The sequence below is a fragment of the Ralstonia mojiangensis genome (genome assembly GCF_023955645.1).
GTDB lineage: Bacteria > Pseudomonadota > Gammaproteobacteria > Burkholderiales > Burkholderiaceae > Ralstonia > Ralstonia mojiangensis.
Window position 1 is genome coordinate 515,454 of sequence record NZ_JAMXHU010000005.1, and the last position, 57,671, is coordinate 573,124.

Below are 57,671 nucleotides of genomic sequence, written 5' to 3' on the forward strand. Positions count from 1 at the left end.
TCTTTTCCGCGGTCACTGGCAGGCTGGTGAAGCGGTGTCCGATGGCATGCGCAATGCCGTTCACAATGGCGCCCACCACCGGAATCATCACCACTTCGGCAATGCCCTTGGGCGGATCGGTTTCCGACACGGGCGGCAGCACCGTGCCGGTCTGCGTCCACACCGCCACGTCCTTGGCGCGCGGCAGGTGGTAGCGGTTGAAGTTCCACGTGCCGTTGCCGGGGCCGTCTTCATACAGCGGCAGCGCTTCGTGCAGCGCGTGGCCGATGCCCATGGCGAGCCCGCCCTGCAATTGCCCCGACACAAGCTGCGGTGATATCTGCGTGCCGCACTCCATGATCGTGTGGTGCGACAGCAGATCGACCTTGCCGCTGGCTTCATGCACCGACAGTTCGACCAGCGTGCCGACCGCGCTGTAGTACGTGACCGACGCGTTGTTGCGCTGCGTCGGCGCGATGTAGACCTTCTTGCGATCCAGCACGTGATACCCGCCGGGGGTTGTCATCCTGGCCTTGCGCGCGGCGTCGGCACCGTCGCCGTAGCGCACGGACAAGCCGTCGATCGGCACGCGCGTGGCTGCGCCGTTGACTTCGAAATCGGCCTCCGACCATTGCCAGCGGTTGAACACGTGCACCACCGCGCCCGTCACCAGGCCCAGCTCGTGCGCCTTCTTGACGATCTGTTCATAGGGCAGCGCCTCCAGGCCGCCGGCCGTGAGCTTGCCGTCGACCCAGCGCGCGTCTTCCACGCGCACCACCAGCGAAGCCGCCTGGCCGCCGCCGATACCCTGGCTCCAGATCGCCATGGCAGCCGGCCACAGGCCATGCATGAAGACGATGCGCGCCGCCTCACGCGTGCTGTGCGTGAAGTAATACGCCGAGTTGGTCGCGCTCGACGGCGACGCATACGCCGGAGACCAGCGCGGGTTGGCCGATGCCTTGTCCTGATCGGCCTGGCTCATGAGGTACGGGTCGCCGCTGGTGACAACGGGCAGGTCCGCCCAGTCCGTCACCGCCACGCGCACTTCCGCTGCGGGGCGGCCCAGCCAGCGTGCCACGGCCACGGCTTGCGAGGTCGACATGCCGGTGCCGATTTCCGCTGCCACGTGGTGCAGCGTGATCTGCCCATCGGCGCGGATTTCCACCTTGGCGAACGACGCCTCGGCGCCCGTGCCGAAGTCCTTCTGCACGCAGGCAAAACCCACGCCGTAGCGCTTGCCCGGGTGGGCGGCTTCAAACTCGGTTTTCTTCTTCGCGCGATTCACCCACAGCGGGTGCACCTTGGCCGCCTGTAGCACTTCATCCACGCGGATGGCGCCGGCAGGAATCGCGCCTTGCGTGTTCTTCATGCCCGAACGCAGCGCGTTCTTCAGGCGGAACTCGATCGGGTCGAGCTTCAGTTGCTCGGCAAATTCGTCGACCATCACCTCGGTGGCGGCCATGCTCTGCAGCGTGCCGTAGCCACGTGCCGAGCCCGCGTCGATGGCGCGCGAGGCAATCGCCACGGCAGTCAGGTCGTTCTTCGGGAAGTAGTAGATCGACTGTGCAGCCGTCGCGCCCACCATCGCCACGGATGGCGAGAAATTGGCACGCCCGCCGCCGTTGGCCTCGAAGTGGCCCTGGAACGATTGGAACAGGCCAGTCTTCTTGTCCACGGCGATGCGGTACCGCATCTTGAATGCGTGCCGCTTGATGGAAGTCTGGAGCTGCTCGTAGCGGTCATTGGCCAGGCGCACCGGTTTGCCGTCGGCATAGAGCGCCGTCACCAGGCCATAGAACGGGAAGTTGTAGTGGTCTTTCGAGCCGTAGCCGACCGTGTAGCACGGGTGCACGATCACCTGCTTTACCGGGAACGCGCCGCGGGCCTTGGCGATCATCTCGGCCGCGCTCTCGCCCACCTCCACAGGGCTTTGCGTGGGCACGACCATGTGCAACGTCTGCGTGGTGCTGTCGTACCAGCAGTTGGCGTTGTCGTTTTCCAGCGCGGCGGTATCGACCGATTGCGTGTTGTACTCGCGTTCGAGCACCAGCCAGTCCGCCGGTGGCTTGTCGAGTTCTGCGGCGATCTGGTTGGCGTAAAAGATGCCCTGCTCGCCGAGCTTGCCGTGGTCAACGCCGTCGGGCCACACGGGCTCGTGCTTGCGCATCATGCTCGGAAAGATCGGCGCGTTCTTCAGGCTGGAGAACACATCGTCGTCATACGGCCCTGCCCCACCCACCCGCACAAAGCGGAAGGTGCCCCAGGGGTCGCGCTCCAGCGGGCCGGTCTGCGCGCCGTAGCGGATGATCTTGTCCTGGAACTTGAGCTTGTCTTTCGCAAAACGGAAGCGCGCGAAGTCGTGATAGATCAGGATGGCGACGGCGTGGCCCAGGTAGGCAGGCGTCTTGCCCGTGGGCAGCAGCATGTCGTCACCATAGAAGGCGGGGAAGGCGACGCCATCACGCGCCAGGTCGTCTGCCGTCACCACGCGATCGGGCTTGAGCTCGTCGCCCAGCAGGCCCAGGTCGAACCCTTCGTACGTGCGATCGGCCAGCGTGGTGCGCAGGATGAACGCATGCGATTGCTGCTGCGGCCAGTGCGGCATGTCGCGCGAGCGGATGTCACGTGCGAAGACCTTGTCGCCCGTGACCTTGGCAATGCCGTCGATGCGGAATTTTGGCGTACCGGTCTTCGGGTCCCACTGGACAGGCGTGAGGATCTTTTCTTCAAACAGGGCCGCAAATGCGCGGCCGCCCAGCGGTGCGATGACCACCGAGACGCCGGCCACGACGGTCGCTTTGAGAAAAGCGCGGCGTGACGGATGGGTAAGCGGCATGAATTCTTCCTCGAGGGGAGGATGATGTGGGGAAAGAGAGGCGGGCCAGGTGCGGGTGATGCAAGCGGCTGCGCCTCTTTCGATTTTGGTGCGCACGTTGCCGCAAAACAAGGCGAGGTGACGAATACCGCTTATTTGCCGCACGTTATCTGCCTTGGCACGTTCTTGTGCATATGCAGCATTTCAGCATCGCCGCTCGCGCCGCCGGGCACACGTTGTCCAATCCCATTCACCAGTGTGCGCAATTGGCCATGGATTGTTCAAGGCTGTTCGATCCGGCATGCTGCATGGATTCAGCAGCCGTCCACCAGAGACCTCGCGCAGGAGACACGCATGACCGCCAGCCTGATCTTCGATGATCGCCCGACCGATGCCGATACGCTGCTCGCGCGGGGCGCCGCCCTTGCCGGCGGTTTGCGCCGCATGGGCGTGCAGGAGGGCGACGTAATCGGCGTGCTGCTGCGCAATGCACCGGCCTACATCGACGTGATGCATGCCTGCCGCATCGCAGGGTGCTACTTCTGCCCGATCAACTGGCACTTCACGCCGGCCGAGGTGGAGTTTCTCGTGCGCGATTCGGGTGCCAAGGTACTGATCGGCCATCGCGATCTCGTCGACGCGGCGGAACCGCTGCTGCCGGCCCACGTGCAACTGCTGCGCGTGGATGCCGAAGGCACCGACCGCGCCGACGGCTATGCCAACTGGCTCGCGCTGCAGACGCCGTACGACGGGCCGCTGGTATCGCCGCGCGGGCACATGGCCTATACCTCGGGCACCACGGGCCGGCCCAAGGGCGTCGTGCGCCAGGCCGTGCCGCTCGATCAGCTCGACGCGCATCTGCAGAAGGCGCGTGCCGTGGTGGCAGCCACGTTCGGGATCGTGCCGGGCTGCCGTGCGCTGGTGCCGGCGCCGCTGTATCACAGCGCGCCGAGCCTCTTCGCGCAGCAAGCTGCGCAGATGGCGGAGCTGCTGGTGGTGAACGCGCGCTTTGATGCGCTGCGCGTGCTTGAGCAGATCGAACGCTACCGCATCGACACCGTCTACCTCGTGCCGATCATGTATGTGCGCCTGCTCAAGTTGACGGACGAAGAACGCAGCCGCTACGACCTGTCTTCGCTGCGCTTCGTAGCCTCCACCGGGGCACCCTGCGCGCCGGAAATCAAACGCAAGATGATCGATTGGCTCGGCCCCGTCATCTACGAAACGTATGCGTCGAGCGAGACCGGCATGATCACCGTGATGGACCCGCGCGACGCCGCCGCCCGCCCGGGCAGCGCCGGCCGCCCGGTGTGCGACGCACGCGTGCGCATCCTGCGTGAAGACGGTACGCCCTGCCTCACCGGCGAGATCGGCCTGATCTACAGCCACCAACCCGCCTATCCCGATTTCACCTACCGCGGCAATGACGAAGCACGCGGCAAGATCGAGCGCGACGGCCTCGTCACGCTCGGCGACATGGGCTACCTCGATGCGGACGGCTATCTGTATGTGTGCGACCGCGCATCGGACATGGTCATCTCGGGCGGCGTGAACATCTACCCGGCCGAGATCGAACATGCGCTACTGCGCCACCCCGATGTGGTCGACTGCGCTGTCTTCGGCGTGCCCGACGACGAGTACGGCGAGCGCCTTGTCGCTGTGATCCAGACCGAGCGCCAAGCCCCGCAGGCCGAACCCGTGATCGAGTGGCTCCGCGGCCAGATTGCAGGCTTCAAGATCCCGCGCCAGATTGAATTCACCACAGCACTGCCGCGCGACGACAACGGCAAGATCGCCAAGCGCCGCCTGCGCGATGCATGGTGGGGCGACCGGCAGCGGCGCGTATGACGGCGCACGAACCGCTGCCGGCATCGGTCACACAGCAACCACCTCCTGCGCCGTGCCCGACTTGGCGAACAGCGTGCGCTCCGTGAACTTGATGTTGTGACAACCATCTGACGCAAGGCACCAAAGCCTAGCTGCCATGCGAGTTGGCAGGCAGAGAATTCAACCCGGCTTCAATCCGATCTGCGTAGGCGCCTGCAACAGGCTGCGTCGACTCCAGCGCGGCGCATGTCGCCCATGCGCCTCTTCAATCGCCAGGCTCAACCAAGCTCCGCCAACGGATGCGCCTCCGTCCGCCAAGGCGACGTCAGAAAATGCCGCACCCGCTCCGGCCGCACCTGCGGCAGCGTTGCCGGCGCCCAGCCGGGCCGGTGATCCTTGTCTACGAGATGCGCGCGCACGCCTTCACAGAAATCGCCGTCCTGGATTCCGCGCGCCACGATTCCCAACTCCATCCGAAAGCACTCGGCCAGTGACAGCTGCCGACCACGCAGCAGCGCTTCGCGTGTCACGTGCAGCATCGTCGGCGAGTGTGACGTCATTGCGTCAAGCGTGGCCTGCAGCCATTGGCGTGGCTCGCGGGCCTGCTCGCGCTCGAGGCTCTCGCGCAGCGTGGCGACAACGCGATCGACCGACGAACGGCGATCGAAATAGCGCAGCACCCACGGCGTCGCCTGTGCAAGCGGCGCGTGCGGCACGACGTTGCATGGCGGTTCGAACACGCGGCGCAGTGCCTGCATGAGGTCGCCATCGTGCGGCATGCGCTGCAGGCGGTCTTCGAACGAGGCCAGCCATTCGGCGGGCACGCACACATCGGCGAGGTGGCAATGCAGCGCGTCGGCGCCCGTCAGCGTCACGCCCGTCAGCCCGACATACAGCTCAAGCTCGGGCGACATCGCGCTCAAAAAGCGCGTGGCGCCCACGTCGGGCAGAAAGCCGATTCGCGTCTCGGGCATCGCCATCTTCGTGCGCTCGGTCACGACGCGCAGCCGTGCGGCCTGCCCGAGGCCCATGCCGCCGCCCATGGTGATGCCGTCCATCAGCGCAACGATGGGCTTCGGAAACTGGTGCAGCGCGTAGTCGAGCCGGTATTCGTCGACGAAGAACTGCAGCCAGCCGTCGTCGCCATCCATGCGGCCCTGCTGCGCAAGCTGATAGAGCGAGCGCACATCGCCGCCAGCGCAGAAGCCTTTCTGGCCTGCACCGCGCAGCACCAGCGCGACGATGCCATCGTCGTGTCGACATTGCTCCAGCAGCGTCGCCAGCTGGCGCACCATGCCGTGCGACAGCGCATTCAGGGCAGCCGGCCGGTTCAAGGTGATGACGGCCACGCGGTTCACCACGCGCATCAACACCTCGGGTTCGGCAGCGCCAGCCTCGGGCAGCGTTGCCTGACGTTGGACGGCACTCATTGCAGCGTCTCCGATTCGTGTGCGGAATGCCAGCGCGGCGGGCGTTTCTCAAGGAAGGCGTTCACGCCTTCGCGCTGATCCGGGTGGTCAAACAGATCGACAAAGCGCTCGCGCTCCACAGCCAGCGCTGCACCGCGCGGCACGCCATTGCGCGCCTGGTGGATGAGTTGCTTGCTGAAAGTAACGGCCTGCGGGCTCAACGTCGTCACACGCAGCGCCATGGCGATGGCGGCTTCGCGCGCGGCCCCCGTTTCCACAACCTCTTCCACCAGGCCGATGCGCAAAGCGGTCTGCGCATCGACGCGCTCGCCCGTCAGGATCATGCGCTTGGCCCAGCCCTCACCCACGAGCCATGGCAGCGTCTGTGTGCCGCAACCGCAGCACAGCAGGCCGACGGCCGTCTCTGGCACGGCCAGCTTGGCGTGCGCTTCGGCGATGCGGATGTCGCATGCAAGCGCGCACTCCAGGCCGCCGCCCATCGCAAAACCGTTGATGGCCGCAATCACCACCGGGCGCGCGTTCTGCAGCGCCTCGAATGCGGCACCGAAACGTGCAGCGGCCTCGCGCGCCACATCGCGGTCGCCATCGGCAAAGGTGTTGAGGTCGGCGCCCGCGCTGAAGAACTTCGGCCCATCGCCGGTGACGACGATGGCGCGCACGCGTGCATCGGCGTTCAATCGCTCGACGGTGCCTTGCAGTTGCAGCAGACTTTCCGGCGTGAACGCATTGGCGGGCGGACGCTTGAGCGTCAGCACCGCGACGGTGCCCTCATGCAGCGTTTCCAGTTCGATCATCACGCCGCTCCGTCTTTCCGATACAGCTTGATGACGGCGGAGAAATCCAGCTTGCCATCGCCCTTGCTGCTCGCGGTTTGATAGAGCTGCTGTGCCAGCGCACCCAAGTAGAGGGGTTGGCGGACCGACTTTGCCGCATCACCGGCCAGGCCCAGGTCCTTGAGCATCAGGTCGGTGCCAAAGCCGCCCGTGTAGCCGCGCGAGGATGGCGCGGTCTCGATCACGCCCGGGAACGGGTTGTAGGTGTCCGAACTCCAGCAGCGTCCCGTCGACGTGTTGATGATGCCGCCGAGCACCTTCGGGTCGATGCCGAGCGCCTCGCCCAGCGACATGGCTTCGGCCACGCCAGCCATCGTGATGCCGAGCACGAGGTTGTTGCAGATCTTCGCGCCTTGCCCCGCGCCGGTGTCGCCGCAATGCACGAGGTTCTTGCCCATGGCGGAAAGCACAGGGCGCACCTGCTCAAACGCCGCCGCGCTGCCGCCCACCATGAAGGTCAACGTGCCTGCCGCGGCACCGCCCGTTCCACCCGAGACTGGCGCATCGACGAAGGGGTTGCCGTGCTCGGCTGCCAGCGCTGCAAGGGCCTTCGCACTCGCAGGGTCGATGGTGCTCGAATCGATGATGGGCACGCCCTTGGCAATGCCCGCCAGCACGCCGTCTTCCGCCGTCAGCACGTGGCGCACGTGCGCAGCGGCGGGCAGCATGGTGATCACGGTTTCCGCGCCCGTCGCGGCGTCCTTGGGAGACGCGGCGGCCATGGCACCGGCTTCCACCAGCGCACCCACTGCTTGCGTGTTCAGATCAAAGACGGTCAGCGCGTGGCCCGCCTTGAGCAGGTTGTGCGCCATCGGGGCGCCCATGTTACCCAGGCCGATGAATGCGATTTTCATGACAACACTCCGGGTGCGATCAGCGCAGGCTGATGGTGGTATTCACGCCGCCGGCATCGACCGCGTCGTCAAACCAGCGCGCCGTTACCGTCTTCGTTTGCGTGTAGAACTGCACGACCTGCTTACCGTACGGGCCCAGGTCACCCAGCTTGGAGCCGCGCGAGCCGGTAAAGCTGAAGTACGGCACGGGCACCGGAATGGGAATGTTGATACCCACCTGCCCGACATCGATCTCGCTCTGGAACTTGCGTGCCGATGCGCCGCTCTGCGTGAACAGTCCCACACCGTTGCCGAACGGGTTGGCGTTGACCAGCGCGATGGCGTCGTCCAGCGTGGGCACAGTCAGCACCAGCAGCACGGGGCCGAAGATCTCATTGGTGTAGATGTCCATGTCGGTCTTCACATCGGTGAAGATCGTCGGGCCGATGAAGTTGCCGTCTTCGTAACCGGCCACACGCACATTGCGGCCGTCGAGCGCCAGCGTGGCGCCCTGCTGCACGCCCGACTCGATCAAACCAAGGATGCGCTGCTTGGCCGCGCGCGAGACGACTGGGCCGACGTCGGTTCCCGGCTCTACACCGGCGTTCACCTTGAGCGCCTTCGCTTTCTGCACCAGGTCCGGCAGCCACTGCTGCGCCGCGCCCACCAGCACAACCACAGACGTCGCCATGCATCGCTGCCCAGCCGCGCCAAAGCCCGCGCCCACCAGCGCATTGATCGCCTGCTCGCGGTTGGCATCCGGCAGCACCACAGCGTGGTTCTTCGCGCCCATCATCGATTGCACGCGCTTACCGTGCTCGCTGCCCAGGCGGTACACATGGGTGCCCACTGCGGTAGAGCCAACAAACGAAATCGCCTTTACGTGTTCGTGCGTGCACAGTGCATCCACCACGTCCTTGCCGCCGTGCACGACATTCAGCACGCCGGGCGGCACGCCGGCTTCGAGCGCCAGCTCCACCAGTTGCATGGTCGACAGCGGGTCCTGCTCCGAAGGCTTGAGCACGAACGTGTTGCCGCACACGATGGCCATCGGGAACATCCACAGCGGAATCATCGCCGGGAAGTTGAACGGCGTAATGCCGGCACACACGCCAATCGGCTGGCGCAGCGTGTAAGTATCGACCGCGCTGGCCACGTTCTCCAGAAACTCGCCCTGCTGCAGCGAGCCCACCGAACACGCGTGCTCCACCACTTCCAGCCCGCGGAAGATGTCGCCTTCGGCGTCGGGCAGCGTCTTGCCCTGCTCGGCCGTGAGCGTGCGGGCGATGCGCGGCGAGTGCTCGCGAATCAGCGCCTGGAACTTCAGCATGATGCGCATGCGCGCACCGACCGGCGTGTTCTTCCACGTGGCAAACGCGGCGTGCGCCGAGCGGATGGCCGCGTCCACTTCGTCCGCCGTGGCAAACGGCACGCGTGCCAGCACTTCCTGCGTGGCCGGGTTGACGATGTCGCGCCATTCCTTCGACTGCGATTCGACAAACTCGCCGCCAATCAGCAGCTTGACGGTGGGCGGGGTGTCCTGCTGTGCGGCAGGCTTGGCGGAAGCGAGGGAAGCAACGGCGCTCATGGGGGTCTCCTGGCGAATCGGTATCGGTTGCGGTAGCGGTAACGGGTTCAATGCGGAATGGGCAAATCAGGCGAAGTCTTCTTCCCAGTACTCGCCGGGCAGGCGAGCCGGTTGCGGCGTGCGTTCAAGCTCCAGCCGCCGCAGTTCGACGCGGCGGATCTTTCCCGAGATGGTCTTGGGCAGCTCGCTGAACTGCAGTCGGCGGATGCGCTTGTACGGCGCGAGCTTTTCGCGGGAGAAGAGGAACACGGCGCGTGCGAGTTCAGGGCCGGCTTCGTAGCCCTGCCGCACGGTCACGAACGCCTTTGGCACGGAGAGGCGCAGCGGATCGGAACTTGGCACCACGGCGGCCTCGGCAATGGCCTCGTGCTCGATCAGCACGCTTTCCAGCTCGAAGGGGCTCAGCCGATAGTCGGATGACTTGAACACGTCATCGGTGCGGCCCACGTAGACGAAGTAGCCGTCGTCGCGGCGCATCGCCACGTCGGAGGTGTGGTAATAGCCATTGCGCATTGCCTCGGCGGTGGCCTTTGCGTTGTTGGCGTAACCCTGCATCAGGCCGAGCGGGCGGTGTGAGAGCGGCAGCACGATTTCGCCTTCGCTGGCCGGCTGATCGTCGTGGTCGACCAGCTCCACGCGGTAGCCCGGCAGCGGGCGCCCGACCGAACCGGGCACGACCGGCTGCCCCGGCGTGTTGCCGATCTGGCAGGTGGTCTCGGTCTGGCCAAAGCCGTCGCGAATGGTCACGCCCCAGGCGCTGCGCACGCGCTCGATGATCTCGGGGTTCAGCGGCTCGCCCGCACCGACGATCTCGCGCAGCTTGACGGCGTACTCCGCCAGCGGCTCCTGCACCAGCATGCGCCACACGGTGGGCGGCGCGCACAGCGTGGTCACGTTAAAGCGCACCAGCACGTCCAGCGTGTCCTTGGGCACGAAGCGCGCGTAGTTGTAAACGAACACGCAAGCCTGGGCATTCCACGGGGCGAAGAAGCAGCTCCAGGCATGCTTGGCCCAGCCGGGCGAACTGATGTTCCAGTGGATGCCTCCGGGTTGCAGGCCGATCCAGTACATGGTCGACAAGTGGCCGACCGGATAGCTCTGGTGCGTGTGTTCCACCAGCTTCGGCTTGGACGTGGTGCCCGAGGTGAAGTACAGCAGCAACGGGTCGGTCGCCTTGGTCGGGCCGTCGGGGGTGAACTGCGCAGGTGCGTCGTAGCCTGCTGCCAGGTCGATCCACCCTTCGCGCTGCGCACCCACGGCGATGCGCTTGACGCTCGCATCGACACTGTCGAACTTGTGCAACTCCGCCGCGTCGACGACCACGCAGTTCGCGCCACCGAGTTCCACGCGGTCGCGCACGTCATCCGGTGAAAGCTGCGTCGTGGCCGGCAGCACCACCGCACCCAGCTTCATCGCCGCGAGCATCACGTCCCACAGTTCGACGCGGTTCGGCAGCATCAGCAGCAGACGGTCACCACGCACGATGCCCAGCCCGCGCAGGAAATTCGCCATGCGCGACGAGCGCTCCGACATCTGCGCAAACGAAAGCTTCAACCCGCCGCTTTGCGGGTCATCGACGATCCACAGCGCCGGGTTGTCGTTGCCGCGCGCCATCACATCGAAGTAATCGAGCGCCCAGTTGAACGTATCCAGCTTCGGCCACGCAAACTCGCGATACGCGCGGTCGTAGTCGGTGCGATGGCGCAGCAGAAAATCGCGCGCTTCCACAAAACCCTGTGCTGCAGATACCGCTTCGTTCATCGTCGTCTCCTGGTCGGCGCGTTTGCGCTCTTTCGTGTTCGGTCGATGTGCGCGGTGCGTGCTAGACGTGCCGCGCGATCACCATCCGCTGGACTTCGCTGGTGCCTTCGTAGATCTGGGTAATGCGTGCATCGCGGTAGTGACGCTCGACGGCGTAGTCGGCCAGGTAGCCGTAGCCGCCGTGGATCTGGATGGCGTTGGAGCAAATCTCCTCGGCCAGTTCTGACGCATAGAGCTTGGCCTGCGAGGCCTCCGACAGGCATGGCTTGTCTGCGCTGCGCAGGCGCGCCGCATGGTGAACGAGCAAGCGCGCCGCATTCAAGCGCGTGGCCATGTCGGCCAGCATGTTGGCGATGGTCTGGTGCTCGCGCAGCGCCTTGCCGAACTGGATGCGCTCATTGGCGTAGTTGCGCGCGGCATCGAACGCGGCGCGGGCAATGCCCACCGCTTGCGCGGCAATGCCGATGCGCCCGCCTTCCAGGTTCGACAGCGCGATCTTCAGGCCTTCGCCGCGCTCGCCCAGCAGATTCTCTTCGGGCACGGCGCAGTCTTCGAGCGTGATCGGGCAGGTGTCCGACGCGCGAATGCCGAGCTTGTGTTCGGGCCGCCCAACATGAAAGCCTGGCGTGTCGGTCGGCACGATGAAGGCCGAAATGCCGCGCTTGCCGGCTTCCGGATCGGTCACGGCAAACACGATGGCGATGTCCGCCCGCGCGCCGTTGGTCACGAATTGCTTGTTGCCGTTGAGCACCCACTTGCCATCGCGCAGCACGGCGCGGGTGCGCAGGTTGTTGGCTTCGGAGCCGGCGTGCGGCTCGGTGAGGCAGAACGCGCCGATCGCGCGGCCGGTGGCCAGATCCGGCAGGTAACGCGCTTTCTGCGCCTCGGTGCCGAACTTCAGGATGGGGCCGCAGCCGACCGAGTTGTGCACGCTCATCATCGTCGCGCTGGCAGCGCACCCGGCGGCCACCTCTTCCAATGCAAGCGCATAGGCCACGTAATCGGTGTACGAACCACCCCACTCCGCCGGCACAATCATGCCCAGCAGGCCCAGCTCGCCCATCTCGCGCACCACGTCATCCGGCAGTGCAGCATCGCGGTCCCACTGCGCGGCGTTGGGCGCCAGGCGCTCGGTGGCAAAGTCGCGTGCAGCGTCGTGGATCATCCGCTGCTCTTCGGTATAGAAGTCGTCCATCGCTTGGCTCTTGCTTGTTTGCTGACCGGGGCCGCGTGACGCTGCCTGTGCAGGCGCCTTACACTGTGCAGCCCGCGGCGCTTGGGTTCGGTGGGGAAAAGTGTAGGCACGCGGCTGGGCGGCTTCGATGCCCGTCACGATCAACTTGCGTGAGCGGATTTGCCATACCGATGAAAAACAACGAGAAAGGAACGGTCTCTGTCAGCCTCGTCAACGAGGCCGTGACACGTGCGCGCGCGCACGGCGTAGACATGCAACCCATCATGGCGGCTGCGGGCATCACGCCGCAGATGCTGGCGCAACCGCGCAGCCGTGTGTCGTCCGCGCAGTACGGCGCGCTGTGGGCCGGCATTGCGCAAGCCATGGACGATGAGTTCTTCGGGCAGGATGCGCACCCCATGCGCTGGGGCAGCTTCGTAGCGATGACGCAGGCCGCGCTCACTGCGCGCACCGGCCGGCAGGCGCTGGCGCGGGCCGTCGGTTTTCTGCGGCTGGTGCTGGATGACCTGCATGTGCGCGTTGAAGAAGACGATCAGCGTGTGCGTCTCGTCTTTGTGCACCGCAAGGGCACGCGGGTGCCGCCGATGTTCACCTACGCCACGTGGCTCATCATGGTCTACGGCTTGGTGTGCTGGCTGGTGGGACGGCGCATTCCGTTCATTGCCGCGCGCTTCCGTTGTGCGGCGCCGCAAGACGCGCAGGAATATCGCCTGATGTTCTGCGACGACATGGCGTTCAAGCACGATGCGTCGTTCGTCGATCTTTCGCCTGCTTTCCTGGAGCTGCCCGTCATCCAGACGGCAGCGTCCATCAAGACCTTCCTGCGCGATGCGCCGGGCAACTTCATCGTCAAGTACCGCAACCCGGATTCATTTGCAGCGCGCGTGCGCAAGACGCTGCGCAACCTGCCGGTTGCGAGTTGGCCCGCGTCTGACGCGATGGCGCTCAAACTGAACGTGGCCGAAGCGACGATGCGCCGGCGCCTGAAGCTGGAAGGCCACACGTATCAGTCCATCAAAGACGACTTGCGGCGTGACATTGCCATCGGCCAGTTGCAGGACACGCGCCGCACGATCGCCGACATTGCCATCGCTGTGGGCTTTGCGGAACCGAGCGCCTTCCACCGCGCCTTCCGCAAATGGACGGGCATGCGGCCGACGGACTATCGGCTGGCCGGCGCAGACTGAGGCTGCGCAGCGACGGCGCCTTCGCTCGTGCCGCTCACTTCCCGCAGCGTCTCCAGAAAGGCCTTGAGCACCGGCGAGTGATCGTCCACACGATAGTGAACGTACAGCGGCACAGCAGGCAGCGCCGGCTCCAGCGGGCGGAAGACCACACCGGGCGGCGCCAGGTTCGCCGTCGAGCCCGGCAGCAGCGCCACACCAAAGCCCGCGCTCACCAGCGCCAACAGCGTCTGCACTTCGGTCACCTGTTGGCGCACGAGCGGCGCAAAGCCGGCCTGGATGCACAGATGCAGCAAGTGATCGGCAAAGCGCGATCGCTTGGATTCAAACGCAACAAACGGCTCGCCGGCAAAGTCGCCGAGGGCCAGGCTGGTGTGCCCGGCCAGGCGGTGCGTGGCGGGCAACGCCATCACGATCGGCTCGTGCTGCAGCAGCTCGCTGCGCACGGCGGGGTCTTCGTGGCCCAGCCGGAAGATGCATGCGTCGATGCGGCGCTCCTTGAGCGCAGCCACCTGCGCGGCGGGCGTCATCTCTTGCAGGCGCCACTCAACGCCGGGGTAGCGCTCGCGAAACTGGCGCAGCGCCTCCGGTAACAGCCCCACCATCACCGAGCTGATCATGCCGATTTCCAGCTCGCCCACCTGGCCACGCCCCGCCTGTCGCGTGAGATCCAGCGCGCGGTTGAGCTGCGCAAACACCAGCGGCGCCTGCTCCTTGAGCGTGCGGCCGGCCGCCGTCAGTTCTACGCGGTGGTGGCTGCGCACAAACAGCGGCGTGCCGATCTCGTCTTCCAGCAGCCGGATCTGCTGGCTCAGCGGCGGCTGCGACATGAACAGGCGCGCTGCCGCCCGCCCGAAGTGCAGCTCGTCGGCCAGCACCGAGAAGTAGCGCAGCAGGCGGATGTCCACGGTATGCGCTACGCCTTCAGGTCGAAGTTGAACGGCGTCTCGCGCTGGCGCTTGCCGGTCAGCCGGAAGATGGCATTGGCGATGGCCGGTGCCACCGGCGGGTTGGCCAGCTCGCCCACGCCACCCGGCTTGTCGCGGTTGCCATCGATGATGACGATATCGATGGCGGGCATGTCCGACATGCGCATCACCGGGTAATCATGGAAATTGCTTTGCTGAACCGCGCCGCCCTGGATGTCGACGCGATCGAACAGGGCATGGCCGAGGCCCCACATCAGGCCGCCGTACAGCTGCTCCTCCACGCCGGTGCGCGAGACCGCAAGGCCAACGTCGGCCACGCAGGTGAGCTTTTCGACAACGACGCGGCCGTCCTTGCGCGCCACCTGCGCCACCACGGCGATGTAGCTGTCATACGCCTGATGCGTGGCGACGCCGAGTGCGTGTGCGTGAGCAACCTTCCCCCACCCGGCACGCTGGGCGGCAGTGCGCAGCACGTCGACATGCCGGGGCCGATCGACCATGTGAGCGACGCGGAAATCAACTGGATCACGTCGGGCCGCCGCAGCCATCTCGTCCATAAAGCTCTCGGTGGCGAAGACGTTGGGGATGAAGCTGACGGCGCGGTACCAGCCCGTCGGGATGCCCGTTTCGTGCCGCACCCAGCCAATGTCCATGTGGTTGGCGCGATATGGAAAATCCCACTTCGAGATGGCCTCGGTGGTGCTGTAATCCATGCGGTCGGGGCGGTCGAAGTAGCCCGGCTCCCATTGTTCGGGCGAGGCGGGGGACACAGCGCGAATACGCAGCGCATCGAGCCGGCCCTGCGCATCAAGCGCGCCTTCGAGGCGGTGATACGTGGCGGGGTGGCCGTACAGCGCGCGCATCTCGTCTTCGCGGCTGTTCATCAGCTTGATCGGCACGCCGGTCCTCTTGGCAAGGTAGCTCGCCTCGAACAGCCAGTATTTGCTCTCGCGCGCACCAAAGCTGCCGCCCGACACCATCTCGTGCAGCACCACCTTGTCGCGCGGCACGCCGCAGATCACCTCGGCAGCTTCCATCGCGGTGGATGGCACCTGGATGCCGCCCCAGTATTGAATGGCGCCGTCCTTAAACCACGCAGTGATGTTGACCGGTTCCAGCGGATTCTGCTGCTTGTACGGCATGCGATATGCCGCATCGATGCGCTTGGCGCCGTGGGCCATCGCCACGTCCGTGTTGCCGGTCTGCACGGTGTGCACAACGCGCGCCTTGCCACTGGCGAGCCAGGCGGCCTGGTGCTGGGCAACATGGCCGCTGTCGAAATCGGCGAAGGCGCTGTCGTCCCATTCCACCTTGAGGGCGGCGCGTCCTTTGTTGGCGGCCCAGTAGTCATCCCCCAGCACGGCCACGCCTTCCTGGTTACCGCCGAGCACATCGGGCCGCATCGGAATCGTGATGACCTGACGCACGCCGCGCACCTTCAACGCCTCGGCGCTGTCGATGCGGCGCACGCGTGCACCCGGCATTGGCGCACGCTGCACCACCGCCACCAGCATGCCCGGCAACGACACATCGATGCCGTATTGGAACCGGCCTGTGGCCTTGGCCAGCGCATCGCGTTTGTGCCGCAGCTTGCCGATGTACTTGAAGTCCGCCGAATCCTTCAACGTCACGTTGGCAGGCGCAGGCAGACGGCCCGCCGCATCGGCCAATTCGCCGTAGGTGGCCTTGCGGCCGTCGTTGCAGATGACGGTGCCGCCGGCCGTGCTGCAGTTGGCGGCGGCCACGCCCCAGCGTTGCGCCGCCGCGCTCACAAGCACCGCGCGCGCTGTGGCGCCGGCTTGCCGCAGACGCACATATTCGAGCGACACGCTGGTGCTGCCGCCTGTGGAATACACCTTCCAGATTGGATGGATGTAGTCCTGGAAGAACGGATCTTCCGGCGTGACGACGGCAATACGCATCGGGTCCACATCCAGCTCTTCGGCCACGCAGGCGGCCAGCGCAGTTTGCGTGCCGGTGCCGGAATCGTGCTTGTGGACGACGATCTTGACGGTGTTGTCGGCCAGCACCCGCACCCAGGCGTTCGGTTCGAATTCCCCCGCGGCGCCATCCTTGCCGGCGGCCAGTGCATCGGGCAAGCGGCAGCCGACGGCCAGCCCCGCCGTCAGCAGCGCGCTCTGTTGCAGGAAGCGGCGGCGCGAAGGTGCATGCAAATCACGCGGCGCGCTCATGCCTTGCCTCGCTCGTCGGCGGCGCGCTTGATGGCCTGGCGGATGCGCCCGTAGGTGCCGCAGCGGCAGACGTTGCCCGCCATGGCATTCGTAATGGCCTCGTCGTTAACGGGCGTGCCTGCCGCCAGCAACGCGGCTGCAGACATGATCTGCCCGGACTGGCAGTAGCCGCACTGCGGTACGTCTTCCGCCACCCAGGCGCGTTGCAGCGGGTGCGTGCCGTCTTTTGACAGCCCTTCGATGGTGGTGACGCTGTGGCCGGCCGCCGCCGATGCGGGCGTGATGCATGCGCGGATCGGTGCGCCATCCAGATGGACCGTGCAGGCCCCGCAGAAGCCGCCACCGCAGCCGAACTTGGTGCCCGTCAGTTTGAGCCGATCGCGCAGCACCCAGAGCAGGGGCATGTCGGCATCGGCGGCGTCAAGCGCGTGGGGCGCGCCATTGACCATAATCTCGGTCATCATTGTCTCCTCCAGAATCGGGCCGTCTCATGCGGCCGCGCCTGGCTGCAATATGAAGCCGCGCACGGGCACCCCGCCAGCGACGATTTCTGCTAGCCCGTGTAAGTCGAACTAACAGCTCACCCACCGCCGCCATGTACAAGCGTTATCCGTCGATCCAGTCGATGCATGCCTTCCTGCAGGCGGCGCGCACCGGCAGCTTTACCAAGGCCGCGCAGCAGCTGGACCTGACGCACAGCGCGATCAGCCAGCAGATCCGCTCGCTCGAGGAGTTCATCGGCCAGCCGCTGTTTGTGCGCGAGGCGGGCGGCATCGTGCTGACCGATGCGGGCCAGCTCTTTGCCAGCATGCTCACCGACGGCTTCGGGCAGGTGGACCGGGCGCTGTCTTCGGTGCGCAACCGGCACGTGCCGCAAACGCTCATCGTCGATGTCGACAGCGAACTGGCGCAGGGTTGGCTCAATGCGCGGCTGCCGCAGTTGCTGGCGGCGCTGCCCGGATTCCAGGTCATGTTCCTGTCCACCACGCGCGGCGAGCGGCCGTCGTTCGAGCGCGTGGATGTCTCGCTGCGCTACGGCTATGGCGAATGGGATGACTGCGAGATGGCGCTGATCTGTGGCGACCTCGTCACCGCCGTGGCGGCGCCCGCGCTGCTGGAGCGGCATGGCGTGCAGGCGCCGCTGGCGCCGTCGGCTGCGATGACGCTGCCGCTGCTGGGCTACACGCGGCGCTCGTGGATTCCATGGCTTGACGCCGCCGGCCTGGAGCCGCTGGAACCCGCCGTGGTGGCGGCATTCGACAACGCCGCGAACATGGTCGCCGCGGCTGAGGCCGGCATTGGCGTGGCGCTCGTGCGGGGGCTGCTGGCGGCCGATGCACTGCAGCATCGGCGCCTCGTCCCGCTGACGGACGTCGCCATCCCCGCGCACTACAACCTGTATGCCGTCTGGCAGCGCGGACAGGGGCAACGTGCGCAGGCCGTGGTGAGCGCGGTGCAACAACTCGCGCGCGACACGCTGGGCGGCTGAGGCCGCTTCTCCCTCCGGCCGCTTGCCGATATCGGCAACGTATCAAGACCGCCGCCAAATAGTATTGGCCGGCCCCCGGCCCCGACTCCGATACTGCGCCCCAAGCAGCACGCATCCGGCATCACGCGATCCGGCGAGGGGAAGGCACACGCCTAGCAAAGCGCCACGCTGCCGCACGTGCCTGCCCTCACCGGGAAGCCATCTCACGCTTCCTCCCAGTCATCAGGAGATCCAACGATGATCATCGACATCAGCTGCTACCCCACCGACCTGGTGGACCTCGCGTGGTGGCACGACGGCGACCCCTTTACCGGCGAGCGCCTGCTCGAAATGATGGATGGCCCTTACATGATCAACGGCAAGCCGCGCCGTATCGACAAGGCCTTCATCCAGCCGCCCCAGGGCAACACCATCTACACGTGGACGGACGGCGAGCTTTCGGGCCGCGAATCCATCGACGCCTACATGGCATACACGCTCAAGATGGTGCAGACGTACCCCGACCGTTTCATCGGGTGCTTCGTCTACAACCCGCGCTGCGGCGTGCAGAACGGCGTGGAGGCCATCGAGCGCTACGTCAAGGAACACGGTTTCAAGATGGTCCAGATGCAGGCCAACATGCACGCCTACCGTCCGGACCGCGCGCTGGACTGGGTGATGCCCGCGTTCGAGAAATGCGCCGAGCTGGGCGTGCCCGTCAAGCTGCATACGGGCGACGGCCCCTACAGCATTCCGTCGGAATGGATCCCGATGATCAAGCGCTTCCCGAACGTCGATTTCATCATGGCGCACTTCGGCGTGCAGACCGGCGGCGTCTACGTGTTCGAGCCGATGCAGTGGGCGATGGAGCTGCCCAACGTGTATTGCGAATCGGGCTGGTGCCTGCAGTCGCGCATCGTCGAATTTGCCAAGGTGCTGCCCAAGCACAAGATCCTGTTCGGCACCGACACGCCGCCCAACGAGCCCGGCATGTGGCTGCGCCTGCTGGAAGTGCTGTGCATGGACCCGCCGCAGGGCCTGAACCTCGATGAAGACACGCTCGAGGATTACCTGGGCAACAACATCGCCCGCATGATCGGCCTGGAGCCGACCCGTCCGCCCAAGACCGTGGCCGAAGCCGAAGCGCAGCTCGCGCTGGCTGCCGCCTGAGCCACCGCAGACCGCACGGAGCGCACACATGATTATCGATACCCATCTGCACCCGACCAACCTCGTCGACGAGGCCTGGCGCCACACCGGCACGCCGTTCAACGGCGAACGCATGATCGAGCTGATGGACGGCCCGTACATGATCAACGGCAAGCCGCGCCGCATCGACATGGGCTTCATCCAGCCGCCACCGGGCAACACCGGCTACCGCGACGGCAACCGCCGTGGCCGCGAAGGCATTCGCGACTACATGGCGTACATCGCCGAACTCACGCAGAAGTATCCGGACCGCTTCATCGGCAACTTCACCTACAACCCGCGCTGGGGCCCGGAGAACGGCGCGGCAGAGCTGGAATTCCACATCAAGGAATACGGCTTCAAGATGGTCAAGCTGCACGCCAACATGCACGGCTACCGGCCTGACCGCGCGCTGGACTGGCTGCGCCCTGCCATGAAGGTCTGCGCCAAGTACAACATCGTGGTGTTGATCCACACCGGCGACGGCCCGTACACCATCCCGACGATGTTCTACCCGATCATCCGCGAGTTCCCGATGGTGAACTTCATCATCGGCCACTTCGGTATCCAGACCGGCGGCAACTACTCGTTCGAAGCGTTCTGGATGGCGATGGACACGCCCAATGTGTACTGCGAATCGGGCTGGTGCTTCCAGTCGCGCATCGTCGAGTTTGCGAAGCAGCTGCCGCGCGACAAGATCGTCTTCGGCACCGATTCGCCGCCCAACGAACCCGGCATGTGGCTGCGGGAGCTGGAGGTGCTGTGCTCGGCGCCGCCGCAGGGGTTGGGCATCGATGAAGACCACCTTGAAGACTATCTGGGCAACAACATTGCGCGGCTGGTCGGCATCGAGCCCACCAAACCGCCCAAGGACCTGGCCGAGGCGGAGCTTCGCCTGAAGTCGACCTACGTCCAGACAGCAGAAGCGGCCTGAGCGCCGATCCCGCGGGCGCCGCGCCACTGTGGTGTTCGGCGCCCGCCTCTAGCGAGGTGTGCCATGAGCATGACCCGGCTTGGCGAAGGCCAGGATTTCCACGTCTTCGCCAATCTCTATCGCGAGTTGTATCCCGAAGATGTGCTGACGGTGCGCCACGGCATCTCCGCCGACCAGGACGTCACCGCCGTCATCGATCAGCTCGCTGCGCGCAACCAGACCCCCATGCTGGTCTGCGAGCAGGTCAGCGGCCTGCAGGTACCGCTGGTCACCAACGTCTTTGCCTCGCGGTCACGGCTGGCACGGTTGTTCGACGTGTTGCCGCATCAACTGCACGATGCCTTCCAGGCACGCGCCAATGCGTCCATCGCACCGCGTGTCGTCTCGCACGGCCCCATCACCGACGAGGTGATCGAAGGCGACGCGGTCGACGTTGCGCTGCTGCCGATGATCAAGCACTTCGAGAGCGACCGCGCGCCCTACATCACCAACGCCATCATCGTGGCCGAGGACCCGGTGACGGGCGTGGCCAACATGAGCTATCACCGCTCGATGCGCCACGCACGCAACGCCCTGGCGACGAGCCTGCACTCGCGCGGCCACCTCTGGCGCATGCTGCAGACCGCGCGCGAACGCGGCGACGTGCTGCGCGTAGCGATGGTCGTGGGCGCGCATCCGCTGTTCATGCTGGCCGCCGCCGCCCGCCTGCCATTTGGTGCCGATGAACGCGCTGTGGCTGGCGGCCTGCTTGGCGCACCGCTCGATATCGTCCGCACGCCGCGCTACGGCATTGGCGTGCCGGCGGCGGCGGAGTTCGTGCTCGAAGGCACCATCGACCCTGCCGCCTATGCCGAGGAAGGCCCGTTCGGCGAGTTCACCGGCTATTCGTCGGACCGTTCCACCAACAACGTGCTGCGCATCGACACGCTGATGCGCCGGCGCGATGCCTGGCTGGTCGACGTGGTGGGCGGCCCATATGCGGAGCACCTCACGCTCGCCCGCCTGCCGCGTGAGGCCGAGATGAGCGAGAAGCTCAAGGCGCGCTTCCCATCGGTGACGGCGCTGCACTACCCGAACTCCGGCACGCACTTTCATTGCTACGTGGCGCTCAACCCAACGCGCGACGGCGAGGCCCGCCAGGTCATGCTCGCGCTGCTCGGATGGGACCCATACCTCAAGACCGTGATTGCCGTGGATTCGGATATCGATCTGCAGCAGGACGAGCAGGTGCTGTGGGCCATGGCCACGCACTTCCAGCCGCACCAGGATGTGTTCATGGTCGATGGCCTGCCCGGCAGCCCGCTTGACCCGTCATCGTCCGTGCACGGCACGACTTCGCGCATGGGCATCGACGCAACACGCGGTGCCGGTTTCGAAGGCATCCGCGCACGCATCGATCCGCAGGCCATTGCCCGCGCGGGCGACATCCTCCGCCGGGCCGGAGTGCGTCCATGAGCGCGCGCCACCCTCGCGCTCCAACCCGGCCGCGCATGGTGGTCGGCATCAGCGGTGCATCGGGCTTCGTCTATGGCGTGCGGCTGCTCGAACTGCTGCACGCGCTCGATGTGGAGACGCACCTGGTCGTCACACGTTCTGCGCTGCTGACGATGGCGCACGAAACGCCGTACAAGCTCGCCGACGTGATCGATCGCGCTACGCATTACCACCGCGCGGACGACATGGCCGCCGGCATTGCCAGCGGATCGTTCCGCGCGCTGGGCATGATCGTGGCGCCATGCTCGATGAAGTCTCTGGCGGAGATTGCCACCGGCGTCTCGTCGACGCTGCTGACACGCGCGGCCGACGTCACGCTCAAGGAGCGCCGTCCGCTTGTACTGATGGCGCGCGAGACGCCATTCACGCTCGCACACCTGCGCAACATGCAGGCCGTCACGGTGATGGGCGCCATCGTCGCACCGCCCGTGCCGGCCTTCTATGCGCGGCCCAATACGTTGGACGACATGATCGACCACACCCTCGGCCGCGTGCTCGACCTCTTCGGGCTCGATGCCGGCACCGCCCTGCGCTGGGGCGAAGAAGCCTTACCTGCCTTAGTCCGTACCCCACCCACGCTCGACAAGGAGACAACATGAAACCCCAAGCCACGGCCCACGCCACGCTTCCTGGCCCGAACACCAAGATTCCGGTCACCATCCTCACCGGCTTTCTTGGCGCCGGCAAAACCACGCTGCTGAACTTCATTCTGCGCGAAAACCACGGCCGCAAGATCGCCGTGATCGAAAACGAGTTTGGTGAAGTCGGCATCGACGGCGGCCTCGTCATGGCCTCGGAAAACGAAGAGATCTACGAGATGGTCAACGGCTGCGTGTGCTGCACGGCCGAGGTGCGCGAAGACCTCGTGCGCATCGTGCGCCAGCTTGTCGCGCGGCCCGAACGGCTCGACCACATCCTGGTGGAAACCAGCGGCCTGGCCGATCCGTATCCGGTAGCGCAGTCGTTCTTCATCGACGACCCGATTGCCGAACATGTCGAGCTTGACGCCATCGTCACCATGGTCGACGCCAAGCACATCGCCGCGCATCTGGACGACCTGCAGCTGGACGGTGTCGACAACCAGGCCGTCGACCAGATCGTCTGCGCTGACCGCATCGTCATCAACAAGGTGGACCTTGTGGGCCGCGACGACATCGACGCGCTGCGCGGGCGCATCCGCGGCTTGAACGCCACGGCCGACATCGTCACCTCCAGTTATGCCGAGGTCGATCTGAACAAGATCATCGGTGTCGGCGCGTTCGAGGCCACGCAGAAGCTGCTGGAGATCGGCGCAGACGCCGGCCACGGCGAGCATGACGCGCACGACCATGAACATGACCATGACCACGAACATGAACATGTTCACGCCGACGCTCACGAGCATGACCATGAGCACGAACATGAGCACGACCACCAGCACGATCCGAGCGTCTCGTCCGTGGGCTTTGACGTACCGGCCGACGTGGATCTCGTGCGCTTCCACACGTGGATCGACACCCTGCGCACCGAGCAGGCGGAAACGCTGTTCCGCATGAAAGGCATCCTGGCCGTGAAGGGCCAGGCGCAGCGCTACGTGCTGCAGGGCGTGCACAGCCTCATCGACTTTCGCGCAACGCAGCCGTGGGGCAGCGAAGCGCGCAGCAGCAAGATCGTCTTCATCGGCCGCGACCTCGATCGCTCGGCCCTGCAGGACGGTTTCAACGCGTGTCTGGCGGCGTGAGCATGCCATGACATGACATCCCCCTGACCCGAGGGCGGCTCCTGGCACGCCCCGGGCATGACAACGATAGGAGACAACCATGACAACAGCCGTACACCCGGTCGACCAGATTCTGTCGACCCGACAGATGTTGACGTTGGGCTTGCAGCATATGGCGGTGTCGTACATCGGCGCCATCGCGGTGCCGATGATCATCGCGTCGGCGCTCAAGATGTCGCAGGCGGACACCATTGTGCTCATCAGCACCACGTTGTTCTGCTCGGGCATCGCCACGCTGTTACAGACCATCGGGTTCTGGAAGTTCGGGGTGCGGCTGCCGATCCTGCAGGGGGTGGCGTTCAGCAGCGTGGGGCCGGTGATCGCCATCGGCACCAACCCTGCCGTAGGTTTCGCGGGCGTGTGCGGTGCGGTCATTGCGGCCGGGCTGTTTACGCTGCTCGCCGCACCGCTGGTGGGGCGGCTGCGGCGATTTTTTCCACCGGTGGTCACGGGCTGCATCGTGACCGTCATCGGCCTGCAGCTCTTTCCCGTCGCGTATGACTGGGTGGGCGGAGGACGCAACGCCGCCAACTTCGGTGCGCCGTCGTTTCTGCTGGTGGCCGTGGTCGTGGTTGCCACCATCCTGCTCATCAACCGCTTCGGCAGCCCGCTGCTGCGCAACCTTGCCGTGCTGGTGGGCATGATCGTCGGCACGTTGCTCGGCTGCGCCATGGGCATGGGCAACTTTCACGGGGTGGCTGAAGCGCCGTGGGTCACGCTACCGGTGCCGTTCCACTTTGGGGTGCCTGTGTTTGCGGTGGTGCCGGCCCTGACCATGATCGTGGTGATGATCGTGCAAATGGTGGAATCGATGGGCCTGTTCCTGGCCATCGGCGACATTGTCGAAAAGCCCATCGAAGAAGAGGAAGCCATCAACGGCCTGCGCGCCAACGGCCTGGCCAGCGCCATTGCGGGCATGTTCGCGGCCTTCCCGTTCATAGCGTTCATGGAGAACGTCGGGCTGGTGGTGCTGACCGGTGTGCGCAGCCGCTGGGTGGTGGCTGTGAGCGGCGTGCTGATGTGTCTCGTAGCACTCGTGCCGAAGGCCGGCGCAGTAATTGCGGCCACGCCATCGGCCGCATTGGGCGGCGCCGGCATCGCCATGTTCGGCGTGGTGGCCGCTGCGGGCATCCAGACCCTGGCACGCGTCGACTACGAACACAACCGCTACAACGTGCTCATCGTGGGCTTCACGATTGCTGCCGCGCTGGTCCCGGTGCTCGCGCCCACGCTGTTCAAGGCCCTGCCCGACTGGACGCAACCGTTCCTGCACAGCGGCGTGGTCATCGCCTGCCTGGTGTCGGTGGCGCTGAACCTGCTGCTCAACGGTACCGAAGAAGCGCACGTTCCAGCGTCTGTGGTGCGCACGGCGGGCCGCGCCTGATCATTCAATGGACAACTCCATGCACAACACGCCTCAAGACATCCTCATCCGCCGCCCCTTGGCCGTCATGACCGGTCTGCGCGGTGACGCCGCACGCGCCGGTGCGGTCGATATCCGCATCGCCGGGGGCCGCATCGCCGAGATGGGCCCCGACCTCATGCCCCGCCCCGGCGAGCGCGTCATCGACGCGAGCGATTGCATCGTCTACCCGGGCTGGATCAATACGCACCATCACCTGTTCCAGAACCTGCTCAAGGCCGTGCCGGAAGGCATGAACCAGGACCTGCAGGGGTGGCTGGCCAGCGTGCCGTATCCGCGCCTGCCGCTGTTCACACCCGAGCTGATGCGCACGGCTGCGCGCCTGGGCATGGCGGAGCTGCTGCTGTCGGGCGCCACCACCTGCGCCGACCACCATTACCTCTATCACGCAGGCGGCGGCACCGAATCGGGCGACATGCTGTTCGACGTGGCCGACGAATTCGGCATGCGCTTCGTGCTCTGCCGCGGCGGCGCCATCGAGTCGGCCAGCAGCCACCCGGGCTTCTCGAAGACGGCGCTGCAGCCTGAAACGCTCGACCAGATGCTGGCCGACATCGAGCGGCTCAAGCACCGCTATCACGACGACGCCCCCGACGCGATGCGCCGCGTGGTGGTGGCGCCGACCACACCCACGTTCTCGTTGCCACCGGCATTGCTGGTCGAGCTGGCCCATGTGGCGCGCGGCATGCATCTGCGCATGCATACGCATTTGTCGGAGACCGACAACTACGTGCGCTTCTGCCGCGAGAAATACAACTGTCTGCCCGTGGAGTTCGTGGCCGAGCACGAGTGGCTGGGCCCGGACGTCTGGTTTGCGCACCTCGTGCACCTGCAGCCGTCGGAGATCCGCATGCTGGCGCAGACGGGCAGCGGCATCGCGCACTGCCCCGTCAGCAACAGCCGGCTGGGCAGCGGCATCGCGCCGGTGCCGCAACTGGCGGCGGCTGGTGTGCCGGTGTCTTTGGGCGTGGATGGCGTGGCGTCCAACGAATCGGGCAGCATGACCGGCGAGGTCAACACCGCGTGGCTCATTCACCGTGCCGCGCAAGGCGCCAGTGCCACCACCGCTGAAGATGTCATTCACTGGGCCACCGCAGGCGGCGCACGCGTGCTCGGCTTGAGTGAAGTCGGCACGCTGCAGGTCGGGCAAGCGGCCGATCTGGTGCTCTACGACATCAACCATCCGCGCTTCTACGGCTTCCACAATCCGGCGCTCGCGCCCGTGGTGGCCGGCGAGCCCATTGCCGTGCGCATCAGCATCATCGGCGGCCGTGTCGTGGTGGACGAAGGTGTGGTGTGCGGGCTGGATGTGGCACGCATCCGCGCTGAAGCCCGCCAAGGTGTGGCGGACTTGATGGCATGCGCCTGACGGTTCAGACGTCGAGTCGCAGCGCCATGTGCTCTTCGTCGTAGAAGCGATCACCGACACGCATGGCGCGGCGCTCGATGCCGAAGGTCTCGAAACCCGCGTTGCGATACAGCGCTTGCGCACGCGGGTTTTCGGCGTTCACGCAGAGATGAATCTGCAGCACCCGTGCGGCACGCGCATGCGCAATGGCCGCGTTGAGCAGCCGGCCGGCAATACCGCCCCGCCGATGCGCCGGGTCAACAAATACGCCCCACAGCACAGCCTTGTGCGCGACTTGCGCAAGCGCTTCACGCCGCAACCCGGCAATGCCGATCAGTTCGCGCCCCGCAAAGGCACCAAACACGATCTGATGCTCAGTCGCCCGGATGCGGTTGCGGGTTTCCTCCAGCGTGCGCCCCGACTCTTCATCGTGCGTCGGCCAGATGGCGGTGGGCGCGTCTTGAATGGCCTTCAGACGCAGCGCCTTGAAGGCCTCGGCGTCCTCGTCGATCAACGGGCGAATGGCGACGTCGCTCATGGCTGTTTGGCCTCCACGGTGAATGCATCGCCAGTCTCAAAGAATGCACCGCCTGCGAGGTAATGCACGGTCTTGCTGCCCGCATCGGTGAAGTGCCAGCGGCCGTTGCTGAACAGCGCTGGGTCCGCCCAGGCGGCGGTCACCTCGGCGATGAAAAGGTCGTAGCGTTTCTCGTTGTGCGGCTCGGGAATGACGCGGCATTCCAGCCACCCTGCGCAGCCGGCCACCAGCGGCACATCGATCGTGCGGGCAGGCATGGTGGCAAGGCCAAGCGCATCGAACTTGTCGCCGTCGCGGCCCGACAGCGTGCCCACCGCGAGCGTGGTCTCAGCGATGGCCCGGGTGGGGATGTTCAGTGCAAAGACACCGGAAGCCTCGATCAGCTCGCGAGTGAGGGTGCGGCTGTCGACCACGACGAGGACCTTGGGCGGGGCAAAGTCGAGTGGCATCGCCCAGGCGGCGGCCATGACGTTGCGCACGCCGTTGTGGGCGCTGGTGACCAGCGTGGTCGGGCCGTGGTTCAGGAGACGGTAGGACTTTGCCAGTTCTACTGGGGCCAGTGTGGGGGGATTAGGCATGATGGCGAGGGGACTAGGGGGAGGCGTCATCATAGGTCACTGGGGGTGGATGTGTTGGGGGTGGTTTCTTGATGTTTTTTTGTTGGTGGTCCACCTCCCTTTCGTTCCCTGCCGGGACCGACTCACTTTTCTTTGTCTTGCCAAAGAAAAGTAAGCAAAAGAAAGGCGCGCCCGAGATGGCGACTTCCCCTTGAATTTGTGTGACCGTGCGGGGAAGGAGGCAAACTCGCTGCGCTCAGACAGCCTCCTTCCTTGATCCGCCCGCTCACAAAAATTCAAGGCGCCATCAAGGGCTCAACGTCAACAGAAAAAGGCCAACCCGTCGCGAGGTTGGCCTTGTCGTTTGGGCTGGCGCTGAGATGGTTTGGCTTTGTCCTTTGACTTTCCTGCCCTAGATGGCGCCTTGAATTTCTGTTGCAGAGAGGAAAGAGGAAGGGAAACTGTCTGAGCGAAGCGAGTTTTTCCCTTCCCCTCCCTGCGACATAAATTCAAGGAATCTTTCGCCATCTCGGGCGCGCATTTCTTTGCTTACTTTCTTTGGGCAAGACCAAAGAAAGTGAGTCAGCCCCGGCAGGGGATGAAACAAGGGATGCACCACAAAAAACAAGCCTCTGCGAACCCCATCAACCGGGCCAAAACTTACTCCCCAACCCGCTTGGCAATATGCTCCAGCGCCTCCTCCACCTGATCAATCAAAATCAGGCAGAGATCACCTGGCTGCAACCGCCCCAGCGCCGTGTCGATCGCCAGGAATTCACCACGGATTTCATCAACGCGGCTCGTGCGCGACGCACCCTGCAGCCCTTCACGCAGCAGCGCGAGCACCTCGCCATCCTCACGCCCACGCTGGCATTGGTCTTCATACAGCACAACGTCGTCAAACACGCCACCCAGAATCTGCGTCTGGCGGCGGATATCCTCGTCGCGGCGGTCGCCCGCCCCGCTGATCACCACCGAGCGGCGCTGGGCCGGCATGGTGGCAACCGCGTTGCATAGCGCCTGGATGGCGTCGGGATTGTGGCCGTAGTCGGCGATGAGCGTGGCGCCCTTGTAATCGAATACGTTGAAGCGGCCGGGCGCAGTGGCGGCGTCGTTCACAAAGGTGGCGAGGCCGCGGCGGATGATCGTCCAGTCGATGCCAAGTGCCCATGCAGCAGCAATCGACGACATTGCGTTTTCAACCTGGAAGCCAATCGTGCCGTTGCGCGTGAGCGGAATATCAGCCAGTGCGATGCGCGTTTCGTTCGCACCTTCGGTGGCCACAATCTCGGCGCCATCGACAAACACCACGCGCTTGCCCTGCGCGCGGTGCAGGGCCATGGTCGGCAGGCTGGCGTCGTGCGCGAAGAAGGTAACTGAGCCGGGGCAGCCGTCGGCCATGCGCGCGACCATCGGGTCGGCGGCATTGAGCACCGCCATGCCGCGCGGCGCCACGTTCTGCACGATCACGCTCTTGAGCACGGCCAGGTCTTCCACCGTGCTGATGTAGTTGAGGCCCAGATGGTCGCCTTCGCCCACGTTTGTCACGACCGCCACGTCGCAGCGGTCGAACGCGAGACCTTCGCGCAGCAGGCCGCCACGCGCGGTTTCGAAGACGGCGGCGTCGACGTCCGGATGCAGCAGCACGTTGCGCGCGCTGCGCGGCCCGCTGCAATCGCCGGTGTCGATGCGCTGGGCCTGGATGTACACGCCGTCGGTGCCGGTCATGCCCATGCGCAGGCCGCTGGTGGCAAGCAGATGCGTGATCAGGCGCACCGTCGTCGTCTTGCCGTTGGTGCCGGACACCGCCACCACGGGAATACGACCGTCGTCGCCGTCGGCAAACATCGTGGAGACGATCGCCTCGCCCACGGCGCGGCCCTTGCCGTACGACGGCTGCAGGTGCATACGCAAACCTGGTGCGGCGTTGACTTCCACAATGCCGCCGGCCTGGTCCTCGAACGGCTTGAGCATCGTTTCGCACACGGCATCCACGCCACAGATATCGAGGCCGACCATCTGTGCCGCCGCCACGGCACGCGCCGCGATGGCCGGGTGCACGTCATCGGTCACGTCGGTGGCGGTGCCGCCCGTGGAGAGATTCGCGTTATTGCGCAACACCACGCGCGTGCCCTTGGGCGGCACGGCGTCGGCGCTCAGGCCCTGTTTGGCGAGCGTGGCCAGCGCAATGTCGTCAAAGCGGATTTTCGTGAGCGAGGTGGCATGCCCTTCGCCGCGTCGCGGGTCGCGGTTTACTTCGTCGACCAGCTCACGCACGGTGTGCTTGCCGTCGCCAATAACTTGCGGCGGATCGCGGCGTGCAGCCGCCACCAGGTGCTTGCCCACCACGAGCAGACGGAAATCGTGGCCGGGGATGTAGCGCTCGACGATCACGTCGGACGAAATGTCGGCCGCGACCTCATAGGCCGTCATCACTTCTTCGCGCGTGCGGATGCGCACGGCCACGCCTTTGCCCTGGTTGCCGTCGCGCGGCTTGACCACGACCGGGCCGTGGATTTCCTGCGCGGCTTCCCACGCTTCCTCTGCGCTGCGCACCGAACGGCCCAGCGGTACCGGCACGCCGGCCGCGTGCAGCAGGGTCTTCGTCAGATCCTTGTCCTGCGCAATGGATTCGGCCACGGCGCTGGTCAAGTCGGTTTCGGCGGCCTGGATACGGCGCTGCTTGCTGCCCCAGCCAAACTGCACCATCGAGCCCTGCGTGAGGCGGCGGTACGGAATCCCGCGCGCCACGGCGGCGTAGACGATGGAGCCGGTGCTGGGGCCCAGGCGCACGTCTTCGTCCAGCTCGCGCAGGCGGTGCAGCGCGTCGTCAAGATCAAACGGCTGGTCGTCGCGTGCGGCCAGGCAAAGTTGGCCGGCCAGCTCAAATGCCAGTCGGCCCACTTCCTCTTCGCTGTATTCGACGACGACTTGGTATGTGCCGGGTTCGAGCGTCGGCTCGGTATGGCTGAACGTCACCGGGCAACCGGCGGCAGCTTGCAGGCCCAGCGCCGCGGCTTCCAATGCGTGCGCAATCGATGGCGCGTCGGCTTCGTCATCTGGGCGCAACGGGCCAATCGCCGGAAACCGCGCGCGCAGGCGGTCTTCAAAGCCCGGCAGTTCGGCCAGCAGTTGGGATTGATCCGAGCAGGCCACGATGGCTTCGATGGCCGTATGGCGGCACCAGAGATTTGGGCCGCGCAAGGCCCGGATACGAGAGACTTCCATGCAATCAGCTTTCCGTTGTGCTTTGGGCGTTCTTTGGGATTCAGGCCCGATCGTCAGTTCTGGGATTCGGCGCGGCCCATCCACTGGTGTACCTGCTCGACGGTGCCCTCGATGGCGCACTCGTCGCATTGCAGGACCAGCAGGTCGCCTGCCGTGAGCTGCGAGAGCGCCGCATCGACGACATCCCGGCGCTTGGCCCCTTCGACGACGACTTCAGCCACGCGACCGCCCGCTTGCAACCCTTGCTTGAGCAGCGCGCGTGCTTGGCGATCGAACTCGGCATCGGTGCGCTTGACGCTGGCGTCTTCGCATAGCAGCACGCGATCGAACGTCTGGCCGATGACGGTGCCTTGCGCAATCAGGTCTTCGTCGCGGCGTTGCAGGCCGGCACCGAAGACGAGCGTGCGGCGCTCGGCCGCGAAGTTGTCCAGCGCAGTGGCCAAAGCTTCCAGCGCCGAGGCGTTGTGCGCGTCATCCACCACGATGGTGGCGCCGTGGTGCTGGAACAGCGTGAAGCGGCCCGGCACATCTACCTGGCCCACATCGAAGGTGACGATGCCGGCGCGCATCAGGTCGCTGGAAATGCCCAGCGCCCAGCCGGTGGCCACGGCGGCCAGCACGTTCTCAAGCTGGAACGGCACGCGGCCGGCGTAGGTCAGCGGAATGGCCGACACATCGGCCAGTGTCAGTTCGCTCGCGCCGGTGGCGAGCACCACCTTGCCGTCACGCACGAACACGGCCCGTTTGCCTGCGGCACGATGCGCGGCAATGGCTTCCAGATCGCCCGACAACGCGAAGAAGATCACTTCGCCATCGCACAGGTCGGCCATCTCAACGAGGCGCGCATCGGCGGCATTGAGCACGCCCACGCCAGACTTCAGCACAACGTCAATCTGCGTGCGCAGAACGCTGTACATCCGGTCTTCGTCTTCGACGTAGAAGTCGCCCAGGTGGTCGGGCTTGCCGAAGTTGGTGACCACGCCGACCTGGCAACGGTCATACGGCAATCCTTGCGAGAGGATCATGCCGCTGTCGCTCTCGAACACAGCGGCTTCCACCGCGCGATTCATCAGGATGCGGTGACAGGCGTCCCACGCAGCGCGGTCGCCGTGACCGCCGCGGTTGTTGCTCGTCTCGACCTGGCGGCGGTCCAGGAACAGGCCATCGCTGCAGCCCAGACCCGTGTGCTTGCCCGAGAGCTGCAGCAACTGCGCAACCAGCTTCGCGACGACGGTCTTGCCGTTGGTACCCGTGATGCCGACGATGGGAATGCGGCCGTCGTCCTGCACGCCGTCCTTGTCGGAAAACAGGTGATCCACAATCGCGCGGCCCACAGGGCGGGGCTGGCCCTGGGCTGGCCGAATGTGCATCAGCAGGCCCGGCCCGGCGTTGACTTCCACAATGGCGCCACGCTGCTCATCGAGCGGGCGAGAGATGTCATCGGCCACCAGGTCCACACCGGCAATATCGAGCCCGACCACCCGCGCCGCCAGGGATGCGTGCGCGGCCACGCTCGGGTGCACGCGATCGGTCACGTCAAAGGCGACGTTGCCGTTGCGCTGGATCAGCACGCTGCGGCCCGCGGGCGGTACGGCGCTGCCGTCGGCATAGCCCTGGCGCTTGAGTTCGAGATGTGCGGCAGAGTCCAGGCGCACGCAGTTCAGCGGGTGTTCTTCGGTGCTGCCGCGGCGCGGGTCGGAGTTGATCTGCGATTCGATCAGTTCTTCGATGGTCGAAGTGCCATCGCCGATGACCGACGCGGTTTCGCCCATCGCCGCCGCCGCCACGCGACCGCCCACGACCAGCAGGCGGTGTTCGTTACCGGAGACGAAGCGCTCGACGATCACGCCGTTGCCTTCCTCGATGGCCACGGCATAAGCGGTTTCCACCTCTTCGCGCGTCATCAGGTTCGTGAACACGCCGCGGCCGTGGTTGCCGTCGTACGGCTTGACCACCACCGGCACGCCGATGTCTTCGGCGGCGTCCCAGGCGTCTTCGGCGCTGTCGACCATGCGGCCTTCCGGCACGGGCACGCCGCACGATTGCAGCAGGCTCTTGGTCAGATCCTTGTCGCGTGAGATCGATTCTGCAATGGCGCTGGTACGGTCGGTCTCGGCCGTCCAGATGCGGCGCTGGCGTGCACCGTAGCCGAGCTGCACGAGGTTGCCGTCCGACAGGCGGATGGACGGGATATTGCGGTCATCGGCGGCATCGACGATGCAGGCGGTGCTGGGGCCGAGGCAGTGCTCGTCCACCAGGTCGCGCAGCGTTTCGACGGCCGCATCCACGTCGAACGGGCGGTCTTCAATGGCCGCCATGACCAGATCACGGGCGGCCAGCAGGGCAGCGCGGGTCACGTCTTCGTGCCAGGCACGGACGATCACCTTGTACACGCCGCGCACCGGGGTCTCGCGCGCCTTGCCGAAACCGCCGGGCATGCCGGCCAGGTTCTGCAATTCCAGGGTGACGTGTTCCAGGATGTGGCCGGGCCAGGTGCCTTCCTTCAAGCGCATCAGGAAGCCGCCGCGCACGCCGGGGCTGCAGCGGTGCTCGATCAGCGTTGGGAGCCATGTCGACAGGCGCTCGTAGAACCCCGGAATCGTGTTGGAAGGAAAATCCTCCAGTTCACCAATGTCGACCCATGCCTCGAGCACTGGCCGATATGTCCACATATTCGGGCCGCGCAGCGACATGACATCGAGAATCTCAATGTCCTTCTTCTTCATTGAATTTGCTTGAGGCAGGGGGCGATGTACCCGTGAAGTTGGTCCGTGGAATCGAACCGTTACCTTTCAATAACGTTACAACGGCGTCGGCGTTGACGTCTTGAGCCCGAAGTGCATTGTGCAACGCACCAAATGCCGTGCTGGCGTGGCTATGTATACTTGCGAGCAAAATTTGCAGGCCGCAACAATTGCGACGCCGCACTCTTGCCTCGATTTATGTTCGTCCTTTTCCCGTTTTGGGCTGTTTTTTGGCCATTTGGACGCGCTTTTTGAATTCTTTGCGCCACTGATGACCCAGTCCTCCCCATCGTCCGCCCCCACCGTCGCCCGCGCTCAGGAACCCTGGAGTGTCGTGCTCGGCTCAAGCCTCGCTCCAGAAGAAACCGTCCTGGCCGGGCTGCAGCTGGATTTGGACGCAAGGTTGCATTTTACCCAAGGGTGGCTGGTTGTTACGAACCGTCACCTGATCGGCCAAGCCCCCGGCGAAAAGGATTTCCAAAGCTGGGACATCGCCCCTGGCATGACGCTTGCCCACAGCGACCACGCCGGCGTCGGCACGCTGGAGCTGGCGGACGGCCAGCGCAGGCTGGCAAGCTGGCGGTACACGCTGGGCCACAATACCGACGCCCTGCGGCTGGCCGACGCCTTCGATGCCCAGCGCAACGCCCTGGCCACCGGCGCCCAGGCCGCACAGCCCGACGCGGACATCTGCCCGACCTGCAAGGCGCCCCTGCCGCCCGGTGAAGACAACTGCCCGCAATGCAGCCGCGAACTGGAGCAGCCGCCCTCGACCTGGGCACTGCTGCGCCTGTGGCGCTTCGCCCAGCCGTATCGGTGGGAATTGCTGGCCGGTTTCGCCCTGCTGCTGATCGGCACGGCAGCCACCCTGGTGCCGCCGTACCTGACGATGCCCTTGATGGACAAGGTGCTGATCCCCTACCAGAACGGGCAACCGGTCGATTACCGCCTGGTCACGCTCTACCTGTCGGGCCTGTTTGGCGCCGCGCTGGTGGCCTGGGTGCTGGGTTGGGCGCGCACTTATCTGCTGGCGCGCGTGTCCGAGCGCATCAGCGCCGACCTGCGCACGACCACCTACGAGCACCTGCTCAAGCTGTCGCTCGAATACTTTGGCGGCAAGCGCACGGGCGACCTGATGGCGCGCATCGGTTCGGAAAGCGACCGGATCAGCGTGTTCCTGTCGTTGCACCTGCTCGATTTCGCGACCGACGTGCTGATGATTGCGATGACGGCCGTCATCCTGGTCTCGATCGACCCCTGGCTTGCGCTTGTCACGCTGGTGCCGCTGCCGTTCATCGCGTGGATGATCCATCTGGTGCGCGACCGCCTGCGCCACGGCTTTGAGAAGATCGACCGGATCTGGTCGGAAATCACGAACGTGCTGGCCGATACGATCCCGGGCATCCGCGTGGTCAAGGCCTTTGCCCAGGAAAAGCGCGAGGTGACACGCTTTGCCGAGGCCAACAAGCACAACCTGGCAATCAACGATCGCGTCAACGCCGTGTGGTCGCTGTTTACCCCGACCGTCACGCTGCTGACCGAAGTCGGGCTGCTGGTGGTGTGGATCTTCGGCATCTGGCAGGTGAGCCACGACGCCATCACCGTCGGTGTGCTGGTGGCGTTCCTGACGTATATCAGCCGCTTCTACACGCGCCTGGATTCCATGAGCCGCATCGTGTCCGTTACGCAGAAGGCGGCGGCCGGCGCCAAGCGCATCTTCGACATTCTCGACCACGTGTCGAGCGTGCCTGAGCCAACAAAGCCCGTGCACATCGAGAAGGTGAACGGCGCGATCGAGCTGCGCGACCTGGGCTTCCGCTACGGCAACCGGGCGGTGATCCGCGGCCTAAACCTGTCGATCCAGCCGGGCGAGATGATCGGGCTGGTGGGGCACAGCGGCTCGGGCAAGAGCACGCTCGTGAACCTGATCTGCCGCTTCTACGATGTGTCGGAAGGCGCGATCCGCCTGGATGGCACCGATATCCGCTCGCTGCCCGTCTCGGAATTCCGCCGCAATATCGGCCTGGTGCTGCAGGAGCCGTTCCTGTTCTTCGGCACGATTGCCGACAACATTGCCTACGGCAAACCCGACGCCACGCGTGAAGAGATCGTTGCCGCCGCGCGTGCCGCCCACGCCCACGAGTTCATCCTGCGCCTGCCGCACGGCTACGACTCCCTGGTAGGTGAACGTGGCCAGGCGCTGTCGGGCGGCGAACGCCAGCGTATTTCGATTGCGCGCGCGCTGCTCATCAACCCGCGCATCCTGATCATGGACGAGGCCACGTCTTCCGTGGATACGACCACCGAGAAGGAAATCCAGAAGGCGCTCGACAATCTGGTGCAGGGCCGCACGACCATCGCCATCGCGCACCGGTTGTCGACGCTGCGCAAGGCGGATCGCCTGGTCGTCATGGACCGCGGCCAGATCGTCGAAGTGGGCAATCACGATGAGCTGCTCGCGCGCGAGGGGGCGTACTACAAGCTCTATCAGGCGCAGGCCCGCAATGTCGATGCCGACACCGATCTGACCAGCGACGGCGAGCGCGTGGACGCCGCCGCGCCGGCTTACGCGCAGTGATCCTTTATCTGAAATGACTGCGATGCAAACGCCCGATTTCACCCTGAGCCGCAACGGCTTCGGCAAGCTTGTGATGACCCTGGCCGATGGCACCGTGCATGAAGGCGTGGTGCCCGTGCGCGCGTTTCCGATCTCCGCCGCGGGCGAGGGCTTGAGCCTGATGAGCACCGACGGCCACGAGCTGGCATGGATCACGCAGCCCGATGCGCTACCCGCGCCAGTGCGTGTGCTGATCGAAGCCGAACTCGGCGCGCGTGAATTCATGCCCGAGATCCGAAAGATCGTCGGCGTATCGACCTACGCTACGCCCAGCACGTGGACGGTGCAGACCGACCGCGGCCAGACCGACCTCGTGCTGCGCGGCGAAGAAGACATCCGGCGCCTGACCGGCACCACGCTGCTCATTTCCGACAGCCACGGCATCCACTACCTGATCCGCGATCTGCTTGCGCTGGACAAGCACAGCCGCAAGATTCTCGACCGGTTCCTTTAAGCCCGCGTAGCCCCGCAACCGCGCCGCCGCGCCGCCGCTAGCGGGGAATCGGCTGCACGGCAGTCATCACTTGGTCGAGCAGGGTTTCAGCCTGCTTCCAGGAGGCAGGCTGGTTGTAATCGCCCGCCGTGGTGACGATCACCATGTCGAGCCCGGGCACGATCCACAGACGCTGGCCGCCGTTGCCGATGCCCCCGAGCCACGCCTGTTCGGTGCCGCCAGCCGCCACCTTGCCGAGCCACCACTGATAGCCGTACTGCAAGCCCATGCCGGTATCGATGTGTGGGCGCGTTGATTCGGCAATCCACTCGGCGGGCACAATCTGCCGCCCATTCCACTGGCCGTGCTGCAGCACGAGTTGGCCGATACGCGCGAGGTCTCGGGGGCGCAGGCGTACGCCGGCAAACGCCAGCGGGCGGCCACGGTAATCGTCCACCCATTCCCAGTCGGTGATGCCCAGCGGTTCGAACAGTTGCTTGCGCGCGTACTCCGGCAACGACATGCCGACGCGCTCGGCCAGCAGCTGCGCCAGCACCGCCGTGTTGCCGCCGTTGTAATTGAACTGCGTGCCAGCCGGCGCCGCCATCGGGCGGTTGAACACGTAATGCGCCTGAGACGTGTGCCAGAACAGTCCAAACTCGTCGTTGTTTAGGAAGCTCGTCGCACGCCATTCGTTCCAGGCAAGGCCGCTCGACATCGATAGCATCTGTGAGAGCGTAATCGCCTCGCGGCCATCGCGATTCAGGTCGGCCAGCCCGGGAAACAGCGACAGCGCCGGCGTATCCAGCGGCGGCATCTTCCCCCGCCCTTGCGCAATGCCCCACAGCAGGCTTGTCACCGATTTGCTGATCGAGCGGATGTCGTGAAGCGTGCTGGCGTCGAACGTGCGCGTGGTGCGGAATAGATCCTTCACGCGCTCATCTTTGCCGGCGTGATAGACCTCCGCCACCAGACGGCCATGGCGTACCACGAGCAGGCTGTGGAAGTTGATATTGGCTTCGGCGAAATTGCGCAAGACTGTGCAAAGGCGGCCGGAATCGAAACCGGCCACAGCGGGGTCGGCTTCAGTCTGCCAGCCATCGTTCAACTGCGCGGGCGCGTCGCAGGATGCCGCCCAGGCGCTGCATGCCGCGCAAACCAATGCCAAAGCGATGCCGATGCTGCGCAGTCGTAGCGTCATCCCAGCCCCCGTTAATGTGTCACCAAGTATCGTAACCGGCACTTGCAAGTTCAAACGCTCTGCGACGAATGGTCGATCTGGGCAACCAAACGGCAGCGGATCGGCCATCCGGGGGAGTGTTCAGCCGGCGTCGGAACCCGGGCCCGCGTTACCATGTCGGACCCTTCTTATTCATCAGTCACATCACAGGCACCTATGGTCACACGTCGAACCCTTCTTGCCTCCGCCTCCGTTACCGCCACGCTGGCGGCGCTCGGCATCACGCCCGAGGCGCTGGCCGCCAATCGCGTCAAGCTCGGCGATGCCGCGCCGTTTTCTTTCGATGCGCTGATCGAACGCGCCCGCACGATGGCCGCCAAGCCGTACACGCCGCCCGCCACAGCGCCGGCCGACATCCTGGCCAAGATCGACTACGAAGCGCACGGCAAGATCAAGTTCGACACCGCCCATGCGCTCTTTGCTGACGGCCCGGGCCAGTTTCCGGTAACGTTCTTCCACCTGGGCACGTTCTTCCGCGCGCCGGTGCGCATGCACGTGGTGGAAAAAGGCGCCGCACGCGAAATCGTCTACGACGAGTCCTACTTCGACATGCCCGCCGACAGCCCGGCGCGAAAGCTGCCGCGCGGCAGCGGCTTTTCCGGCTTCCGCTTTCAGGAAAGCCGTCTGGGCGATCAGAAAAAACTCGACTGGAAAAAGAACGATTGGGTGGCCTTCCTGGGCGCGTCGTACTTCCGCGCCATCGGCGAGCTATATCAATACGGGCTTTCCGCAAGGGGCATTGCGCTCGACGTGGCGCAGGCCGGCAAGCCGGAAGAGTTCCCCAATTTCACGCACGTATGGTTCGACACGCCGGCAGACAACCGCGCCGATTCCGTGACGATCTACACGCTGCTCGACGGCCCGAGCATCACGGGTGCATACCGCTTTGTCATGCACCGCACGAAGGGCGTGGTGATGGATATCGACACGGCCATCTTCCTGCGCAAGGACGTGGAGCGCTTCGGCATCGCGCCTGCCACGTCGATGTACTGGTTCTCGGAAACCGCCAAGGGCACCGCCACCGACTGGCGCCCCGAGGTGCACGACTCCGACGGCTTGGCGCTCTGGACCGGCAGCGGCGAGCGCATCTGGCGCCCGCTGAACGATCCGCCGCGCACGATGGCGTCTGCCTTTGGCGACAACAACCCGCGCGGCTTCGGCCTGCTGCAGCGCGATCGCGATTTCAACAACTACCAGGACGGCGTGCATTACGAGCGCCGCCCGAGCCTGTGGGTCGAGCCGCTGGAGGGCTGGGGCGAAGGCGCCGTGCAGCTCATCGAGATCCCGACCGACGACGAGATCCACGACAACATCGTCGCCATGTGGGTGCCGAAGGCGCCGGCGCGCGCAGGCAGCCAGTATCGTCTGCGCTATCGCCTGCACTGGCTGGCCGATGAGCCATATCCGACGCAACTGGCGCGCTGCGTGGCCACGCGCATGGGCAACGGCGGCCAGCCGGGCCAGCCGCGTCCGCACGGCGTGCGCAAGTTCATGGTCGAGTTCAAGGGCGGCCCGCTGGAGAAGCTGCCCTTCGGCACCAAGCCGGAGGCAGTGCTCAGCACCTCGCGCGGCAGGTTCTCGTACGTGTTTACCGAAGCCGTGCCGAACGGCGTGCCGGGCCACTGGCGCGCGCAATTCGATCTGACGGTTGACGGGAAGGAGCCGGTGGATATGCGGTTGTTCCTGCGGGTGGATGGCAAGCCGCTGTCTGAGACGTGGCTGTACCAGTACCACCCGTTCCAATCCCCGGTGGGGCCGGTGGCGTCGTAACCGCCATCGCGGCGGCTGGCAGACAAGGGCGGGAAATTCCCGCCTTTTTCATTACTGGTAGCTGAGCGTCACCACCGCCAGGGCCGGTTCCACCCCCGCCGCGCGCGACAAGGTCAGCGTGCCGTTGTTTGCCGCGAGCAAGTGGGTTTTGAAGCCGGCGTACTTGACGAGCACGTCCGGTTTGCCCCGCGAATCACCCACCTGCAGGGGCTTGAGCGATGACGCCGCGCGTGCCTCCACCGACACATCCACCGGCACCACCCGCACCGCAGCCGAGCGAAAGTCCAACACCACCTGATCGCCGGACGCGGACGCGCGCGCCTGCAACGCATTTTCCGCGCCGAGTGACTGCTGCACGCGAAACCCAGCCTGGACAATCGCGCCAGTGAAATAGATCACGCCGCCCTGGCTGCCTCCCGCCAGCGCGCCACTGGCTCCGATGACCGCCGCCACCGCGGCAGCCATCGCCTTGTAGACCTTCAACATGAGGACCCCCGAGGTGTTGTTGCATCCGGCCGCCTTCAGACGCGCCGGCGCAATAGTTTTTTACGATTTTCATCGTCCTCAGGATCGATCTCATTGTGGATTGCGGGCATCCCCGATTGCGACTCAGACGGCGAAGCTTGCAGATGCGCCTCTCACGGCGCCGGCCACACCTCCAGCGCCTGCATCAACTGCTTGCCCAGCGGAATACGCTTGGCCATGTCGCCCTCGCGCGGCATATCGATGTTCAGTGCGAAGGCATACACGCGCCCGGCACGTTCCACCCAGCCGACCCACCAGCCGATCTCCGGCTGATACTCCGTGGCAACGCCCGTTTTGGCATACAGCGCGGCATCGCCCTGCTGCTCGATCAACAGCATGCGGTGGACCATATCCCACGTGCGCGGCTTCACCGGCAACTGCTTGAGCGCCATGCGGCTCGTAAAGCGCGCTTCTTCGAATGCGGAAATCTCCAGCGGGCCGCGTAGCCAGAATTGATCGATCACGCTGCCAAGTTGGCGATTGCCATAGTCGAACGCATCGACGTAGGCCTGCATGCGCTCAAAGCCCACGCGGCGCGCCACCTCCTGGTAAATCGGCACGGCCGACAGCCGGATCGCCTCGGGCAACGCCATGTCGTGCTCCCACTGCTTGTAAGGCTGCGGCTTGCCGCCGTAAGGCAGCACCTCCTGATCGTCGCGCACGGCTCCGGTGTCGAAGGCGATCAGGCTGTTCGGAATCTTGAACGTAGAGGCCGGATTGATGCGCCGCGCGGCCCGCGCCGGGTCAACGACATAGGTGCGATCAGCACTGATGTCCATCAGGACAAAGGTGCCGGAGACGCCGGCTGCGTCGAACACGCGCTTGAGGTCATTGCGCACGACCAGCTCGGCGTGGGCAGTGGCGGTGCTCATGGCAAAGGCGCAGGCCGTGAGGGCAAGCGCGAAGGTCTTCGACCAGCGAGAGAACATGAAACGCTCCTTGAAATGGGGTGGATGGCTGCCGGCAACCGTCGATGCGCAGATGAGCCGGCGCTGCGCATCGTAGGGAGCGCGGCATGCCGCCGCCAGCGTGCGCGGCAGGCCTCACGTCACGCGCGTAACGCCTGTAACAAAGGGCTTGGCGCACAATGGCGCCACGTTTCGTTTCGCTTCGCCTGATTGCCTGCATGACGCCGCCTGCCCTGCCCGCCCTCCATGTCGAGCTGACCACCCCGCAAACCGTGGATGGCCGGCGCGCGCCTTTCCAGAGCTTGTGGCTGCTGGTGCGGCTGGCATACGCGCATCGTCTGTCGCCGGAGCAACCGCTGGTGCGCCTGGCCGACCTGCGCGGCGCCGTGTCGGACGCCAGCACGCAGCGCATGATGATCAGTCGCGCGTTTCGCGACTGGCAGAACTGGGGCGTGCAGGCCGGCTGGGGCGAACAGCGCGACCGCGAGCCGCGCTTCCTCAACGCAGACAAGCGCAGCCAGGGGCCGTTCTGGCTCACACCTGAAGACGCGGCGCGCGTGGTCTGTGTGGTTGAAGGACGGATTGCCGATGACGCCGATGTGCGCGCCTTCCTCGGGATTGCCGCGCCGGATGGCAGCACGGACAACAGCACCGAAGTTAATGCCAGCGCGCTGTCCGGCCCGGCGCCTGGCACGCCCAACCCCGCGTTCTGGCACGCCTTTCTGACCGCGCGCCACGCCATGCGCGAAGGCCGCCTATTGCATGCACTGGGCGCCAGCACCGGCGCGTCTGACACCGAGCGGGGCGGCGCCCTGCTCGCGCTGCGCAACGCCAGCGACGCAGCCGACAACGACTTCCAGCGCGCCCTCGTCACCCTTGGTGAGGCGATGGCCGCGCGCCGCCTGGGCGATTCCACACGCGCCAGTGCCCTGCTCTCGCAACTGCGCGCGCACCGCCGGCAGCGACACGTGCTCGGCAACGATTACCTCGCCGCCATGGAGCGCATCGTCACGGCATGGTGTGCGTATGACCGCCGCGACCTCGACCTCGCTGCCGGCCTGCTCGCCCGCCTGGCCGATGCCGAGCCCGGCCGCAGCCTGCTGCGCTATCACCCGCAGATCCGCTTCGAGTGGAACAACCTCAGCGCCCTCATCGAGCGCGCCCGCCTGCTCTACGCTGATGCCGACGGCATTGCATTGGACGTACGCGCCCAGGCCGCACAGCGCATCCTCGCGCAATTCGAAACCGCGCTGGCTGCCGCACTGGAAAGTCAGGCCTCCGACGCTGTGCAGCAGGTTGCCGCCAATCTCGGCATGACGTGCTGGCTGCTGCGCGATGTGCTCGGCAACGCAGCGCATGCCGACGGCACGGTCGATGCCGTCCGCTGGCTGGCCATGAGCGAATGGCAGGCGCTGCGCAACGGCGGGCCGCTGCAATCGGCGTGGAATGCCATCGCCCTGATGCGGATTGCACGCGCCGACACGCGCCGCGCTGCACTTACGTTGACCGACCTCCGCACGCGGGCCGGACCATTTGCCGAAGCCTTTGACGCGCGCTACTGGCCGCAGCGTTGGACCGACGTGGCGGCACTGCGCCTGCGCGAACACGACAGCGGCCGACATCGCTACGGCCACGTGCAAGTGAGCGGGTTGCTGTTGGAGCTGGCATGGTTTGCCCACGCCGACGGCGATCACGCCACCGCCCGCACGACCATGGACCGTCTCACCCAAACCATGCAAGACCTGGCGCCACACGATCGCGCGTACTTCGTCCAGGCGCTGAAGCAGCTTACGCACACGGCAGAAGCGGCGCCTTAAGCCCCACCTCGCCTGCGCCAAACCTCACGCCACCAGCGGCACGAGCAACATCCGCGCGGCCAGTTCCTGCCGGAAACCTTCGAGGGCGTGCATGGCGGAATCGGCACTGCGCGCGGTGTTCTGCAAACGGATGCCTTCCACCTGATGGATGCCCACCGTGGCAAACACATAACGCAGATACGGCATCAGAAAATCGGTCTGCGCGTGTGCGCCATCAAAATTGCCGCCGGAAGCAGACACCACCAGCACCGAGCGATCGGTCAGCATGCCCACCTTGCCCGTCGGCGTGCGCCGGAACGTGCGCTCGGGCCGCACCACCAAGTCGATCCACGCCTTCAACGCCGACGGCACTGTGTAGTTGTGCACCGGCGTGGAGATCAACACGGCATCCGCCGCTTCCAGTTCGCCGATCAGCGTTTCCGACAGTGCAAGCTGAGCGCGGTGCGCCGCGGTGCGGTCGGCATCAGGCATGAGGCTGGCCTCGACAAAGCCGGCATCGGGATGCGGCAGCGGCGTGGCCGCCAAGTCGCGCTCAATGATTTGCAGGCGACCCACGGCTTCGGCCAATTGTGCAATGACCAATTGCGCGCCACGCCGACTGTGCGAACGATCGTCGCGCGGGCTCACGGCCACGTGCAGCAGTGTTGTCATCGGGCACCTCCAGGTCGCGTGTTCATGCCAAAGCGCAAGGCGCCTGCAAGCAGCCCGTTGCGATAGTAGAAGCGGTGGCCGAGCACGTTGGACAGCGGCGTGTCGAGCACCAGCCTTGCACAGCCCAGACGCTCGGCTTCAGCCTTGAGGTGGTCCATCAGCACGTTGCCGAGGCCGCTGCTGCGCAGGTTGGCATCGGTCACCAGATCGTCGACATACAGGAACGGCCCGTAGACGAGGTTCTCCTGCTGCCGATACCCCGCCAGCGCGACCGGCACGCCCTCGCGCCAGACGGCGATGAGGCGATAGCCGTCTTCGACCTGTCGGCGCCAGCGCGCAGCCAGCTCGTCGGCGTCGGCAAGATGCGGCCGCAGTTGGTGCATGACGGGAAAGCACGCACGCAACGCGGCCTCGTCTTCGATGGGGCGGATGGCGTCCATGGTCATGCGCCCTCCGGTGCCAGGGCGGCCGGCACCTGCGGCGCAAAGCGCATCGCAACGGCAATCCGGTTCCACGCCTGGATGTTGGCGATAGCGGCCGTGAGGAAGGCGACTTCCGTCCTGGAGAAATGCTCCAGCACGGCGTTGCATTCGTGATCTTCCACGCCGTGGTCGGCGGCGCGGGCCAGGGTGGTCAGCGCTTCCGTCCAGGCCAGCGCGGCACGCTCGCGCGGCGAGAAAACCGCCGGTGTGTCGCGCCAGACCGCCACCAGATCGAGCTTGGCCGGCGCCACGCGCAGCTTGCGCGCCAGGTTCAGATGGAACTGCACGCAGAACGCGCAGCCGTTGATTTGCGACGCGCGCAGCTTGACGAGTTCGGTCAGCGGCTTTTCCAGCCCTGAGGCATCCACCGCCTTGCCGAGCGCCTGGAGCGCGGGCGCCACGCCGACGGCGGTGTCGACAAATTCCGAGTAATCCATGCGAGGGGAGAGATCTTCCATGTCTGACTCCTGCTGAAGGTCCGGGTTGGAGGAATGGTAATATCAGTGTTCGAACATAATATTCGAACTCTGACATTATGAGCAAGCGCACCCCAGCCGCCGGCAAGGAAAACGACACGACACGCAACTCGCCCTCCATTCCCGAGCCCGGCCAGGGCAAGCGCGGTGAAGAGGGTTATCTCGGCTACCTGCTGCGCCAGGCCAACGCCGCCCAGCGGTTGCGCATGGAGCGCGCCATGGCCGACGTAGGCGTCACGCTGCCGCAATTCCTCGTGCTCACGATGCTCCGCGCCTACCCCGGTATCTCGAACGCCGACCTCGCCCGGCTGACCCTGCTGACGCCCCAGACGGTGAGCGTGATCGTCACCAACCTGGAGCGCAGCGGCGCCATCACCCGCCGGCCCCACGCGGTGCACGGCCGAATCCAGCATATCGACGTCACTGCGGAGGGGGCCACCCTGCTTTCCGCGTGCCGGGAACGCTCGGGCGGCATTGAGCAGGACTTGCTGGAGGGGTTTTCATCCGAGGAGGAAGAGGTCGTGCGGCGCTGGCTTGTGCATGTCGCCAAGCTTGGTAGCAACAAAACCTCTCCGTAACCCTCGCACCATTTTTCCTCCGCTGTCCTTGACTTCTGGACCGCCGCCACTATCATGCGATGTATCTTACGATATATCTGATGATGTTCTTCAGGAGAATGGCAATGCGCGGTTGGTTCGGACACCACCACAAAATGTGGATCGAAAAGCACTTCATGATGGGCCGCCACGGCCATGGCGGCCACGGTTTCGGGCGTGGCATGGGCGGCTTTGGCGGCCCCGGCGGCTACGGCGAAGGTGATGACGAAGGCGGCAGCCCGTGGCGCGGCCGCCGGCTCAGCTCGGCCGACTTGCAGCTCGTGCTGCTAGCGCTGCTCAAGGGCACGCCCCGCCACGGCTATGAATTGATCAAGGCGGTGGAAGAGCATTCGCTCGGCTTCTACACGCCAAGCCCAGGCATGGTGTACCCGGCGCTGTCGTATCTGGAAGACCACGGTTTTGCTTCTGTCACGGTCGAAGGCAACAAGAAGCGCTACGGCATCACGCCCGAAGGCGAAACATGGCTGGCCGAACGCCAGCACAGCGCCGATGCCATCCTCGCGCAACTGCGCGCCATGGGCGAGCGCGTGAAACGCATGAACGAAGCCATGGCCTTCGACCGCGAAACCGACAACGCCGCCGAATGGACGGACACGGGACACGACCCGCTGCGCACCGCGCGCTGGCGTCTGAAGTTCGCGCTCATGGAAAAACGCTTCGCCTCGCGCGAAGAACAGCAGCGCGTGGCAGACATCCTGCTACGTGCTTTGAAAGAAATTACCGGCGAGCGGTAAGCGGCAAGCAGCAGCATCCGTCCAGCCGCCCGGGGGATGTTTCATCGCCCGGGCCACCGCCTCGGTCCCCGGGTCGCAGTCTCGGTCCATTTCGCAGCCATCTATGTTTGCCTTCAATCGCACACAAGGTCTCATGTCGCAGCTGCTCAGTTCTGTCAAACCCGCCACACGCCGCATGCGTGTGCGCGCAGTCCATACCCTGTCGCCGCGCATGCGCCGCGTAGTGTTTACCGGCGTAGCCGCTGCGGATCTGGCCGATCTGGCCAGCGCTGCGCCCGGCGCGGCCATCAAGCTGATGTTTCCGCACGATGCCGCAGGCACCGGTCGCACGCTGGGGCGCGCTTACACCATCCGCCGCTATCACGCGGAGCGCGATGAACTCGAAATCGATTTTGTCGTGCACGACGAAACCCCCGCCGCGCAGCACGGCCCCGCCGCACGCTGGCTCGAACACGCCGCCCCCGGCGACGAAGTCGAATTTGCGGGCCCCAAGCGCGGCTTCCGCGCCGACCCAGCCGCACCGTGGACGCTGCTCATTGGCGATGAAACTGCGTTGCCCGCCATCTTCGCGATTCTGGAAACATTGCCCGAGCACGCGCAGGTGCTGACTTATATCGCCATCGGCGACGCTCGCGCCAGACTGCCCCTGGAGTGCGCCCTGGCCGGCCACCCGCGCAGCCGCAATATCCATTGGGTAGAGAGCGATACGGCGCACGCCGGCGCAATGATGGTCGGCGCACTCAGCGCCCAACCCATGCCGACTGGCACGCCACAGGTGTTCCTGGCCGGCGAGGCGTCATTGCTCAAGCAGGTCCGGACACTGCTTGAAGGTGCCTGGGCGGTGCCCCGCGACGCCATCGATGCCAAGGGCTACTGGACGGCAGGGCTCTCGCGCGAAGAACGCAAGGCGGCCGAGGCGCGTTGATCTTGGAGTCGCCTCAGGTGGCGATCTCCGCACTAGGCGTGGCACCCCGCACCCAATCTCGCAGCAGGCGCTGCCCGTAAAGCAGCGCCGCGTCCATCGCTTCGCGCGGGGAGCCAAACGTGCATCCGGGCCGCACCGGTTGCGAGCCAGACAACGATTGCCCTTCCGCGCCGCGGAACACCACCTCGACACGCGCCTCCCAGCCCCGCCCGCCAGCGGGCACCACACGCGGGACGATCTCAACGTCTCCACAGATCTTGTGCACCTCGTTCCTCCATCTGCAGCGCCTGAACGGCGCATTGCCAGCAAGGTAGCAACGGCCATGCCCATCGGGGCAGGACCGTGTGATTTGATCGAGATCAACTGCGGGCGCACGCATCACCTTTAGCCCGCCGCCAGTGTGCCGATGCAAAGAAGGACAGCGCGTCTCTCGCGCGCGCCCCTCCTTCCGTCCATCTGCGCCCACGAAGCGCGGCACAACCATGCGCAAGAATCTGCCGGTCACCCAAGCCGAAACCGCCCTCAACCCGACGGACTACCTCATCTCCCGGACCGACCTCAAAGGCCGCATCGTTTTCGCCAACCCGGCGTTCGTGCGCATCAGCGGCTATTCGCAGGAGGAACTGGTGGGTGCCCCGCACAACCTCGTGCGCCATCCAGACATGCCCGAAGCCGCCTTCGCCGACTTGTGGGCAACGCTGCAAGCCGGCAAGCCGTGGCGTGGCTTCGTCAAGAACCGCCGCAAGGATGGCGGCTTCTATTGGGTGCTGGCCAACGTGACGCCGGTGTTTCAGAACAACGCGGTGGTCGGCTATACATCGGTGCGGTCGATGGCCACGCCTGCGCAGATCGCGCGCGCGCAACGTGCCTACACCGCCATCAACGAAGGCGACACGTCGTACACCGTGCGCGCCGGCCGCATTCTGCGCACGGGCTGGCGGCGCGCCGCAAACCTGCTCCAGCTCGAGAGCCTGCGCTTCAAGGTGATCGGTCTGCAAACGCTGATTGCGTCGGCCATCCTGGTCGGTACGCTGTGGGCGCACATCGCGCTGGAAGCCGCCGATCTGCATGGCGCAGCGTGGCTCGTTTTCAGCCGCGACTGGCTGTGGCTCACCGGCGTGGGTTGCGCGGGGCTGGCGACGATGTCTGGCGTGCTGCTTGCGCGCACGCTCATCCGTCCGCTGGAGGAAGCCGCCATGCTGGCCACACGCCTGGCAGCCGGCGATCTGACCACCGTGGTCGAAGCCCGCTCCCACGACGAGCTGGGCGAAGTCATGCGCGCCATGGCGACCATGCGCGCGAGCCTGTCGTCCATCGTGCGCGACATCCAGGACGGTGCCGCCAGCGTCGCACACAGCACGCTGCAGATTTCGGCCGGCAACCATGACCTCTCTGCCCGCACAGAACAGCAGGCCGCCGCGCTGGAAGAAACCGCTTCGAGCATGGAAGAGCTGACATCGATGGTTTCGCAGAATGCCGACCACGCCCGTGCGGCCAGTGCACTTGCCGAGGAGGCCTCCACGATCGCGGCCGACGGCGGCCAGGTCGTGCAGCGCGTCGTGCACACCATGGACGCCATCCGCGCCGACAGCCAGCGTGTGACCGAGATCATCGCCACCATCGAGAGCATCGCGTTCCAGACCAACATCCTTGCGCTCAACGCGGCTGTGGAAGCTGCCCGCGCGGGCGAAGAAGGCCGCGGCTTTGCGGTTGTCGCGGGCGAGGTGCGCAGCCTCGCGCAACGCAGCGCCCAGGCCGCAGCGCAGAGCAAGGAGATCATTCGCGCATCTGATCAGTCCGTGCGCGATGGCGTGGACCTCGTTCACAAGGCCGGCGCGACCATGACGCAGATCGTGCAGTCAGTGCAGACCGTCACGCAGCTCATGTCGGAAATCTCGGCCAGCTCGCGCGAGCAGAGCAGCGGCATTGCGCAGATCAACGCGTCGGTTTCGCAGCTCGATGGGGTCACGCAGCAGAACGCCACGCTGGTGGAAGAAGCTGCGGCGGCCACGTCGGTACTGGCGCGCCAATCGGAAGATCTGAAGCACGCCATCGCGGTGTTCCGCGCGTAGCGCCGCAGCGGGTGTGGGGCCTTACAGCGTGAAGCGCGTGTCGCGTTCCAGGAGCGCCGTCACCGCATCCGGCAACAGCGGCTCGCTGAAGTAATAACCCTGCAGCACGTCGCATTGGTGCGAGGCCAGGAAGGCAGACTGCGCGGCATCTTCCACGCCTTCTGCGCACACCTTCACGCCCAGGTTGTGCGCAAGCACCACGACCGTCGTGCAGATGGCGGCATCGTTGGAATCGCGGTCGATATCCTTGACGAACGCGCGGTCGATCTTGATGAGATCAATCGGCAGGCGCTTCAGATAGGCCAGGCTCGAATAGCCCGTGCCGAAATCGTCGATGGCAATGCGCACCCCAAGCTGGCGTATGGCCGTGAGGTCTTCGATCGTGCGCTCGGTGCCCTCCATCAGCATCGACTCAGTCACTTCCAGTTCAAGAAAGCCTGAGCCGAGGCCGTATTGGCGCTGGAGCTTGAGCAGCGTCGGCAGCACGGTGCCGCGCTTGAACTGCAGCGGCGAGACATTTACTGCCAGCGTAAGATCCTCGGCCAGGCCACGTTTGTGCCACTCGGCGCGCTGCTGCGCGGCCTCGGTCAAGACCCAGTTGCCGATCTCGACAATCAGCCCGCTTTCTTCGGCCACCGGAATGAACGCAGCCGGCGGCAGCAACCCCCGCGTCGGATGAATCCAGCGGATCAGCGCTTCCAGCCCGCACACGCGGCCCGTCTTGGTGTCGATCTGCGGCTGATACAGCAAGCGGAACTGGCCCTGCTCGAGCGCTGCCCGAATCTGGTGCTCCAGGTTCAGCCGGTACGACACGCCGATGTCCATCTCGGGCGCGAAAAATTCAAGCCGATTGCGGCCGTTCTGCTTCGCGTAGTACATCGCCATTTCGGCATGGCGGATGAGGCTATCGGCATCGGCACCGTGCGCTGGATATTCGGCCACGCCAATGCTTGCGGTCACGAATACCTCGTGCCCCTCCACGCGCACCGGCTCAGCAAAGAGGTCAAAACCGAAATCGACACCACGCGAACCTGCGTGCGAGATCACCAGTGCAAACACGTCGCCGCCAAAACGCGCCACGGTATCCACCGTATCGGCTGCATCGCGCAGGCGCTCGGCCACACGGCGCAGCACCTCGTCGCCCAGCAGGTGGCCAAGGCTGTCGTTGACGACCTTGAAACGGTCAATGTTGACCAGCGCCACATAGAAGCGACTGCGCTGGCGTGCAGCCATCTCCACCGATTGCTGCACGCGATCGGCCAGCAGCGTTCGGTTGGGCAGGCCCGTTAGCGAATCGATGGTGGCGTGCTGTGCCAGGCGAGCGCGCGTCATCTCTTGCTCGGTCACGTCGTCCTGAATGCCGACGTAATGCGTGACCGCACCTTTGGCATCGCGCACCGGCGAGAGCAGGAAGTTGTTCAGGAACGCGTGGCCGTCCTTGCGGAAGTTGCGCAGCAGCACGCGGATCTCGCTCTCGTCGCGCAGGGCGGCACGCACTTCGTTGAGCGCAGGCTGCCCCGGTTCGGACGAATGCAGGAAGCGCGCGTTGCGGCCCAGCACTTCTTCTGCGCGATAGCCCGTCATGCGCTCGAAGCCCGGGTTCACGTACACGACCGGAAGGTCAGGCTGCTGCGCGTCGGCCACGGTAATGCCGGACGGCACCGACTCGACCACGCGACGCAGCAAGCGCAGTTGCTCGTCGGATTCGCGCCGCTCGGTGATGTCCTGCATGGTGCCGAACAGGGCGACGACCTCATCACGATCGTTGCGCTCGATGTTGCCGCGCGAAAGCACCCAGCGGTGCTCCCCGTCACGACGGATCATCTCCAGGTCCAGCGCGTATGGTTCACCTTCGGTCACGGCGCGGCTAGCGGCTTCACGCAGGCGGTTATAGCTGTCGGCGGTAAAGAACTGCGCCTGCTGTGCAAAGGCAGGAGGCGCGCCCATCGGCATGCCAGTCAACACGTACATGCCTGACGACCATGTAGTCGAATCGCGCAGCACGTCCCAACGCCAACTCCCCAGGAGCGCAATCTGCTCGGCGACGCGCAGGTTCGCTTCACTGCTGCGCAGCTCCTGCTCAATCGCCGAGCGCTGCGAAATGTCGGTCACCCCGCCGACCACGCGCACGGCGCGGCCGTTCTGATCCCGATACAGGCTCGCGCGAATTTCCACCGTGCGCGTGGCACGGTTGGCGTCGATCACCCGGCAGACGTGCTGCCAGCTGTCGCGATCTGAATTCAGTACGGCGCGCAGTTCCTTGGCGAAGGCGTCGACGTCGTCCGGATGCACAAACTGATGGAACGTCAGCGTGCGCGAGGAGCCCCCACCTGTGCCGTCGTCGTCGCCCTGACTCAGCAGTGCATCGCTACCAAGCAGCCGATGCAAGCTGGCGTTGGCCCAGGATTCGCCGGTGGCGATATCCCAGTCGAAGATCCAGTCGTTGGTGGCGCGCGCCACGCGCTGAAAGCGTTCGGTCAGGCGGTGGACGGTGGCGTCGTGGCGCTGGATCGCGGCACGCATTTCGTTGAAGGTGCGCTCAAGCAGCGAGAGCTCATCGCGCGAGCCGCCGTGCTCGGGCACGCGGGCAGAAAAGTCACCCGTGGCGTAATGGCGCGCTGCATCCACGAGGGCATCGATGCGCGGCATCACCATCCGCCGAAGCGCCAACTGGATCAGCGCCAGCAGCATCACGACCATGAGCAGGATGGCGCCGCCGCCAGCCAGCGTCACGTTGCGCTGCTGGCGAACGATGTCGGTTGCATCCACACCGCGCACGATTCGCAAGTGCCCGCCGGCCGCATGCGGCACCACCATGGCGGCATAGGCGCGGCGCACGCCGTCTGTGTCGTCCACCAGAAGAGGCTCTCCCGGCTGCTGGGCCGCGGCAGCGACCAACTGCCCGTGCACGATAGCCGGCACCTGGGCGGACTCCAGAACACCGTGGGTCGACAACACGTTGCCGACTGCATCCACCAGGTAGACCGGCGCTTCCGGCATGCCGTCAACGGCCGCCGCAATCAACGCGCTCTGCCGCACGGCCGCGTACGCCACGCCACGGACGGCGCCGTCGCTGCCTGCCATCGGCCGCGCCGAAATCAACACCGCCTGCCCGGAGGCGCGTCCGATCACGAACGTCGAGAGGGAGGGCCGCCCAGTCGCCATGATCGCGTTGATGTACGGCCGGTCTGACAGATCGACGCCAAGCTTCGCCGTGTCGGGGGTGCATACCAGCTTGCGATGCGCATCGATGATGCCGAGATTCGCGAGTTCGGTCTGGTTATGGAAGACGCGGTTGACGAAACTGCTGCACTCTTGCTGCTCCATGTGCAGCGCCGAATCGTCGGCGAGCAGCACCGAGAGGAGCGTATTGGCGTTGGAAAGCACCATGCCGACGCGGGCAGCAGCGGCCTCGGTTTCGTGGGTCAGGTGCTGAGCAAGATGATCATTGAGCCGGTCACGGTAAAGCGCCACACCAGCAATCGCCACGACAATGGCCGGCAAGGCGGCCACCGCGGCCAGAGCAAGCAAGCGGCCGCGCAGCGTGGTGGGAAAGAGAGCGTGCTTCGGCACTTGAATGACCGGTAGAGCCTTATGTGGAGAGCGGGTGCACTCTGCGGTTGCACGATGCGCGGCTCAAGGACCATCCCCTCGGCGCACGATGCAGTTGCGGCATCGTGCCGGCTGACGGCTGACGCAGTGCGCAAGCATTTTGCTTGCAATTCCTATCGCACGCAACTTGTGGATAGTCTGTAGTCGACCCGGCCGCAAATCGGCGTGGCAGGCGGCATGAGGGGTGGTAGCGGCGTTGGGGAAGCGGTGCCCGAACCGCCGTTGCCGCGATGCTGCTCAACGGTAACGCGAGCTGTTGGTTACGGTGTCGGCTGCGTCTGGCGGGGGGACGCCAGTGCGCGGCACGCGCCCATAGAAAAAGCCACCGGATAGCGGTATCCGGTGGCTTCAAGAATACGCTTTGAACGGGGAAGTTCAGCGCAGTTGAAGGATAGGCAATGGTCCCCGTTCAGGCCAATACCCAGGATAGGGTAATTTGGGAAAAACCCTGCATGGGCAGCGGTTTTGTCCGCCCCGCGCCTTCGCGTGTGCCTTCTGCGCAACGCCTGACCCCGTAACAACCCGTCCTCCGAAATATCCATCCTGGCGACCGGGTGCCGCAGCCCGTCACACGGGATGTTGCGTTATAATGAAAACGATTCGCATTTAGCTTCCTTGCTTGTACCACGCTACGTTAACGATCACGCACGATGCGGCTTTCCGAGCTTTCCCGCCGGGCGACGGCGGTGGTGGATCACGTTGAAGACCGTGAACCCGCCGATCCCATCAGCCAACGCCTGCGCGAACTCGGGTTCGTGATGGGCGAAGAGGTGCGCGTGGTGGCCGTCGGCCCGTTCGGCGGCGATCCGCTGGTCGTGCAGGTGGGCTTTACCCGCTTTGCACTGCGTCGCCAGGAGGCTGCCCGCGTGCGCGTGCGCGCCGAATCGGCCACGCAACCCGCAGCCGCCATCGCCACCCCCGAAACGGCCCCGCCCGCCAAGGTACGCGAGGCGGCGTAGCCCGCCTCCCATTGCCGCCTTCGGTTCCGCTTATCCGGCTTCATGCAGATGCACGCTTCTTCCTCCTCCGCTTCCACACCCGCATTGCGCGTTGCCCTGGTCGGCAATCCCAACTGCGGCAAGACCGCGCTGTTCAACCTGCTGACGGGCAGCCGCCAGAAGGTCGCCAACTATGCGGGCGTGACAGTCGAGCGCAAGGAAGGTCGCTTTACCGCGCCGTCGGGCCGGCATGTGCAGATTCTTGATCTGCCCGGCGCCTACAGCCTGATCGCCACCAGCCCGGACGAAGCCATCACGCGCGATATCTGCCTTGGCACGTTCCGCGGTGAGTCACGCCCCGACCTGCTGATCTGCGTGGTCGACGCCACCAACCTGCGGCTGCACCTGCGCTTCGTTCTGGAGCTGCAGCGCCTGGGCTTGCCGATGGTGCTGGCGCTGAACATGGTGGATGCGGCCGAGCGGCGCGGCATCCGCATCGATCGCGCCAAGCTGGAAGCCGCCCTGGGCGTGCCGGTGGTGCAAACCGTGGCCATCAAACGCAACGGCGCAGCCGAGCTCGTGGCGCATATCGATCACGAACGACTCCCGGCCGTGCCGGTTGGGCTGCCGGCCGACGCCGATCCGCACGTTGAAGTGAAGCGCCTGCTCGATTCCGCCGTGACCATGCCGCGCAGCACGGCCGAGCTGGACGACCGGCTCGACCGCATCGTGCTGCACCCGGTATTGGGCCTGCTGCTGCTGGCCGTGCTGATGTTCTTCATGTTCCAGGCGGTGTTCTCCTGGGCGCAGCCGCTCATGGACGGCATCCAGGGCGGCGTGGAAGCCGTGGGCGTGTGGGTCGGCAACGTCATGCCCGACGGCATGCTCAAAAGCCTGTTGGTGAACGGCATCATCGCCGGCACGGGCAGCGTGCTGGTGTTCCTGCCGCAGATCCTGATCCTGTTCCTCTTCATCCTTTCGCTGGAAGAATCCGGCTATCTGCCGCGCGCGGCCTTCCTGCTCGACAGGTTGATGGCGGGCGCCGGGCTGTCGGGCCGCTCGTTCATTCCGCTGCTGTCGAGTTTTGCGTGCGCGATCCCCGGCGTGATGGCCACGCGCACGATTCAGGACCCGCGCGACCGGCTGGTGACGATTCTTGTAGCGCCGCTGATGACGTGCTCGGCGCGGCTGCCGGTGTACGCGCTGCTGATCGGTGCGTTCATCCCGGTGCGCCAGGTGTGGGGCTTCTTCAATTTGCAGGGGCTGGTGCTGTTCGGGCTGTACATGGCGGGCATCGTGTCGGCGCTGGTCGTGGCGTACGTGCTCAAGTACCTGAAGCGCGATCGCAACGAGCACCCGCTCATCCTCGAACTGCCGTCGTATCGCCTGCCCAGCGTGCGCAACCTGATCGTCGGCCTCGTCGAACGCGCACGCATTTTCCTGCGCCGCATCGGCACGGTCATCTTGAAGATGATGGTGGTGCTGTGGTTCCTCTCGACGTTCCCCTCGCCGCCGGCCAACGCCACACTGCCGGCCATCGATTACAGCTTTGCAGGGATGATCGGCCGCGCGCTGGAAGTCGTGTTTGCGCCGATCGGCTTCACGTGGCAGATGTGTATTGCGCTGATTCCCGGCATGGCTGCACGTGAAGTGGCCGTGGGCGCGCTGGCGACGGTGTACTCGCTGTCGGCCACGCATGAAGACGCGGCTGCGCAGCTGGCGCCGATCATCTCCCAGCAATGGTCGCTGGCCACGGCGCTGGCCTTCCTGGCGTGGTACGTCTACGCGCCGCAATGCATCTCGACGCTGGCCACCATCCGCCGCGAAACCAACTCGTGGAAGGTCATGGCGGGCACCGCCGGCTACCTCTTCGCGCTGGCCTACCTGGCCGCGTTCGCCACCTACCAGATCGCACGGGTGCTGACATGAGCATGTACCAGGTTGTTGAAACGGGCGTTGTCGCCACGGTGGTGGCGCTGAGCGCCTTGTCGCTGACCGGCCGCTATGCGCCTGCCACGCGCGCTCGCACGATGGCGCGCGTGGCAGGCTGGTGTGATCGACCGTCGCGGCCAGGCTGGATGCGCGCCTTTGGGCAGCGGTTGCTCACGCCGGGCGAGTCGCCCTCGTGCCACTCCGATCCGCTTTCGGGCAGCGCATGCGGCAGCGGTTGCAGCGGCTGCGCCTCGGGCGACTCGGCATCCGCCGCGGCGGCTGAACAGCCGATCCACTTCGTGCGGCGCAAATAACGGACGACGCAACGTCACAACACTCACGGGCTCGCATCACGCGGGCCCGTTTTGTTTTTGCGCAACGCAGGCGTAGACTGGTCCAAACCTGAACGGGGGACGCATCATGACCGAAGAGTTGCTGGTCCAGTTGATTGCGGAAGTCGAGAAGGAAGACCCGGTGGATTTTGCCAACCTGCCCTTCGACGAGCAGATGTTGCGCGACCTGGTCTGCAAGCTGGTATCACGCCAGCTGACGCAAATGGAAAATGCCCACTTCAGCCAGGACGAGGTGATCGTCTCGCTCACCGCGAGCATCGCCAAGCTGGTCCTCGAAAATCTTGTGCTGAATGCGCGCCTGCTGGCACAGCAGGGGCACGGTGAAAGCGCACGCGCGCTGCTGGAGCGGATTTCTCGCCAGGCGAAGGGCTAAGCGGCGCAGCTTATTGGGCCGGCACCACGTTGTACTGCGTGCGGGCCCGCGTCAGCAGGCGCTTGGCGACGGACAGGCCCCGAATGGCGGCGTCATCGTCGTCGACCGGAAAATCAAACTCGGCGCTCCAGTTGCAGCCGGTGTGATCCGGGCGGTGAATGCACATCGCTCGCAGTTCGCACTGGGCGCATTCCGGATGTTGCTGGACGCAGCGGGCCAGCAAGGTCTTGAGTTCATGTTCGGACTTCAGACGGCGTTGCATCGGCATCTCCTGAATAACAGGGAGTTGGAACCCCGAGCGCGCAGTGAGTTTCGCCATGATTGCGCCGATACTGTTTCAGCAAGTTACCGGGTCACATCACGCGTTCAACCCAATCGCGCCGGCTGCACCCGCACTTGCCTGACACGCGGGGCAAACGCCGTAGAGCGCCAGCGCGTGATCGCGCAGCACAAAGCCGCGCTCGTTGGCGACACGCTCCTGCCGCGACTCAATGGCGTCGTCGTGAAACTCCTCCACGCGGCCGCACGACAAGCAGATCAGGTGATCGTGGTGTGCACCGTCGTCTAGCTCATACACCGCATGGCCGGCCTCGAACGTATGGCGCAACAGCACGCCGGCATCCACCAACTGATTGAGCACGCGATAGACCGTTGAGATACCGATGTCGAGTTCCGACGTGAGCAACTGGCGGTACACATCTTCTGCGCTCAGGTGACGGCCGTGTTCCGTACCGGCGGTGAGGATTTCCAGAATCTTGACGCGCGGCGAGGTGGCTTTAAGCCCGGCCCGGCGCAGGTCGGTCGAGTTTGGCATGGCGTTCGTTGGGGCGAGATTTGGGTACAGCAGGCGGGGCACTACAGCGGGCGAGAACCAGAAACGACCGGGCAGCAAGCGTGCAAGCCGGGTCGATGCGTTCCGAAAAAAAAAGCGGCATGGCTGGCGGCCCGGAAAAGTCGCAGTCGGGAAAGCGGGGTCTGAGTGCTTTCCCGACTGTCGGGCGGCTTGCTACTGCCAAACGCTCTGTGTGTCAGAGCGGTCCCCACAAAAGATCGGTTGCCGGGCGCCGGCCCAAGAAACAGCGAGCGCACGCAGCGGAATTCAGTTCGATGCGCCGTGCCGTGGAGGAAGTGCCCTATGGGGCGGATCCATCGGCTGCAGCGCCGTCGATGGACACACTATAAATGCGAATGATTCGCATTACAAGCGTTTTCTTTGCAAACCGTGGAAGGCCCCACCTCAGGCGTGGTCACCCGCGCAGGCTGGCACTACACCGGCCCGATCGCGCAGGCGTAGCCGCTGGGGGCAAAGCGCAACGTGGTCACCATCGACGCGATCACGATGGCAATCAGCAGCAGCCAAGGCAATTGGAAACCGCCGGTCACCTCGCGCAGCCAGCCAACTGCGTAGGGAATGATCCCCGTGATGATGAAGCCGATGCCTTGTACGAAGGCCGCCAGATAACCGGCAGCGCGTGCATCGGGCAGGTGATCCAGCGTGAGCGTCAGGCACAACGAGAACATCGACCCCAGGCCGCCGCCGATCAGCGCGACCCACAGCGTGGTCCCCGCTTGCGGTGCGAGCATCAAACCGACCATGCCCATGAGTTGCAAGACGAGCACCACCACCAACCATGGGCGGCGATCGGGCGAGCGGCGTGCGAGCAGCGGCGCTGCCAATGCCCCGATCACCTGGAAGATCGTCATCAGGCCGATCAGACTGCCCGCGTCCTGTGCGCTCCAGCCGAGCTGGCGGTAGAACATCGGTAGCCACGCGATCATGCTGGTGTAGCCGCCGTTTGCCGCGCCAAAGTAGATGGCCAGCAGCCATGCGCGCCGGTTGCCGAAGAAATTGAGCACCGGCCCGCGCCGCGCGGGTGCGGAGGCTTCACGCGGTCGCGCGGTCGCCCACAAGCCGAGAGCTGCCAGCGCAGGCAGCGCCCACACGCCGA

47 protein-coding genes (2 of these 47 cut by a window edge) are annotated in these 57,671 nt (G+C 65.4%); 22 read left to right on the forward strand and 25 right to left on the reverse strand.

Features of this window, described 5'->3' with window-relative positions; genetic code table 11:
• Positions 1-2,815, reverse strand: partial view of a xanthine dehydrogenase family protein molybdopterin-binding subunit gene (locus NG898_RS22770; RefSeq protein ID WP_252694547.1) — the 5' portion only. It extends 20 nt beyond the left edge of the window; only the first 2,815 of its 2,835 coding nucleotides appear in the window; the start codon lies at positions 2,813-2,815; the stop codon falls past the left edge of the window.
• Positions 2,816-3,148: 333 nt separating this feature from the next.
• Between NG898_RS22770 and NG898_RS22775 the strand changes: the two genes are divergently transcribed.
• Positions 3,149-4,642 (forward strand): acyl-CoA synthetase, encoded by a 1,494-nt coding sequence (locus NG898_RS22775; protein ID WP_252694548.1) that lies wholly within the window; start codon positions 3,149-3,151, stop codon positions 4,640-4,642.
• A 257-nt stretch (positions 4,643-4,899) separates the two neighbouring features.
• Here NG898_RS22775 and NG898_RS22780 read toward each other — a convergent pair whose 3' ends face one another.
• From NG898_RS22780 to NG898_RS22805, 6 genes are all read right to left on the reverse strand, one after another.
• Positions 4,900-6,051, reverse strand: coding sequence for an enoyl-CoA hydratase/isomerase family protein (locus tag NG898_RS22780; RefSeq protein ID WP_252694549.1), 1,152 nt, complete (start codon positions 6,049-6,051; stop codon positions 4,900-4,902).
• Positions 6,048-6,845 (reverse strand): enoyl-CoA hydratase, encoded by a 798-nt coding sequence (locus NG898_RS22785; protein ID WP_252694550.1) that lies wholly within the window; start codon positions 6,843-6,845, stop codon positions 6,048-6,050. The genes NG898_RS22780 and NG898_RS22785 overlap by 4 nt, the downstream gene beginning before the upstream one ends.
• Positions 6,845-7,738 (reverse strand): 3-hydroxyisobutyrate dehydrogenase, encoded by an 894-nt coding sequence (gene mmsB / locus NG898_RS22790; protein WP_252694551.1) that lies wholly within the window; start codon positions 7,736-7,738, stop codon positions 6,845-6,847. Before mmsB ends, NG898_RS22785 begins: the two co-directional genes overlap by 1 nt.
• Positions 7,739-7,757: 19 nt before the next feature.
• Positions 7,758-9,305 (reverse strand): CoA-acylating methylmalonate-semialdehyde dehydrogenase, encoded by a 1,548-nt coding sequence (locus tag NG898_RS22795; RefSeq protein ID WP_252694552.1) that lies wholly within the window; start codon positions 9,303-9,305, stop codon positions 7,758-7,760.
• Between the two features lie 66 nt (positions 9,306-9,371).
• Positions 9,372-11,066, reverse strand: a complete 1,695-nt coding sequence (locus tag NG898_RS22800) for an AMP-binding protein (protein WP_252694553.1) — start codon at positions 11,064-11,066, stop codon at positions 9,372-9,374.
• 61 nt (positions 11,067-11,127) lie between these two features.
• Positions 11,128-12,261, reverse strand: a complete 1,134-nt coding sequence (locus tag NG898_RS22805) for an acyl-CoA dehydrogenase (protein ID WP_024978310.1) — start codon at positions 12,259-12,261, stop codon at positions 11,128-11,130.
• Between the two features lie 170 nt (positions 12,262-12,431).
• Here NG898_RS22805 and NG898_RS22810 point away from each other — a divergent pair, with 170 nt between their 5' ends.
• Positions 12,432-13,448, forward strand: a complete 1,017-nt coding sequence (locus NG898_RS22810) for an AraC family transcriptional regulator (RefSeq protein ID WP_252694554.1) — start codon at positions 12,432-12,434, stop codon at positions 13,446-13,448.
• On the opposite strand, the gene NG898_RS22815 is transcribed toward NG898_RS22810, so the two are convergent.
• The 3 genes from NG898_RS22815 to NG898_RS22825 are packed head-to-tail and all read right to left on the reverse strand — an operon-like array spanning position 13,424 to position 17,027.
• Entirely contained in the window at positions 13,424-14,353 is a 930-nt protein-coding gene (locus NG898_RS22815) for a LysR family transcriptional regulator (protein WP_252694555.1), read from the reverse strand. The two genes, NG898_RS22810 and NG898_RS22815, sit on opposite strands and share 25 nt — an antisense overlap.
• Positions 14,354-14,361: 8 nt before the next feature.
• Positions 14,362-16,566 carry a xanthine dehydrogenase family protein molybdopterin-binding subunit gene (locus NG898_RS22820; RefSeq protein WP_252694556.1) on the reverse strand — a complete coding sequence of 735 codons (2,205 nt, stop codon included), beginning with the start codon at positions 16,564-16,566 and terminating at the stop codon, positions 14,362-14,364.
• Positions 16,563-17,027: a (2Fe-2S)-binding protein gene (locus NG898_RS22825; protein WP_252694557.1), complete on the reverse strand. Its 465-nt coding sequence runs from the start codon at positions 17,025-17,027 to the stop codon at positions 16,563-16,565. The genes NG898_RS22820 and NG898_RS22825 overlap by 4 nt, the downstream gene beginning before the upstream one ends.
• Before the next feature lie 134 nt (positions 17,028-17,161).
• Between NG898_RS22825 and NG898_RS22830 the strand changes: the two genes are divergently transcribed.
• The 8 genes from NG898_RS22830 (at position 17,162) to NG898_RS22865 (ending at position 26,201) form a co-directional block, all read left to right on the forward strand.
• Complete coding sequence (locus NG898_RS22830) at positions 17,162-18,055, forward strand: LysR family transcriptional regulator (RefSeq protein ID WP_252694558.1); 894 nt, start codon at positions 17,162-17,164, stop codon at positions 18,053-18,055.
• Positions 18,056-18,292: 237 nt separating this feature from the next.
• Positions 18,293-19,204 carry an amidohydrolase family protein gene (locus NG898_RS22835; protein ID WP_045202142.1) on the forward strand — a complete coding sequence of 304 codons (912 nt, stop codon included), beginning with the start codon at positions 18,293-18,295 and terminating at the stop codon, positions 19,202-19,204.
• A gap of 28 nt (positions 19,205-19,232) precedes the next feature.
• Positions 19,233-20,156: an amidohydrolase family protein gene (locus NG898_RS22840; RefSeq protein ID WP_252694559.1), complete on the forward strand. Its 924-nt coding sequence runs from the start codon at positions 19,233-19,235 to the stop codon at positions 20,154-20,156.
• A 63-nt stretch (positions 20,157-20,219) separates the two neighbouring features.
• Positions 20,220-21,611, forward strand: coding sequence for a UbiD family decarboxylase (locus NG898_RS22845; protein WP_252694560.1), 1,392 nt, complete (start codon positions 20,220-20,222; stop codon positions 21,609-21,611).
• Complete coding sequence (locus NG898_RS22850; protein ID WP_252694561.1) at positions 21,608-22,249, forward strand: UbiX family flavin prenyltransferase; 642 nt, start codon at positions 21,608-21,610, stop codon at positions 22,247-22,249. Before NG898_RS22845 ends, NG898_RS22850 begins: the two co-directional genes overlap by 4 nt.
• The gene (locus NG898_RS22855; protein ID WP_252694562.1) at positions 22,246-23,370 is read left to right on the forward strand and encodes a CobW family GTP-binding protein; all 1,125 of its coding nucleotides are present in this window, start codon (positions 22,246-22,248) and stop codon (positions 23,368-23,370) included. Before NG898_RS22850 ends, NG898_RS22855 begins: the two co-directional genes overlap by 4 nt.
• 79 nt (positions 23,371-23,449) lie before the next feature.
• Positions 23,450-24,793: a nucleobase:cation symporter-2 family protein gene (locus NG898_RS22860; protein ID WP_252694563.1), complete on the forward strand. Its 1,344-nt coding sequence runs from the start codon at positions 23,450-23,452 to the stop codon at positions 24,791-24,793.
• 19 nt (positions 24,794-24,812) lie between these two features.
• Positions 24,813-26,201: an amidohydrolase family protein gene (locus NG898_RS22865; RefSeq protein ID WP_252694564.1), complete on the forward strand. Its 1,389-nt coding sequence runs from the start codon at positions 24,813-24,815 to the stop codon at positions 26,199-26,201.
• A 4-nt stretch (positions 26,202-26,205) separates the two neighbouring features.
• Here the strand turns inward: NG898_RS22865 and NG898_RS22870 are convergent, their stop codons facing one another.
• The 4 genes from NG898_RS22870 to cphA (NG898_RS22885) all read right to left on the reverse strand — a co-directional run bounded on the left by NG898_RS22870 (position 26,206) and on the right by cphA (NG898_RS22885) (position 33,229).
• A complete protein-coding gene (locus NG898_RS22870; protein WP_252694565.1) occupies positions 26,206-26,718 on the reverse strand; it encodes a GNAT family N-acetyltransferase in 513 nt (170 codons plus the stop codon).
• Positions 26,715-27,329: a flavin reductase family protein gene (locus NG898_RS22875; protein WP_252694566.1), complete on the reverse strand. Its 615-nt coding sequence runs from the start codon at positions 27,327-27,329 to the stop codon at positions 26,715-26,717. The genes NG898_RS22870 and NG898_RS22875 overlap by 4 nt, the downstream gene beginning before the upstream one ends.
• Positions 27,330-27,935: 606 nt before the next feature.
• Entirely contained in the window at positions 27,936-30,503 is a 2,568-nt protein-coding gene (cphA, locus tag NG898_RS22880) for a cyanophycin synthetase (RefSeq protein ID WP_252694567.1), read from the reverse strand.
• A 53-nt stretch (positions 30,504-30,556) separates the two neighbouring features.
• The gene (gene cphA / locus NG898_RS22885; RefSeq protein ID WP_252694568.1) at positions 30,557-33,229 is read right to left on the reverse strand and encodes a cyanophycin synthetase; all 2,673 of its coding nucleotides are present in this window, start codon (positions 33,227-33,229) and stop codon (positions 30,557-30,559) included.
• Between the two features lie 289 nt (positions 33,230-33,518).
• On the opposite strand from cphA (NG898_RS22885), the gene NG898_RS22890 reads away from it, so the two are divergent.
• Together NG898_RS22890 and NG898_RS22895 are read left to right on the forward strand one after the other, a co-directional pair.
• Complete coding sequence (locus NG898_RS22890; protein WP_252694569.1) at positions 33,519-35,825, forward strand: cyanophycin metabolism-associated ABC transporter; 2,307 nt, start codon at positions 33,519-33,521, stop codon at positions 35,823-35,825.
• Between the two features lie 22 nt (positions 35,826-35,847).
• Positions 35,848-36,318 carry a cyanophycin metabolism-associated DUF1854 family protein gene (locus NG898_RS22895; protein ID WP_252694570.1) on the forward strand — a complete coding sequence of 157 codons (471 nt, stop codon included), beginning with the start codon at positions 35,848-35,850 and terminating at the stop codon, positions 36,316-36,318.
• 37 nt (positions 36,319-36,355) lie between these two features.
• Here the strand turns inward: NG898_RS22895 and NG898_RS22900 are convergent, their stop codons facing one another.
• Positions 36,356-37,498: a serine hydrolase domain-containing protein gene (locus NG898_RS22900; protein WP_252694571.1), complete on the reverse strand. Its 1,143-nt coding sequence runs from the start codon at positions 37,496-37,498 to the stop codon at positions 36,356-36,358.
• A gap of 195 nt (positions 37,499-37,693) precedes the next feature.
• Here NG898_RS22900 and NG898_RS22905 point away from each other — a divergent pair, with 195 nt between their 5' ends.
• Positions 37,694-39,307: an OpgD/OpgG family glucan biosynthesis protein gene (locus NG898_RS22905; protein WP_252694572.1), complete on the forward strand. Its 1,614-nt coding sequence runs from the start codon at positions 37,694-37,696 to the stop codon at positions 39,305-39,307.
• A 51-nt stretch (positions 39,308-39,358) separates the two neighbouring features.
• Here NG898_RS22905 and NG898_RS22910 read toward each other — a convergent pair whose 3' ends face one another.
• Both NG898_RS22910 and blaOXA read right to left on the reverse strand, forming a co-directional pair.
• The gene (locus tag NG898_RS22910) at positions 39,359-39,793 is read right to left on the reverse strand and encodes a hypothetical protein (RefSeq protein WP_252694573.1); all 435 of its coding nucleotides are present in this window, start codon (positions 39,791-39,793) and stop codon (positions 39,359-39,361) included.
• Positions 39,794-39,945: 152 nt separating this feature from the next.
• A complete protein-coding gene (gene blaOXA, locus NG898_RS22915) occupies positions 39,946-40,761 on the reverse strand; it encodes an OXA-60 family carbapenem-hydrolyzing class D beta-lactamase (RefSeq protein ID WP_252694574.1) in 816 nt (271 codons plus the stop codon).
• A 197-nt stretch (positions 40,762-40,958) separates the two neighbouring features.
• Here blaOXA and NG898_RS22920 point away from each other — a divergent pair, with 197 nt between their 5' ends.
• A complete protein-coding gene (locus NG898_RS22920; RefSeq protein ID WP_252694575.1) occupies positions 40,959-42,557 on the forward strand; it encodes a hypothetical protein in 1,599 nt (532 codons plus the stop codon).
• 24 nt (positions 42,558-42,581) lie between these two features.
• Here the strand turns inward: NG898_RS22920 and NG898_RS22925 are convergent, their stop codons facing one another.
• Genes NG898_RS22925 through NG898_RS22935 form a run of 3 tightly spaced genes read right to left on the reverse strand, consistent with a single transcriptional unit; the run spans position 42,582 to position 44,148 of the window.
• Positions 42,582-43,208 carry an FMN-dependent NADH-azoreductase gene (locus NG898_RS22925; RefSeq protein ID WP_252694576.1) on the reverse strand — a complete coding sequence of 209 codons (627 nt, stop codon included), beginning with the start codon at positions 43,206-43,208 and terminating at the stop codon, positions 42,582-42,584.
• Positions 43,205-43,654, reverse strand: coding sequence for a GNAT family N-acetyltransferase (locus NG898_RS22930; protein ID WP_092975014.1), 450 nt, complete (start codon positions 43,652-43,654; stop codon positions 43,205-43,207). Before NG898_RS22930 ends, NG898_RS22925 begins: the two co-directional genes overlap by 4 nt.
• A complete protein-coding gene (locus NG898_RS22935; protein ID WP_252694577.1) occupies positions 43,651-44,148 on the reverse strand; it encodes a carboxymuconolactone decarboxylase family protein in 498 nt (165 codons plus the stop codon). Before NG898_RS22935 ends, NG898_RS22930 begins: the two co-directional genes overlap by 4 nt.
• Positions 44,149-44,225: 77 nt before the next feature.
• Here NG898_RS22935 and NG898_RS22940 point away from each other — a divergent pair, with 77 nt between their 5' ends.
• From NG898_RS22940 to NG898_RS22950, 3 genes are all read left to right on the forward strand, one after another.
• On the forward strand, positions 44,226-44,744 hold the full coding sequence (locus NG898_RS22940; protein WP_252694578.1) for a MarR family winged helix-turn-helix transcriptional regulator: 519 nt from the start codon (positions 44,226-44,228) through the stop codon (positions 44,742-44,744).
• 104 nt (positions 44,745-44,848) lie between these two features.
• On the forward strand, positions 44,849-45,517 hold the full coding sequence (locus NG898_RS22945; protein ID WP_252694579.1) for a PadR family transcriptional regulator: 669 nt from the start codon (positions 44,849-44,851) through the stop codon (positions 45,515-45,517).
• Positions 45,518-45,620: 103 nt separating this feature from the next.
• Positions 45,621-46,442: a siderophore-interacting protein gene (locus tag NG898_RS22950; protein ID WP_252694580.1), complete on the forward strand. Its 822-nt coding sequence runs from the start codon at positions 45,621-45,623 to the stop codon at positions 46,440-46,442.
• A 13-nt stretch (positions 46,443-46,455) separates the two neighbouring features.
• Here NG898_RS22950 and NG898_RS22955 read toward each other — a convergent pair whose 3' ends face one another.
• Positions 46,456-46,707, reverse strand: coding sequence for a hypothetical protein (locus NG898_RS22955; RefSeq protein ID WP_092974999.1), 252 nt, complete (start codon positions 46,705-46,707; stop codon positions 46,456-46,458).
• Between the two features lie 217 nt (positions 46,708-46,924).
• On the opposite strand from NG898_RS22955, the gene NG898_RS22960 reads away from it, so the two are divergent.
• Positions 46,925-48,514 (forward strand): methyl-accepting chemotaxis protein, encoded by a 1,590-nt coding sequence (locus tag NG898_RS22960; RefSeq protein ID WP_252694581.1) that lies wholly within the window; start codon positions 46,925-46,927, stop codon positions 48,512-48,514.
• Between the two features lie 21 nt (positions 48,515-48,535).
• On the opposite strand, the gene NG898_RS22965 is transcribed toward NG898_RS22960, so the two are convergent.
• A complete protein-coding gene (locus tag NG898_RS22965) occupies positions 48,536-52,087 on the reverse strand; it encodes a bifunctional diguanylate cyclase/phosphodiesterase (RefSeq protein WP_252694582.1) in 3,552 nt (1,183 codons plus the stop codon).
• Between the two features lie 689 nt (positions 52,088-52,776).
• On the opposite strand from NG898_RS22965, the gene NG898_RS22970 reads away from it, so the two are divergent.
• From NG898_RS22970 to NG898_RS22985, 4 genes are all read left to right on the forward strand, one after another.
• On the forward strand, positions 52,777-53,085 hold the full coding sequence (locus tag NG898_RS22970; RefSeq protein ID WP_252694583.1) for a FeoA family protein: 309 nt from the start codon (positions 52,777-52,779) through the stop codon (positions 53,083-53,085).
• Positions 53,086-53,127: 42 nt separating this feature from the next.
• Complete coding sequence (gene feoB, locus NG898_RS22975) at positions 53,128-54,993, forward strand: ferrous iron transport protein B (RefSeq protein ID WP_252694584.1); 1,866 nt, start codon at positions 53,128-53,130, stop codon at positions 54,991-54,993.
• Positions 54,990-55,310 (forward strand): DUF6587 family protein, encoded by a 321-nt coding sequence (locus tag NG898_RS22980; protein ID WP_252694585.1) that lies wholly within the window; start codon positions 54,990-54,992, stop codon positions 55,308-55,310. The genes feoB and NG898_RS22980 overlap by 4 nt, the downstream gene beginning before the upstream one ends.
• Before the next feature lie 106 nt (positions 55,311-55,416).
• Positions 55,417-55,722 carry a hypothetical protein gene (locus NG898_RS22985; protein WP_004627974.1) on the forward strand — a complete coding sequence of 102 codons (306 nt, stop codon included), beginning with the start codon at positions 55,417-55,419 and terminating at the stop codon, positions 55,720-55,722.
• Between the two features lie 10 nt (positions 55,723-55,732).
• Here the strand turns inward: NG898_RS22985 and NG898_RS22990 are convergent, their stop codons facing one another.
• The 3 genes from NG898_RS22990 to NG898_RS23000 all read right to left on the reverse strand — a co-directional run.
• Positions 55,733-55,984, reverse strand: a complete 252-nt coding sequence (locus tag NG898_RS22990; protein ID WP_092974978.1) for a hypothetical protein — start codon at positions 55,982-55,984, stop codon at positions 55,733-55,735.
• Positions 55,985-56,080: 96 nt separating this feature from the next.
• Complete coding sequence (gene fur / locus NG898_RS22995; RefSeq protein ID WP_252694586.1) at positions 56,081-56,536, reverse strand: ferric iron uptake transcriptional regulator; 456 nt, start codon at positions 56,534-56,536, stop codon at positions 56,081-56,083.
• A gap of 452 nt (positions 56,537-56,988) precedes the next feature.
• On the reverse strand, positions 56,989-57,671 hold the 3' portion of the coding sequence (locus tag NG898_RS23000) for a CynX/NimT family MFS transporter (protein ID WP_252694587.1). The gene runs 529 nt beyond the window's last position; the window shows 683 of its 1,212 coding nt (coding positions 530-1,212); its start codon lies beyond the right edge, outside the window; its stop codon occupies positions 56,989-56,991.

Coding starts and splice junctions, on each gene's coding strand:
- NG898_RS22775 (WP_252694548.1), top strand. CDS start 3,149: ATGACCGCCAGCCTGATCTTCGATGATCGCCCGACCGATGCCGATACG.
- NG898_RS22780 (WP_252694549.1), bottom strand. CDS start 6,051: ATGAGTGCCGTCCAACGTCAGGCAACGCTGCCCGAGGCTGGCGCTGCC.
- NG898_RS22785 (WP_252694550.1), bottom strand. CDS start 6,845: ATGATCGAACTGGAAACGCTGCATGAGGGCACCGTCGCGGTGCTGACG.
- mmsB (WP_252694551.1), bottom strand. CDS start 7,738: ATGAAAATCGCATTCATCGGCCTGGGTAACATGGGCGCCCCGATGGCG.
- NG898_RS22795 (WP_252694552.1), bottom strand. CDS start 9,305: ATGAGCGCCGTTGCTTCCCTCGCTTCCGCCAAGCCTGCCGCACAGCAG.
- NG898_RS22800 (WP_252694553.1), bottom strand. CDS start 11,066: ATGAACGAAGCGGTATCTGCAGCACAGGGTTTTGTGGAAGCGCGCGAT.
- NG898_RS22805 (WP_024978310.1), bottom strand. CDS start 12,261: ATGGACGACTTCTATACCGAAGAGCAGCGGATGATCCACGACGCTGCA.
- NG898_RS22810 (WP_252694554.1), top strand. CDS start 12,432: ATGAAAAACAACGAGAAAGGAACGGTCTCTGTCAGCCTCGTCAACGAG.
- NG898_RS22820 (WP_252694556.1), bottom strand. CDS start 16,566: ATGAGCGCGCCGCGTGATTTGCATGCACCTTCGCGCCGCCGCTTCCTG.
- NG898_RS22825 (WP_252694557.1), bottom strand. CDS start 17,027: ATGACCGAGATTATGGTCAATGGCGCGCCCCACGCGCTTGACGCCGCC.
- NG898_RS22830 (WP_252694558.1), top strand. CDS start 17,162: ATGTACAAGCGTTATCCGTCGATCCAGTCGATGCATGCCTTCCTGCAG.
- NG898_RS22835 (WP_045202142.1), top strand. CDS start 18,293: ATGATCATCGACATCAGCTGCTACCCCACCGACCTGGTGGACCTCGCG.
- NG898_RS22840 (WP_252694559.1), top strand. CDS start 19,233: ATGATTATCGATACCCATCTGCACCCGACCAACCTCGTCGACGAGGCC.
- NG898_RS22845 (WP_252694560.1), top strand. CDS start 20,220: ATGAGCATGACCCGGCTTGGCGAAGGCCAGGATTTCCACGTCTTCGCC.
- NG898_RS22850 (WP_252694561.1), top strand. CDS start 21,608: ATGAGCGCGCGCCACCCTCGCGCTCCAACCCGGCCGCGCATGGTGGTC.
- NG898_RS22855 (WP_252694562.1), top strand. CDS start 22,246: ATGAAACCCCAAGCCACGGCCCACGCCACGCTTCCTGGCCCGAACACC.
- NG898_RS22860 (WP_252694563.1), top strand. CDS start 23,450: ATGACAACAGCCGTACACCCGGTCGACCAGATTCTGTCGACCCGACAG.
- NG898_RS22865 (WP_252694564.1), top strand. CDS start 24,813: ATGCACAACACGCCTCAAGACATCCTCATCCGCCGCCCCTTGGCCGTC.
- NG898_RS22870 (WP_252694565.1), bottom strand. CDS start 26,718: ATGAGCGACGTCGCCATTCGCCCGTTGATCGACGAGGACGCCGAGGCC.
- NG898_RS22875 (WP_252694566.1), bottom strand. CDS start 27,329: ATGATGACGCCTCCCCCTAGTCCCCTCGCCATCATGCCTAATCCCCCC.
- cphA (WP_252694567.1), bottom strand. CDS start 30,503: ATGGAAGTCTCTCGTATCCGGGCCTTGCGCGGCCCAAATCTCTGGTGC.
- cphA (WP_252694568.1), bottom strand. CDS start 33,229: ATGAAGAAGAAGGACATTGAGATTCTCGATGTCATGTCGCTGCGCGGC.
- NG898_RS22890 (WP_252694569.1), top strand. CDS start 33,519: ATGACCCAGTCCTCCCCATCGTCCGCCCCCACCGTCGCCCGCGCTCAG.
- NG898_RS22895 (WP_252694570.1), top strand. CDS start 35,848: ATGCAAACGCCCGATTTCACCCTGAGCCGCAACGGCTTCGGCAAGCTT.
- NG898_RS22900 (WP_252694571.1), bottom strand. CDS start 37,498: ATGACGCTACGACTGCGCAGCATCGGCATCGCTTTGGCATTGGTTTGC.
- NG898_RS22905 (WP_252694572.1), top strand. CDS start 37,694: ATGGTCACACGTCGAACCCTTCTTGCCTCCGCCTCCGTTACCGCCACG.
- NG898_RS22910 (WP_252694573.1), bottom strand. CDS start 39,793: ATGTTGAAGGTCTACAAGGCGATGGCTGCCGCGGTGGCGGCGGTCATC.
- blaOXA (WP_252694574.1), bottom strand. CDS start 40,761: ATGTTCTCTCGCTGGTCGAAGACCTTCGCGCTTGCCCTCACGGCCTGC.
- NG898_RS22920 (WP_252694575.1), top strand. CDS start 40,959: ATGACGCCGCCTGCCCTGCCCGCCCTCCATGTCGAGCTGACCACCCCG.
- NG898_RS22925 (WP_252694576.1), bottom strand. CDS start 43,208: ATGACAACACTGCTGCACGTGGCCGTGAGCCCGCGCGACGATCGTTCG.
- NG898_RS22930 (WP_092975014.1), bottom strand. CDS start 43,654: ATGACCATGGACGCCATCCGCCCCATCGAAGACGAGGCCGCGTTGCGT.
- NG898_RS22935 (WP_252694577.1), bottom strand. CDS start 44,148: ATGGAAGATCTCTCCCCTCGCATGGATTACTCGGAATTTGTCGACACC.
- NG898_RS22940 (WP_252694578.1), top strand. CDS start 44,226: ATGAGCAAGCGCACCCCAGCCGCCGGCAAGGAAAACGACACGACACGC.
- NG898_RS22945 (WP_252694579.1), top strand. CDS start 44,849: ATGCGCGGTTGGTTCGGACACCACCACAAAATGTGGATCGAAAAGCAC.
- NG898_RS22950 (WP_252694580.1), top strand. CDS start 45,621: ATGTTTGCCTTCAATCGCACACAAGGTCTCATGTCGCAGCTGCTCAGT.
- NG898_RS22960 (WP_252694581.1), top strand. CDS start 46,925: ATGCGCAAGAATCTGCCGGTCACCCAAGCCGAAACCGCCCTCAACCCG.
- NG898_RS22970 (WP_252694583.1), top strand. CDS start 52,777: ATGCGGCTTTCCGAGCTTTCCCGCCGGGCGACGGCGGTGGTGGATCAC.
- feoB (WP_252694584.1), top strand. CDS start 53,128: ATGCAGATGCACGCTTCTTCCTCCTCCGCTTCCACACCCGCATTGCGC.
- NG898_RS22980 (WP_252694585.1), top strand. CDS start 54,990: ATGAGCATGTACCAGGTTGTTGAAACGGGCGTTGTCGCCACGGTGGTG.
- NG898_RS22985 (WP_004627974.1), top strand. CDS start 55,417: ATGACCGAAGAGTTGCTGGTCCAGTTGATTGCGGAAGTCGAGAAGGAA.
- NG898_RS22990 (WP_092974978.1), bottom strand. CDS start 55,984: ATGCAACGCCGTCTGAAGTCCGAACATGAACTCAAGACCTTGCTGGCC.
- fur (WP_252694586.1), bottom strand. CDS start 56,536: ATGCCAAACTCGACCGACCTGCGCCGGGCCGGGCTTAAAGCCACCTCG.